This window comes from Nonomuraea sp. KM88 (assembly GCF_052245635.1).
In the GTDB taxonomy this organism is placed as follows: Bacteria; Actinomycetota; Actinomycetes; order Streptosporangiales; family Streptosporangiaceae; genus Nonomuraea.
Genome location: NZ_JBQQCC010000018.1, coordinates 112,051 through 166,486, shown reverse-complemented (window position 1 = coordinate 166,486; position 54,436 = coordinate 112,051). Strand labels below are relative to the sequence as shown.

The following is a 54,436-nucleotide window of genomic DNA, read 5'->3' as shown; positions in this document are numbered from 1 at the left end:
TCCGCAGGCGTGGTTTCCGACCCGTCGCATCGCTGGGGCCAGGACACCATCGACCCCGACCTGACGATCGACGCGGTCGACGCCATGGCCGAGCGCGTCGCCGCCGTGCTGTCGCGGCCCGGCCCGTCCGTGTTGTTCGCCACCGGGCACCCGACCGGCCTGCTCGCCGTGCACCTGCCGCTGGCCAGGCTCTGCGCCGAGCGCGGCGCGCGGCTGCTGAGCCCGGGGGAGGGCTGGACGTACTCCGGGTCGGGCTTCGCCCGGCCGCGGCAGATCCGCTATCTGCAGGGCGTCGCGATGCTCGACGACAAGGGCGGGTTCGTGCACACCCACGATGCCGACCCGATGCGTCACATGTTCTCCGAGCTCGACGGCGAGTTGCCCGATCTGGTTATCGCCGACCACGGCTGGGCAGGAGCGGCGGGAGAGGCAGGTGCGCCCACTGTGGGGTTCGCCGACAGCAATGACCCGGGGTTGTTCGTCGGTGAGGCTGAAGGGAAGATTGACGTAGTAGTGCCACTTGACGACAATGTGCTACCGCGATATTACGCTCCGTTGGCCGAGCGGCTCGTCACTCTGGTCTCACGAGCCCTTCGCGTCTAATTCGGTCCTCCCCATACCGTCTTTTCGCGCCTGCATTCCAAGAGGCTCGCCGTCCCTTTGCCAACTTTTGGCGGCGCTCCGGCGACTCTTATGTGTGGCAACTTGGACAGTTCCAACGTCCGGGTGAGGTGCTCGGCCCGGCTGCTGGCCAGCGATTTTGCTGGTTCGGCTGACAGGTGGCTCCGTTGACTGAGAAAGTAGGGGGTTTGCGCACTCGGAGTCCCGACTTACGCTGACGGCAGTACACGTGCGTGAGCAATGGCACCAGTGGGGATAACCCGTAAACACGTGCGGAAGAGGCGTCCGATGGGTGCAGGCGAAAGACCTCTCAGTGAGGTGAAGTTCCTGACCGTTGCTGAAGTGGCCACGGTCATGAGGGTGTCCAAGATGACGGTGTACCGGCTCGTCCACTCTGGCGAGCTGCCGGCCATCCGAGTCGGCCGGTCGTTCAGGGTGCCTGAGCAGGCGGTACACGACTATCTGCGGGAGGCCTACATCGAGGCTGGTTAGCGTAGCGACGTGGACGACCATGTCGTGAGTGCTGTCGCGGGAGAGGCCCGGTCGCCATAAGACGCGACCGGGTGCTCACCCCCAATGGGCGATCTACCGCCGATCGCCGGTAGTCTGTGAGCCGGTGTGCGCTCGCACTCCGTTCAGACTTAGTCACGACCTGGGGGTCCCGTGGGCTCTGTGATCAAGAAGCGCCGTAAGCGGATGGCGAAGAAGAAGCACCGCAAGCTGCTCAAGAAGACGCGCATCCAGCGGCGCAACAAGAAGTAACACCGACGCAGCTGCGAGGCGCTGATGACCCACACTGTGCTCGTCACCGGGGTCTCGCGCCACATAGGCGCCCGGGTGGCGAGCGAACTTGCCGCCGACCCGGACATCGGCCGTGTCATCGGAGTGGACACCGTGCCGCCCCCCTCGCTCACGCGAGACGGTGGCATCTCGCTCGGACGGACGGAGTTCGTCCGGGTGGATCTGCGCAGCCCCGACATCGCGCAGGTGATCGCGGCCGCGGACATCGGCACCGTTGTGCACATGAGCCTCGTCAGCGCTCCGTCAAGGAGCGGCGGCAGGGCCGCCATGAAAGAGCACAACGTCATCGGCACCATGCAACTGCTCGGTGCCTGCCAGCGGTCGGCGACCGTGCGGCGCGTGGTGGTCCGCTCCACCACCGCCGTCTACGGCTCGTCGCCGCGCGATCCGGCGGTGTTCACCGAGGACCTGGAGCCGCACGACGGCCCCAGCCACGGCTACGCCAAAGACGCGGTCGAGGTCGAGGGCTACGTCCGGGGTTTCGCGCGGCGCCGTCCTGACGTGACGGTGTCGCTGCTGCGCTTCGCCAACTTCATGGGTCCCGGCGTCGACTCGCCGTTGACGCGCTACTTCACCCAACCGGTGTTGCCGACCGTGCTCGGCTTCGACCCCCGGCTGCAGTTCGTCCACGAGGACGACGCGGTCGAGGTGTTGCGGCGGATGGCGACAGAGGATCACCCCGGCACGTTCAACGTGGCCGGGGTGGGTGTGTTGCTCCTGTCGCAGTGCACGAGAAGGGCGGGGCGGCCGTCGCTGCCGCTGCCCGCGCCCGCCTTCACGACGCTCGGCAGCGCCGCGCGCGGGCTCGGCCTGGTCGAATACTCGCCCGAGCAGCTCAGGCTGATGAGCCACGGACGGGCGGTCGACACCTCCAGGCTGGAGAACGAGCTCGGGTGGAGGCCCAAGTTCACGACCGCCGCGGCCTTCGACGACTTCCTGCGCTCGCGCCGCCTGCAGCCGTTCGGAGGTGCGCGGAGTTGAGCGTTCCCGACGAGGACGACGCTCGCGTCATCCCCATCAGCGCGGCGCCGTCCTACACCGGCGAGCCCGAGCCTCTGGCGAAGCTCCTGGCCTTCCTGCGCAGGCGCATCAGCGGCGACTACGACGTCGACGAGTTCGGCTACGACGCCGAGTTGACCGACAAGGTCGTCCTGGAGCTGATCAGGCCCCTCTACCACCACTGGTTCAGGGTGGAGACGGCCGAGCTGAAGAACATCCCGGACGAGGGCGGCGCGCTCGTCGTCGCCAACCACTCCGGCACGCTGCCCGTCGACGCGCTGATGTTGCAGGTCGCCCTGCACGACGAGGCGGGCAGGGCGCTGCGGCTGCTCGGCGCCGACCTGGTCTACCAGCTGCCGCTGCTCAGCCACCTGTCCCGCAAGACGGGCCACACGCTGGCCTGCCGCGAGGACGCCGACCGGCTGCTGCGCAAGGGTGAGCTGGTCGGCGTGTTCCCCGAGGGGTTCAAGGGCGTCGGCAAGCCGTTCTCCGAGCGCTACAAACTGCAGCGGTTCGGCCGTGGCGGCTTCGTGGCCTCGGCCATCCGTGCCGGGGTGCCGATCGTGCCCACCGCGATCGTCGGGGCCGAGGAGATCTATCCCAAGCTCGGCGACCTGAAGTTCCTTGCCCGGCTGCTCGGCCTCCCCTACCTGCCGATCACGCCGTTCTTCCCGCTGCTCGGGCCGCTCGGCCTGGTGCCGCTGCCGTCGAAGTGGGTGATCGAGTTCGGCGAGCCGATCCGCACCGACGACTACGAGCCGTCGGCCGCCGACGATCCCATGCTGGTCTTCAACCTCACCGACCACGTGCGCGAGGTCATCCAGCAACTGCTCAACGAGCTGCGGTTGCGGCGCGGGCCGGCTTTTCCGCCCTTCCTCTGAATTCTTTCGCGGTGCAGGGCGGCGCCGGTGTCGCGGGGCGACGTCGGCAGGTCCGTCGCTGATGATCCCCTGGGGCGTGAGCACGGTCATGTCCGAGCTCGTCACCGACGGGGGTCGGCTCATGGAGCCGTGGTGAACCCCGAAGGCGGGTTGTGGCAAGACATCCGTGACCGATCTTCCACTGAAAGGCGGAGATGATCACGCAACCCGCCGTCGGGCGAGCGGATTCGGAGCTCGTGAGCGCCTCGTGGGCGAACCCAGAGGCGTTCGCCGAGTTGTTCGACCGCTACTCCGCCATGCTCTACCGGTACGTCGCCAAACGCCTCGGTCCCGGACCGGCCGAGGACCTCGTCGGCGAGACGTTCCTTGTGGCGTTCTCCCGCAGGAAGAGCTACGACCTGGCCTATCAGGACGCCAGGCCGTGGCTCTTCGGCATCCTCACCAAGCTCATCGCCCGCCACCACCGCACGGAGAAGGCCCGCTACCGGGCACTCCTGCGGGCCCCTGCCGACTCCGACGTCGAGTCGCCCGCCGACCGGGTGACGACCGAGGTGACCGCGCAGGCCGCCAGGGCCGACCTGGCCGGCGCGCTCGCCGCGCTGCCCGCAAAGGACCGCGACGTGCTGCTCCTGATCGCCTGGGGGGACCTCACGTACGAGGAGGCCGGGCGGGCGCTCGGCATTCCCATCGGGACCGTGCGCTCGCGCCTCAACAGAGGCAGGCGGAAGGTACGCGCCGCGCTCGGCCACAACAACCCCCTGGAGGAGGAGTGACGATGGACGACATGAAGCTGCTCAGCGACCTCGGCGGGGAGCTGGTGCACGAGCCGCCCGCGACGCTCGTCCGCCAGCGGGACCGTCTGCTGAAGGCCCGCGCCCGGCGCCGGTGGGCGAACTGGTGGACGGCGGGGCTTGTCGCCGTCGCCACGATCGCCGCGGTCGCCGTGCCCGCCGTGGTGATCGGCGATCGCCACACGGCCGCGCCCCCCGCGGCCAGCCGCGCCGTGGACATGAGTGGCCCTCTGAACGTGCTGCTGATCGGATCCGACACCCGCCAGGGCGAGGGCAACGCGAAGTACGGCCCCCAGCAGACCGGGCAGGGCGGCCGGTCGGACACCATCATCGTTGTACACGTGCCCTCCGACAGGAGCCGGGTTACCGCGGTCAGCGTCCCGCGCGACTCGATGGTGCGGCTTCCGCGTTGCGGCTCCTCGCCGGCCAGGACCGACCTGATCAACTCCGCGTACAACACCGGCGGCGCCGACTGCCTCAAGGCCACGCTGGAGCGGCTGACGGGGCTGACCATCCAGCACACCGTCGAGGTGGACTTCTCCGGCTTCAAGGGCATGGTCGACGCGCTAGGAGGCGTGGAGGTGACGCTGCCCCGGCCGGTGGACGACCCGCAGTCGAAGCTGAAGCTACCCGCGGGCAAGAGCGTCCTCAACGGTGAGTCGGCGCTCGGCTACGTACGCCTGCGCCACTACGGCGACGGCTCCGACATCCAGCGGATCAAGCGCCAGCAGCAGCTCGTGTCCGCGATGCTGAAGAAGGCCAAGCGGGTGATGACCGAGCCGGACCGGCTCAAGGCGTTCCTCGGGGAGATGCGCAAGTCGGTCAGGACGAATCTGAGCGTGGAGTCGATGTACCAACTTGCTGGGGAACTGTCGGAGACCAAGCTGACCGCTGTCACCGTGCCGTGGGAGCCTCACCCCACCAGTCGCATTCGGTTCGTGTGGAAGCAGCCGGAGGCGGACAAGTTGTTCAGGTCGCTGCGGTAGCCCCGCGACGGGCGGACGCCCCAGCTGGAGGGCGCGGCGACCCCCGCGGCGGGTGTCGTGGCGCGGGGCGGTCAGCCCTGTGTGCGGTAGTGTCTGCGCAGGGCGATGCCCGCGGCGACGCCGCCCGCCACGGCGCCCACGCCCGCGGCGATGGGCAGCGCCGTCAGCGTGGCCTTGCGGCCGGTCCTGAAGTCCCTGATCGGCCAGTCGTGCTTCTTGGCGTATTCGCGCAGCTCGCTGTCGGGGTTGATGGCCACGGCGCGCCCGACCAGCGACAACATCGGCAGGTCGTTGGCGGAGTCGCTGTAGGCCGTGCACTGGGTCAGGTCGAGCCCCTCCCTGCGCGCCAGCGCCCTGACCGCCTCCGCCTTGGCCGGGCCGTGGAGCAGGTCGCCGACCAGACGGCCGGTGTAGACGCCGTTGCTCGACTCGGCGACCGTGCCGAGCGCGCCCGTCAGCCCGAGCCGCTGCGCGATGACCCTGGCCAGCTCGACGGGGGTGGCGGTGACCAGCCAGACCCGCTGGCCCGCGTCGAGGTGGCTCTGCGCGAGCGCCCGCGTGCCGCCCCAGATGCGGTCGGCCATGACCTCGTCGTAGATCTCCTCGCCGAGGCGTACGACGTCGTCGACCTTGGCGCCGGCGACGAACGCGAGCGCGGTCTCCCTGGCCACCGCGATGTGCTCGGGGTTCTCGTTGCCGCGCAGCCGGAACACCGCCTGCCCCACCGCGAACTTGAACAGGTCGGACGTGGTGAACAACCCCCGGGTGGCCAGCCCGCGGGCGAAGTGGTAGATCGAGGCGCCGCGCATCATCGTGTTGTCGACGTCGAAGAAGGCCGCCGACTGGAGGTCGGGCTCGACCGGCGCGACGGTGACCGCTGCCTGTGCCGCGGCCTCGCCGGCGGCCTGGGGCTCCGTTTCGTGTCGTCGTCGCATTAGCCGCCACATGCGCTTCAGCTTATCGACCTACCCGGGGGCGACCAGACCTTTGATGTAGTCGAGGTAGCCCTCGGCCTGGGCCAGCTGATCCCGCTTGAGCTGCTGCAACATCGGCGCGACGACCTCCTGCTGGTGGCGGGCGAATTTTTTGATCTTCGGAGAGCGTGGTTCGGCCCGTCTCAGCCTGCTGATCCCCGCGCGCGTCGATTCCTCCATGTCCTTCAGCGTCCTGCCGACCAGCGGGCCGCCGTTGGACGAGCCGAGCAGGCTGGCGACCTCTTCCGCGCGGGCCTTGGCCGAGCGGAGCTCGCGCTCCCCGCGCGCGGCCTCGTTGGTGCTGAGCCCGACGAGAGCGCTCTCCGCGGCGCGCTTGAGAGGGTAGAGGGAGTCGCCGGGGACCGCCTGGTAAGTGGCGAAGGACGCGACCATCATGGCCGCCGCCAGTCCGAAGGCGGCCAGCTGCGACAGCAGCGGCCTCGGGCGCGCGGGCCGGCGGTGGGCGTGTCGTGGGCGGGCCGACCTCTCGGGCAGGAGTTCGTCGGTGATCGGCCCGGTGATCGGCCCGGTGATCGGCCCTGTGACCAGCTCGGCGCGGAGCCGGTCGCGGAAGGCGGGGTCAGGGGCGCCGCCGAGAGGCAGCCTGGGCAGGTCCGTGAGATGCTCAAGCACGCGCTCCCGCCGTTCGCGTGCTCTACCCATGACGGCTCCCTTACGGATCCTGCTGTGACATTTGCCTAACGAGGTGCGGATGGTGGAGGTTACGCCAGGTCGTGCTTGAGAGCCCTGGCCAGCGCCCGGATGGCCCGAAACTGCAGCGCTTTGATCGCTCCGCTCTTCTTTCCCATGATGAGCGCGGTCTCCGCGAGCGACAGGCCGTGCAGGAAACGCAGGACCACGCATTCCTGCTGTTCGGGATTGAGATCCCGGACGGCACGCAGCACCCGGTCGTTGATGATGGCCGTGACCACGGCGTTCTCCGGAATGTGCGAGCCGTCGAGCGGGACATCGATCACCTCTCCCGTCGGCACCTCGAGCCGGTAGCGGCCGGACTTGAAGTGGTCGGCCACCAGGTTTCGCGCGATGGTCACGAGCCAGGCGCCGAAGTCGCGGCCCTGCCAGGTGAAGTCGGCGATCCTGCGCAGCGCGCGCAGGAAGGTCTCGCTGGTCAGGTCCTCGGCGAGGGGGTGGGAGCCCACCCGGAAATAGATGTAGCGGTAGACGAGGTCCACGTAGCGGTCGTAGAGCGTGCCAAACGACTCCGTGCAGCCGCTCTTGGCATGAAGCACCAGCGTACGTACGTCATCGGGCACTTCTTCGTGCACGGCGAGCTCGCCCGTCAGGGCAGGCGCGGCGCCCGCTGGCGCAAGCAGCCCGGCGAACGGCGACGAGTCAGGCATCCGGTATCCCTGGGGGTAAGGGGTGCGGCTGCTCGAACACTCTAGAAATCAACCGGAAATTCCACAATCCACAGCATGCTGGCATGACTAGGCGTAATCGGAAGATACCGTGTTACCGCGAACCCCCGCCGCCTGCGGCGCGCATCTCGCTGCCCGTGGCCCCCAAGGGCGGCCCGAGCAGGCACGTTTCGTCTACGGCTACCGGCTGGGAGGCATAGTCCGGCAGCATTGGAGTCACCATGGAGATCCTCGTTGCTGTCATAGCCCTTGCCGGTGCGCTCCTGGCCGCGTTCGCGGCGGGCGCCCTGATCCAACGCCTGAGGGACGAGCCGGACGGGTGGTTGATCGCCTGGACCGTCGCGGTGACCGCGCTCGCGCTGTCACTGGGCGTGATCGCCATCGGCTCCTTCTTCGGGTTCGGCAGCGTCACGTTCCGGATCTACCAGGTGACGGGGTCGTTGCTGGCCCCGCTCTGGCTGGCCGTCGGCATGGTGCAGCTGCTGGCGGAGAAGGCGCCGCCGAGATTCCTGTCCTGGTTGTTCGGCATCGCGCTCACCGTCGTCTCCGTCGCGATCATGATCTTCGACCCGCTCCGCGTCGAGCAGATGGGCCAGGCGCTGCCGTCGGGCTCGGCCGCCTGGGCGATCATCCCCAACTATCTGCTGACCGGCGTGCACGCCATCGACGCGCTGGTGATGCTGGCGATGCTCGTGGTCGCCGGGCTCAGGTGGCGCGACGGCGACGAGTACGACACCGACAACCTGCACGCCTCGGCCGTCATCGTCCCGTCAGGGCTGGCGCTCGTGGGCGCGATGCGGTTCTCGGTGCCCGCGATCTTCACCACGGCGCTGCTCGCCGTCGCCGCGGCGGCCGTCTGGTACACCGTGCTGCGGCCCCTGGCGCCGTACGAGGACGACGAGGACGACTTCGCCCCCGAGCGCGACGAGCGCCCGCCGCGCGGTGACGATCGCTCTCAGCGCCGCGACGTACGGGCACAGCACCGCGAGGAGCGGCCGGCGCCCGCGGTCCCGCCGGGGGAGCGCCCGATGTTCCGCGACGAGCAGCCGGGCCACCGGGGCCGGCCGGAGAGCGTGCCCGCCGCCGACCCGCCGCGCAGATCGTCGGGGCTGGGCGATCTTGTGGCCGAATATCGCGCGGGCGACCAGGAGGTCGACTACGCCGCCCGCATGGCGCCGCCGCCCGACGCCGGGCCCTCGACCGGCTACATCATGAACGGCGCGCCGCCCGCCGGCGCGTCGTCCCAGCGGCCCGACTTCGCCATGCCGGGCACGGGGTCGGTCTTTCCCGGCGCCGACGTGTTCACCCCGGCGCAGCAGCAGGCCGGCGGCAAGCCCTCGCCCAACATCTACGGCCTGCTCACCGTCTTCACGATCATGGACGGCGCGGGCGACGCGTTCGACATGCTGGCCGAGGCCACGGTCGAGGCGGTGCGCCGCGGCGAGCCCGACACGCTCGTCTACGCCTGCCACGCGGTCAAGTCGGCGCCCCTGCAGCGCATCGTCTACGAGCTTTATCGCGACGAGATCGCCTACCGCGACCACCAGCGCCAGCCGCACGTCGAGAGGTTCATCAACGAGCGGCAGGCGATGGTGCTGGCCACCAACGTCATCGAGCTCAACGTCAACGCCGCCAAGGTGGTGCCGCTGCCGACGGTGATGTTCTAGGCGCTGAGCGCGGCGCGCAGGCGGGTCTCGTCGACCCGCCAGAAGTCGTGCTGCACGCCGTCGATCAGCGTGACCGGGATCATCTCCCAGTATTTCTCCTTGAGCTCCTCGGAGGAGTCGATGCTGACCTCCTCCCACGGCACGCCGAGCTCGTCGGCCACTCTGGCGATGACCTCGCGCGCGTCGTCACACAGGTGGCAGCCGGGCTTGCCGAGCAGGGTGATGCGATGCATGAGGCCAACGGTATGCGAGACGTCCGCCACTTCGCGCCCGCGACTTTGTGCATCGGTTCACAAAGGGATTAACCTGAAAGACGGTTCGATTCCGTTCACCGCGGTCCCCAAGCCGCCTGTTCCCTGGAGCTCCGGCACGTGAAGAGCCCGTCCCAACCCCGTGACCGCGGCATTCCCGAGGCGACGGTCGCCAGGCTTCCGTTGTACCTGCGGGCGCTGCACGGGATGGCCGAGCGGGGCGTCGCGACCGTCAGCTCCGAGGATCTGGCCGGGGCCGCCGGGGTCAACTCCGCGAAGCTCCGCAAGGATTTGTCACATCTCGGTTCGTACGGCACGCGTGGCGTAGGCTATGAAGTCGAATACCTCGTCTACCAGATCTCGCGCGAGCTCGGCCTGACGCAAGACTGGGCGGTCGCGATCGTGGGAGTCGGCAACCTCGGGCGTGCGCTGGCCAACTACGGCGGCTTCGTCTCCAGGGGCTTTCGGGTCGCGGCGCTCGTCGATGCCGACCCCGAAGTCGTGGGCGACACCATCGCGGGATTGAATGTGGAGCACATCGACGACCTGGAAGCCGTGATCGTTCAGCGTGGAGTCTCGATCGTGGTTCTGGCGACACCTGCGGTGGCGGCGCAGAAGGTGTGTGATCGCGTGACAGCCGTGGGAGTGACCAGCATCTTGAATTTTGCCCCAGTTGTGCTTTCGGTCCCGGACGGCGTCGATGTCCGTAAAGTCGACCTATCAATCGAACTGCAGATTCTCGCGTTCCACGAGCAACGCAAGGCTGGGGGGCCACTCATGGCGGTGGACAGTCAATGAGTGTTCTGGCTATCGGACTCAGCCACCGGACGGCGCCGGTGGCCCTGCTTGAGCGCGTCTCGGTGACGGGTGACGCCCTCGCCAAGCTCCTGCACGACGTGCAGGGCGACCCCTGCGTGGCGGAGGCCATGGTCATCTCGACCTGCAACCGGGTCGAGGTCTACGTCACGGTCGACCGCTTCCACGCCGCCGTCACCGCCGTCAGCCGCCTGCTGGGCGTGCACTCGGGCGTCCCCGTCGAGGAGCTCACGCCACACCTCTACGTGCACTACGAGGAGCGGGCCGTCGAGCACCTGTTCTCCGTGGTGTGCGGCCTCGACTCCATGGTCGTCGGCGAGGGTCAGATCCTCGGCCAGGTCCGCCGCTCCCTCAAGCTGGCACAGCGCCGCGGCACCGTCGGCGCGACCCTCAACGAGCTGGTCCAGCAGGCGCTGCGGGTGGGCAAGCGGGCCCACCACGAGACCGGCATCGACCAGGCCGGAGCCTCCCTCGTCACCGCGGGCCTCACGCTGGCCGGCGACCTGGCCGGGCGGCGGGCGCTGGTGGTCGGCGCGGGCTCCATGAGCTCGCTGGCCGCCGCCACGCTGGCGCGGGCCGGGGTCACCGACATCGTCGTGGCCAACCGCACGTACGACCGCGGCGCCCGGCTGGCCGAGTCGGTCGGCGGCCGGGCGGTCGAGTTCTCCGCCGTGGCCGACGAGCTGGCCGGCGCCGACCTCGTCATCACCTGCACAGGCGCGGGCCGCCACGTCATCACGCCCGGCATGCTGACCCGGCCCGTGTTCCTGCTCGACCTGGCGCTGCCGCACGACATCGACCCCTCCGTACGCGCCGTGCCCGGCGTCACGCTGGTCGACCTGGAGACGATCCAGGACTCCGGCGTCGGCGCGCGCGAGGGCGACGCGGTCGAGTCCGTACGCGCCATCGTCGCCGAAGAGCTGCGGGCCTACCTCGACGCCGAGCGGGCCTCCAGGGTCACGCCGACCGTGGTGGCGCTGCGCAGCAAGGCGGCCGGCGTCGTCGAGTCGGAGCTCGGCCGGCTCCTCATGCGGATGCCCGACCTGGACGAGCGGGCGCGCGACGAGGTCGCCATGACCGTGCAGCGGGTCGTCGACAAGCTGCTCCACGAGCCGACCGTGCGCGTCAAGCGGCTCGCCACCTGCCCGGGCGGCGATCATTACGCCGAAGCGCTGCGCGAGCTGTTCGGCCTGGATCCGACGATGCCCGAGGCAGTGAGGGAGGTGGAGCTGTGACCTCGCTTCCGCACGCGTTGCGGCTGGGCACCCGCCGCAGTCTCATGGCGACCACGCAGTCCCAGATGGTGGCCGACGCCTACATGGAGCGCACCGGCCGCGCGATCGAGCTGGTCGGCATCACGACCTTCGGCGACGTGACCAGGGCCCACCTCGCGCAGCTCGGCGGCACGGGCGTGTTCGTCAGCGCGCTGCGCGACAAGCTGATCGACGACGAGGTCGACTTCGCTGTCCACTCGCTGAAGGACCTGCCCACCACGCAGGACCCCCGCTTCACGCTGGCCGCGCTCCCCGCCCGCCACGACCACCGCGACGCGCTGGTCGGGCCGCGCAAGTTCGCCGATCTCGCCCCCGGAGCCAGGGTCGGCACCGGCTCCCCCCGCCGGGTCGCCATGCTGAGCGCCCTGCGGCCCGACCTCGAATACGTCCCGATCCGCGGCAACGCCGACACGCGCATCGGCAAGGTCACCTCCGGCGAGCTCGACGCCGTCGTGCTCGCCTCCGCCGGCCTGAACAGGATCGGCCGCGACGCGGAGGTCGCGCAGATCTTCGAGGTCGAGGAGCTGCTGCCCGCCCCCGGGCAGGGCGCGCTGGCGGTGGAGTGCCGCGCCGACCGCGCCGACCTGGTCGAATTCCTCGGCGTGCTCGACGACCCGCGCACCCGCTCCGCGGTGACGGCCGAGCGCGCCGTGCTGAACGCGCTCGAGGCCGGATGCTCCGCACCGGTGGGTGCGTTCGCGGCCGATGACGGGCACACTCTGAACCTGACCGCAGTGGTCGTCTCGCTCGACGGCCGCGAGGCGGTCCGCAAGTCCGCCGCCGGCTCACCTTCGGAGGCTGCTAACCTGGGCCGCCTCCTGGCGGCCGAGATGATCTCCGAAGGGGCCGACAGATTGATGGGGGAGCAGTCCCATTGAGCTCCGATAGTCCAACCTCCGGTCTCGTCGCTTTCGTGGGCGCGGGACCCGGCGATCCCAAGCTGCTCACGCTCCGCGCCGCCGAGTTGCTCGGTAAGGCCGGCGTGGTGGTGCTCGACACGGAAACGCACAGCCCGCTGCTGGGACACTGCCGCGAAGGCGTCGTGGTCGTCGAGGACGACCTCCAGTCCGCCGTCAAGCGCGCCGCGCGCGGGGAGGTCGTGGTCCGCCTGTGCGAGGGCGACCCGACGCTGTTCTCGTCGATCACCGAGGAGGTCGCGGCCTGCGCCGCGGCGGGGGTGGACTTCGAGATCGTGCCCGGCGTGCCGGCCGCGACCGCCGTGCTCGACTACGCCGGCATCCCGGCGGCTACCGAGGTTCCGGAGTTCAGGGTCGTCGACGCGGCCCAGGACCAGGACTGGGCCGTCCACGCCGCCTGCCGCGGCACGCTGGTCATCTACCACGGCATCGGCGATGCCGTGGCCATCGGCAAGGCGCTCATCGCCGGAGGCAAGCCCGACACCACCCCCGTCGCGGTGACCAGCGGCGGCACCACCACCGAGCAGTACACCGTGGTGTCCTCGCTCGGCCGGCTCCAGGCCGACCTCAAGCACGCCGGGTTCACCGAGCCGGCCCTCATCGTGGTCGGCGACGCCGTGGAGTCGCGCGACAGGCTGTCGTGGTTCGAGACCAAGCCGCTGTTCGGATGGCGGGTGCTGGTGCCGCGTACGAAGGAGCAGTCCCGCAGCCTGTCGGAGCAGCTCATCTCGTACGGCGCGGTGCCCGAGGAGGTGCCGACCATCTCGGTCGAGCCGCCCCGCACCCCGCAGCAGATGGACCGCGCCATCAAGGGCCTGGTCACCGGGCGCTACGAATGGGTGGCCTTCACCAGCGCCAACGCGGTCAAGGCCGTGCGCGAGAAGTTCGAGGAATACGGCCTCGACGCGCGCGCGTTCGCCGGGCTCAAGGTGGCCGCGGTGGGCGACGCGACCGCGCGGGCCCTGGTCGAGTTCGGGGTCAAGCCCGACCTGCTGCCGTCGGGCGAGCAGTCGTCCGAGGGGCTGGTGGCCGAGTGGCCGCCCTACGACTCGATGCTCGACCCGATCAACCGCGTGCTGCTGCCGAGGGCCGACATCTCCACCGACACGCTCGTGGCCGGGCTCACCGAGCTGGGCTGGGAGTGCGACGACGTCACCGCCTACCGCACCGTGCGGGCCGCGCCGCCGCCCGCGCCCATCCGCGAGGCCATCAAGGGCGGCGGCTTCGACGCCGTGCTCTTCACGTCGTCGTCCACCGTGCGCAACCTCGTGGGCATCGCGGGCAAGCCGCACAACGTCACCGTGATCGCGGTCATCGGGCCGCAGACGGCCAAGACCGCCGAGGAGTTCGGGCTCCGCGTCGACGTCATGGCCGGAAAACCGTCCGCGTCCGCCTTGGCCACCGCGTTGGCCGAGTTCGGAGCCAAGCAGCGCCAGGCGGCCGTGGCCGCCGGCGACACCCCGCGCCGGCCCTCGCAGAACCGCCGCGGCGCCAGGAGGAGGGCCAGATGAGCGCGCGATTCCCCGTCGCCCGTCCCCGCAGGCTGCGCAGGAGCCCCGCCCTGCGCCGCATGGTGGCCGGCACCAGGCTGCATCCCGCCGACCTGATCCTGCCCGCGTTCGTCAAGGAGGGCATCGCCGAGCCCCAGCCCGTGGCCTCGATGCCGGGCGTGGTCCAGCACACCCGTGACTCGTTGCGCAAGGCCGCCCACGAGGCCGCGCAGGCGGGTGTGGGCGGGCTGATCCTGTTCGGCATCCCGGCCGTGAAAGACGCGCGCGGCTCGGCCGCCGACGACCCCGACGGCATCCTTCAGGTCGCGCTGCGCGAGGTGAACGCCGAGGTCGGCGACGCCGTCGTGGTGATGGCCGACACGTGTCTCGACGAGTTCACCGACCACGGGCACTGCGGCATCCTCACCTCCTCGGGCGACGTCGACAACGACGCCACCCTGGAGCGGTACGCCTCGATCGCGGTCGCCCAGGCGGCGGCCGGGTCGCAGATGGTGGCGCCGAGCGGGATGATGGACGGCCAGGTGGGGGCGATCCGGGCGGCGCTCGACGGCGCCGGCCACGGCGACGTCCCTATCCTGGCCTACACCGCGAAATACGCCTCGGCCTTCTTCGGGCCGTTCCGCGAGGCCGCCGAGTGCGCGCCGCAGTTCGGCGACCGCAGCACCCACCAGCAGGATCCCGCGGGCCCGCTGGAGGAGGCGCTGCGCGAGCTCCGCCTCGACCTCGCCGAGGGCGCCGACGCGGTCATGGTCAAGCCGGCCATGGCCTACCTCGACGTCATCACCCGCTTCCGCGACGAGGCCGACGTGCCCGTGGCGGCCTACCAGGTGAGCGGCGAATACGCCATGATCGAGGCTGCCGCGGGCAACGGCTGGGTCGACCGCGACCGGACGATCATGGAGTCCCTGGTCGCGATCAAGCGTGCGGGGGCCGACCTGATCCTCACCTACTGGGCGACCGAAGTGGCGCGGCGGCTCTAACCGAGGGGTTCCCGTCAACGCGTGAGGCGCGTGCGTTAGAGTGCGAGCAGACGAGAAAGCTGTTACACGGCTGCCGTTACGGCCTCGACCTGGCACGCACATGAGCAGGTTCTCGTCAGGCAACCAAGTGCCGGTGTGTCCCGCGTGTGCGTACGGCCCGGAGCCGGGACCTCCTCAGGCGCTGGACTCGACGGGAGACACCAATGGTGGGGGTACCACTGGCTCGGCGTACCAGAAAACGTTCGCGGCCTACACGCATCGATCTCGTGCTCGAATACGCCGCGATGGGCTGGCCCGCGGTGCCAGGGGCGTTCCCGCTGCGACAGGGGCCGCGCGCCTGTTCGTGTGACCGCCTCGGCTGTCCCGACCCCGGCGCCCATCCGCTGTCGCCCGCCTGGCACCTGCAGGCCACGACCGACCCGGCGCTGCTCACGCGCTGGTGGCAGGCCGAGCCGGAAGCCAACGTGATTCTTCCCACCGGCCGCGTGTTCGACGTCTTCGACGTGCCGCTCGCGATCGGACTCTCCGCACTCACCCGCATCGACAACGCCGGAGCGCACTCAGGCCCGGTCGCCGCCAAAGGCGACCGGGTCTTGTTTTACGTGGCGACACGGGGCAACCCGGAGGACGAGGACGAGTGGTGGTCGTGCCACCTCGACTGTGACCCCGCCACGATCGACGACACGCCTGGGCTGCGCTGGCACTGCCGTGACAGCTATGTCGTCGCGCCGCCCTCCACCCTGCCGGCCGGCCAGCCGGTCTCCTGGCTGCGGCCGCCCGACGGCCTGCCCCTGCCCGACCCGCTGCGCATCCTGGAGTGGCTGGCCGACTGAGGTCATGACCGGCGGATGTCGCGCTGGTCGACCTCGGTCACGACCTGCGCCACCGTGGCGAAGTCGTCGTCGACGTGCAGCACCGTGAGCCCATGGTGCACGGCGGTGGCGCACACCAGCAGATCGATGGGTCCGGCCGAGCGGTGCTGGCCTTTCTGGGTGAGTTTGTACTGTGCGTTCTCCACCCAACGCCAGGCGGTCTTCGGGACTGGCGCGAACTCGCAGAGCGTGTTGAGCTCCTCTTCCAGGTGGTCTCTATGGGCGGGGCCGGTGGCCGAATAGAGGAACTCCGTCCTGGTGGGCTCGCAGATCCGGAGCGGTTGCGTGGTGATCCGGTCGGCCCACCCCTCCAGCACATCGGTGTTCCGCAGGAGATGCCACAGTGCCGACGTGTCGACGAGGTAGGACATCAGGTGATGGCCCTTTTCCAAGCCGCTTTCGCCGCGCGGCGGGCCTGCGCCGCCTCGTCGAACTCGCCACGCTCTGCCCGGGCGGCCAGCTTCTCCAGGGCCTCGATCCGCCTTACCCGGGCGACGTACTCACGGAGGGCGACGTTCACGGTCTCCTTTTTGGTCGTCGTTCCCATCATGCGCATGGCCTCTTTGAGGGCGTCGTCATCGACGTCGATCTGTGTTACGGCCACGAATCCTCCCGATGTTGATGACCCTTATAGATAGCATACATCGCCACCATGGCGAGGTCGTCCCGCGACGAAGGGCGAGGGGGCCCGCGGCTAACCTGGGTCGGGTGAGCCGTACACAGAACTCCGAGGACCTGTTCGCCCGCGCCCGCCGGCTCGTGCCCGGGGGTGTCAACTCTCCGGTGCGCGCGTTCGGCGCGGTGGGCGGCACGCCCCGCTTCATGGCCTCGGCGCAGGGCCCCTACCTCACCGACGTCGACGGCAACCGCTACGTAGACCTGGTCTGTTCCTGGGGCCCGATGATCCTCGGCCACCGCCATCCCGCGGTCGTCGAGGCCGTGTCCGAGGCGGCCGCCCACGGCTTCTCCTACGGCACCGCCACGCCCGGCGAGGTCGAGCTGGCCGAGGAGATCGTCGGCAGGATGGCGCCCGTCGAGAAGGTGCGCCTGGTCAGCTCCGGCACCGAGGCGACGATGAGCGCCGTGCGGCTGGCGCGCGGCTTCACCGGGCGGTCCAAGGTGATCAAGTTCGCCGGGTGTTACCACGGGCACGTCGACGCGCTGCTGGCCGCGGCCGGGTCGGGGGTGGCGACGTTCGGGCTGCCGGACACGCCGGGCGTGACGGGGGCGGCGGCGGCCGACACGATCGTGCTGCCGTACAACTCGGTCGAGGCGATAGAGCAGGCGTTCGCCGCCGGCGACGTCGCGTGCGTGATCACCGAGGCGTGCCCGGCGAACATGGGGGTGGTCCCGCCGCGCGACGGCTTCAACGCGCGGCTGCGCGAGTTGTGCACGGCCCACGGCGCGCTGCTCGTCGTCGACGAGGTGCTGACGGGCTTCAGGGTCTCGCGCTCCGGCTGGTACGGCCTCGACCCGGTCGACGCCGACCTGATGACGTTCGGCAAGGTCATGGGCGGCGGGCTGCCGGCGGCGGCGTTCGGCGGCCGGGCCGACGTCATGGCCCACCTGGCTCCTGAGGGCCCCGTCTACCAGGCGGGCACGCTGTCCGGCAATCCGCTGGCCTGCGCGGCGGGGCTGGCCACGCTCCGGGCGCTCGACGACGACGCCTACGCGCGCGTGGACGCCGCGGCGTCCCAGGTGGGCGGCGCGGCCTCGGAGGCGCTCGCCGCGGCGGGGGTGCCGCACCGGCTGCAGCGGGCGGGCAGCCTGTTCTCGATCTTCTTCACGGAGTCGGAGGTCACGAACTTCGAGGAGGCGAGGACACAGGACACCGCCGCGTTCACCGCGTTCTTCCATGCGATGCTGGAGCAGGGCGTCTACCTGCCGCCGTCGGCGTACGAAGCGTGGTTCCTGTCGGCCTCGCACGACGACGAGGCACTCAACCGCGTCGCCGACGCGCTCCCGGCGGCGGCGAAGGCGGCCGCGGCCGCGGCCTAGGCCGGCCGCGCGAGGGTGCTCTCCAGGCGCTCGGGGCTCCGCCGGACGCGGCGGGGCCTGCTGCCGGAGTAGAGCACGCCCGCGATGATGAGCGCCGCCGCCAGCACCGTGGGCCACGACAGCGGCTCGCCGGTCACCAGCGCCGCCGACGACATGCCGAACACCGGCACGAGCAGCGCGTACGGCCCCACGGTGGAGGCGTCGTAGCGGCGAAGCAGGAATCCCCAGGCGCCGAAGCCGCCCAGCGTGGAGACGAACGCCACGTACGCGAGGGACAACCAGCCCTCGAGCGGCGCGTCCAGCGTCGGCGCGCCCTCCAGCAGGAAGGACATGAGCAGGAGCGGCGGCGTCGACAGGGCGCTGACCCAGACCATGAAGCGCAGCGAGTCGGGGGGCGCGGCCCTGCGCTGGATGATGATGCCGACGCTCCAGGCGGCCGCGGCGGCCACGCAGAGCGCGAAGGCTCCGATCGGGCCCGACACGCCGAAGTCGAAGGCGACCAGGACGAGCCCGCAGAACGCGACGGCCAGCCCCGTGAGGCGGCGCGCGGTGAGCCGCTCACCGAGCAGCGTCGCCGCGAACAGCACGGTGAACAGTGCCTGCGTCTGCAGGACGAGCGAGCTCAGCCCGGCCGGCATGCCGGCCCGCATGCCGACGAGCAGCAGGCCGAACTGGCCCACGCCGATGGCCGCGGCCACCCCGGCCACCCAGCGCCATGCGACCCCCGGCCGCCCCACGAACAGCAGGGCGGGGAACGCCGCCAGGGCGAACCTGAGGCCGGAGTACTGCAGGGGTGCGAAGTGTCGAAGGCCGGTCTGCATGACGACGAAGTTGAAGCCCCAGACGGCGGCTATAACGACGGCGAGGGCGAGGTGCCGGGGGCTCATTCAGCGAGCGGGCTTCTGGTAGCGGATGCGCTGCTCGCGGGCCTGCTCGGCGAGGACCTTGAGGTACGAGACGGTGTCGGGGCGCTGCCTCTTCAGCTTGATGATTCTCATGCATCTATTTTCATCTGCTACACAATCAACCACAAGCGAGACTTTCTACGCTAAACCATTTAGACTGGCTTACATGTTGGACTTGAACCGGCTCAAGGCTCTTCACGCTGTGCACGTCTACGGGTCGGTCGGCGCCGCCGCCGACGCGCTGATGGTGACCCCGTCGGCGGTGTCCCAGCAGATCGCCAAGCTGGAACGGGAGACCGGCGCCAAGCTCATGGAGCGCAATGGCCGCGGCGTACGGCTGACCGACGCGGCCGGCCTGCTCGCCGAGCACGCCGAGCGCATCCTCGCCCTGGTCGAGACCGCGGAGGCCGACTTCGAGGCGCTGCGCGGCGAGGTCGTCGGCCGGCTCAACGCCGCCGCCTTCCCCACCGCCTCGCGCGGCCTCATGCCCGCCGCCCTCGTCGCGCTCAGGGGACGCCACCCCGACCTGTGGGTGCAGCTGCACGAGCGCGAGCCCGAGCGCGTCGTGCGCGACGTGGCCAGGGGCGAGCTCGACCTGGGCGTGATCCAGGACTGGCTCAACAGGCCCATGGCCATCCCCGACGGCCTGTCCAGGGCCACGCTGCTCGACGACATCGCCGACGTCGCGATCCCCGCCGACCACCCGCTGGCAGGCAGGAAGGAGGTGGAGCTGGCCCAGCTGCACGGCGAGCGGTGGATCAGCGGCTCGCCCGGCACCGTCTGCCACGACTGGCTGGTCTTCACGTTGCGCAGCGCCTCGATCGAGCCGGTGATCGCCTGCATGGCCGAGGAATATCCGACCCAGCTCGCGCTCGTGGCCGCCGGGCTGGGCTGCGCGATCGTGCCCCGGCTCGGCCGGGACTGCGTGCCCGACGGCGTGAGTCTTGTTCCCCTCAGGCCGCGCCAGTCACGCCGCATCTACGCGATCTGGCGCTCCGACGCCGCCCGCCGCCCCGCGATCAGGGCCATGGTCGAGGCGCTCGCCGAGGCCAGCAGGACGCAGGAGAACGCCTGGGCGGTCAGCTGAGCGTGACGGCCACGATGCCGCCGACGATCACGCCCGCCGCCAGCAGCCTGCGCCGCAGGTCGCCCTCGGCCAGCAGCCGCCCGCCGAGCAGGACCCCGATCAGCACGCTGACCTCCCGGGCCGGCGCCACCACGCTCACCGGCGCCATCGTGAAGGCGAACAACACCAGCACGTACGAAACGAAGATCAGCACAGCCGTCCCCACGATCCGGAACCGGTGCTCGCGCCACACGGGCAGCACCAGCTTGCGCCGCGTGCCCAGCACGACGGGCGCGAGCACGAGAGCACGGGCGGCCTCGCCGAGGTAGTTGAGCATGAGCGGCGCCACCGCGAACGCGGTCACCACCTGCGAGTCCCACACCGTGTAACCGGCGATGAACACCCCCGTGGCCAGCCCGGGCGCCACCGCCTTGAGCCCGGCACTCGCGTTGCCGCCGCTGAGCATGAACACGCCGATCCCGACCAGCACGATCCCCGCCACACCGGCCGGCGACGGCCGCTCGCCGAGGAACAGCACGGCGAAGAGGCTGGCCAGCATCGGCCCGGTGCCGCGCGCGACCGGATAGACGACCGACAGGTCCGCGGTGCCGTACCCCCGCTGGAGCAGCACGAAGTAGCCGAGGTGCAGGGCCATGCTGCCGCTGATCACGGCGAGGTCCTGCCAGGTAGGAAGGTCGGCCGTGACGATCAGGTATCCGGCGAACAGCGGCGCCCACACGACCGCGGCCGCGACGGCGACGAGCCAGACGAAGACGAGGCCGTCGGCCTGGGAGGCCTTCTTGCTCAGGATGTTCCACGAGGCGTGGGCGACGGCGGCGACCAGAATGAGGAGGAGTGCCCATGGACTCAACGCGGCGCCTCCCCTCAGGGCGCGACTTTACCGTCGCGTGAACGCCGGCTGACGCGGGCCCCAAGGGCTCGGCGCGTGGCTCGGCGCGACCGAGCGGATAGGCTGTGCCACACCATGGCTGAAATGACCGTCGTCCACCTTCTGCGTCACGGTGAGGTGCACAACCCCAAAGGCATCCTCTACGGCAGGCTGCCCGGCTACCACCTGTCGGAGACCGGCCGGCTCATGGCCGAGACGGTCGCCAAGGCGGTCGGCGGCCGTGACATCGTCGCCGTCTACAGCTCGCCGCTCGAGCGGGCGATGGAGACGGCGACGCCGCTCGCCGACAAGCTGGGCCTCGAGATCACGCAGGACGTCCGGCTGATCGAGGCCGGCAACCTGCTGGAGGGCCGCATCTCGGGGCCCGGCCTGGCGCTGCTGCGCAACCCGCGCAACTACCGCTATTTCTGGAATCCGCTCCGCCCGTCATGGGGCGAGTCCTATCCGGCCATCGTCCAGCGCATGCGCTCGATGATCGACGACGCCAGGGCGGCGGCGCGCGGGCACGAGACGGTGCTCGTCAGCCACCAACTCCCCATCTGGGCGATCAGGATGGCCGCCGAGCGGCGCAGGCTCTGGCACGATCCCCGGCGCAGGCAGTGCGCGCTGGCCAGCCTCACCACATTCACGTTCGACGGAGATCGTCTGGTCAGCGTGGGCTACAGCGAGCCGGCCGGCTCGCTCGATCCCGGCCCTTCCGTCCCCGGAGCCTGAGGCGCTCCCCGATGTACGGGGTGGGCGGCGCCGCCGGTAGAGTTGCAAGCTCTACCGGTTGTAGTACAAGGAGATCTTCCTCCGTGCGCACCAAGTCCATCCTTCTCGTTCTCCTGGCTGCGACGGTCGCCGGCTGCGCGGGCAATCAGAGCGGCCAGCCGCAGGCGGGTGACACCCGTTTCGTCGCGGGCGACGGGAAGATGCAGGTGTTCGAGGCGGGCGAGCGCAAGCCGGCGCCCGCGATCGAGGGCCCCACGCTCGACGGGGGCACCGCATCGCTCGCCGCGCATAAGGGCAAGGTCGTGGTGCTCAACTTCTGGGCCTCGTGGTGCGGCCCGTGCCGGGCCGAAGCGCCCGTGCTCAAGGAGGTCGCCGCCAAGACCAAGGACAGCGGGGTCGAGTTCCTCGGCGTCGACTTCAAGGACCGCCAGGCCGACGCGCTGGCCTTCGAGCGCACCGAGAAGACCGGCTACCCCCACATCTTCGACCAGCCCGGCAAGGTCGCGCTGGCCTTCCAGGGCACGGTGCCGCCGGCCGCCATCCCGTCCACGCTGATCATCGACGAGCAGGGCCGGATCGCGGCCAGGGCGCTGGGCGCGGTGAAGTACACCGACCTGCTCAACGCGGTGACCAAGGTGCGCGATGAATGACGTCGTCGCCTCGGGCTCGCTGCTGCTCGCGGTGCCGATCGCGGTGCTCGCCGGGGTGGTGTCGTTCCTGTCGCCGTGCGTGCTGCCGCTGGTGCCCGGCTACCTGTCCTACGTGACCGGCATGAGCGCCGACCCCAGGCGCGGGCGGCTGGTGCTCGGCACGGTCCTGTTCGTGGCCGGGTTCGGGCTGGTCTTCGTGCTCAGCGGGGCGCTGTTCGGCGGGCTCGGGTCGGTCATGCTCGGCAACGCCGAGATCATCACACGGGTGCTCGGCGTGCTCACCATCCTGCTGGGACTCGCGTTCCTGGGCGTCGTGCCCGGCCTGATGCGCGACGTGCGCATCCACCGGGTGCCGTCCGCGGGGCTGGCGGGCGCGCCGCTGCTCGGGGTGGTGTTCGGGCTAGGGTGGACCCCGTGCATCGGGCCCACGCTGGCCGTCGTGCTGGCGCTCGGGCTCAACGAGGGCAGCGCCGGGCGTGGGGCGCTGCTCGCGGTCGCGTACGCGCTCGGGCTCGGGCTGCCCTTCGTGGGGGCGGCGCTCGCCTACAGCAAGGCCCTGCGTACGTTCCGGGCCATCCGCAAACACTCGCGCCTGATCACCAGGGTCGGCGGCGGCATGATGGTGGCCGTCGGCGTGCTGCTCGTGACCGGGCTCTGGGGAGAGATGATCGCGGCCATGCAGGGTCTGATCGGCGCCTTCGAGCCGGTGATCTGATGAGCGTCCAGGAGCTGGAGAAGCCGCGCTCGCCCAGGCCGGCCGGGTTCGGGCCGGTGGGCTGGCTGCGCTGGGGATGGCGCACCCTCACCTCGATGCGTACGGCGCTGATCCTGCTGTTCCTGCTGGCCCTCGGCAGCGTGCCCGGCTCGGTGGTGCCGCAGCGCGGCGTCGAGCCCGGCAAGGTGGCCACGCTCTACGAGCAGAACCCGGCCCTCGCCGAGTGGTACGACAGGTTCCAGCTCTTCGAGGTGTTCTCCTCGACCTGGTTCGCCGCCGTCTACCTGCTGCTGTTCACCTCGCTCATCGGCTGCATCGTCCCGCGCACCACGACCTACCTGCGCGAGTTGCGCCGCAAGCCGCCCGCCGCGCCGAAACGGCCGTCCAGGCTGCCGCACTCCGCCACGTTCGACGGCGACCTCACGGTCGAGCAGGCCGCCCGGCGGCTGCGCAAGATGCGTTTCCGGGTCGCCACCGGCGACGGCTGGGTGTCGGCGGAGAAGGGCTACCTGCGCGAGACGGGCAACCTGTTCTTCCACGTCGCCCTGCTCGGCATCCTGATCGCGATCGGCGCCGGCTCGCTCTTCGGCTACCGGGGCAACGTCCTGGTCGTCGAGGGCGACGGGTTCGCCAACACGGTGGCCGCCTACGACCGGTTCATGCCCGGCAGCCAGGTGTCGGCCGAGTCGCTGGAGCCGTTCTCCTTCGAGCTGGCCGACCTCAAGGTCTCCTACCAGGTCACGGGCGAGAGGAAGGGCCAGGTGCTCGACTACGCGGCCCGCCTGAAGGTCAACGACTCGCCCGAGGCACCCGCCCGCGACTACGAGCTCAAGGTCAACGAGCCCCTCGACGTCGGCGGCACCCAGACCTATCTGATCGGCAACGGCTACGCCCCCATCTTCAGGGTGACCGACGGCAAGGGCCAGGTGGCCTTCGAAGGGCCCGTCCCGTGCCTCATCGAGGACAAGGCCACGATGACCTCGGGATGCGTGGTCAAGGCGCCCGACGCGCAGCCGGAGCAGCTGGGCTTCCTGCTGCGCTTCCTGCCCACGAGCGTGCCGCTGACCGACGGCAGCCACGTCTCCGCCTTCCCCGGCGAGCTCAACCCCGAGGTGCAGGTGCTCGGAGCCTTCTCCGGTGACCTGGGCGTGCGCTCGGGCCGGCCGCAGTCGGTCTACGAGCTGGCGCCGCCCGAGGTGATGAAGAAGCTCAACCCGCTGCTCATGGCCTCCGACACGCCCAGGCCGCTGGCCGTGGGCCAGTCGGTCGACCTGCCGGGTGGCGTGGGCACGATCGAGTTCACCGGGGTCAAGGAGTGGATCACGCTCCAGACGACCTACGACCCCGGCCGCATTCCCGCGCTGGTGGCGGGCGGCACCGCCGTCGTCGCCATCGCCCTGTCGCTGATGATCAGGCGGCGCAGGGTGTTCGTCAGGATCGAGGGCGGCAAGGTCGAGGTGGGCGGCCTCACCCGCACAGAGGGTTCCGCGGCGGGCTTCACCGAGGAGTTCGCCGACATCGTCAAGGATCTATCAGCAGGAGAAAAGGATGTCCGCTGAGCAACTCGCCGAGCTGAGCGACCTTTTCGTCGTCGCCGCCGTCCTGCTCTACGTCGTCGCGATGATCGGGTTCGCGATCGAGCTCGCCTTCGGCCGGGCCCGTCCCGGTGCGGCCGCGCGGTCCGCGGCCGGCCCGCTCGCCGCCAGGAAGCCGGTCACGGTCGGCGCCACAGCTGGTGACGGGGCCATTGACGGGGCGCCGGGCCGCGACGCGGTCACGGGGCTCCCGGGTGACCACGTGGACGCGGGCGACGACGCGACGGCGCCCGGAGGAGACGTCGCCGCGACGGCTCGGGACGGCGGCGCGCCGCAGTCGAGAACCGCGGTCAGGGCCGGTACGGCCGCCCTGGCGCTCGCGTGGCTCGGCTGGGCCGCGAACCTCGGCGCCATCGCCACCCGCGGCCTGGCCGCCGACCGGTGGCCCTGGGGCAACATGTACGAGTTCGTGGTGGCCATCTGCTTCGCCGCCGTGACCGCGTTCCTGCTCACCCAGGTGCGCACCAACGTGCGCTTCCTCGGCTCCTTCGTCATGGTCACCGCTGCGCTCGGTCTCGGCCTCGCGGTGAAGACCTTCTACACCACGGCGGGGCCGGTGGTGCCGGCGCTCGACTCGTACTGGATCGCCATCCACGTCTCCGCCGCGATCATCGCCAGCGGCCTGTTCACGATCGCGGGGGTGTCAGGCGTGCTCTACCTCCTGCGCGGCGACGGGCTCTCGCGGCTGCCGGCCCGCGCCGACCTGGAGCGGGTGGCGCACCGGGCGATCGTGCTCGCCTTCCCGGTGTGGACGTTCGCCGTCATCGCGGGCGCTCTCTGGGCCGACCGCGCGTGGGGCCGCTACTGGGGCTGGGACCCCAAGGAGGTGTGGTCGTTCATCACGTGGATCGGCTACGCCGCCTACCTGCATGCCAGGGTGACGGCCGGCTGGCGCGGGAGGTCGGCGACGATCGTGCAGTTGGTGGCGTACGGTTGCCTCCTGTTCAACCTGGTCGGGGTCAACATCTTCTTCGAGGGCCTGCACAGCTACGCCGACGTGGACTAGCTGACGTCGTCACCGCGCATGCGGCGGTCGAGATCACGGAGGAAGTCGGGGTCGTCGTCCGGTCCCTTCGGCGTGCCGGGGCCCGGGGGGACGGGCCATGCCGCCCGTGGGGCCCGCGGGCGGCCACGGGCCATCCACACCAGGCCGCCGAGCAGCGGGATCAGCACGACTATCAGGATCCAGAGCGCTTTTGGTACGTTCCTAACTTCGTCTTCCGGCGTGGTCACCACGTCGAAGAGGGAGAAGAGCCAGAAGGCGAGCAGCCCAAGGCCGATAAGAACACCTGCCATGCCCGAACTGTAAGCCATCCTCAGCGTGATCGTGCCGCTTGATGTCCCATTTCGGGTGACTAGGAGAAGATCGACGTCGTACGGTGGAACCCGATGTGCCGGTCTGCATGGGCTTCACGGCGTTGAGGGGTGCGATGGCCTTTTCTCACGACAAGGGCCGGCATCGACGCGGACGTTGGTGGCGGCGCGGTTCCTACCTCTTCTCCCGGCGCGGCGAGGCGCCACCCGACTCCGAGCGCTCGTTCTGGTCCAACGCCCGTGAAAGGCGCAGGGAGGCCCGCGCGGCGGCCAGAGACAAGGGCACGGACCGCCGGCGTCCGGCGGGCAGCGGCAAGCTCAGCGGCCGCCAGGAGCGGTCGGCCTGGCCCGGCGCGGGCCAGCCGGAACGCAGGCACTGGCCCGGGGGCGATCAGCCGGACCGCAGGCACTGGCCGGGGGCCGACCAGCCGGAGCGCGGCGCCTGGCCGATCGCCGGGCAGCCGGAGCGGGGATGGCCGGGCGGTGACAGTGCGGAGCGCGGGGCCCGGCCTGAAGGGGAGGCGGGGACGCCGCCGGGCCGTCGCGAGCGCCAGGTGACGTGGGACGCCTTCACGGTGCGCGAGCGCCGCGCGCGGCTGCCGGCCGCCGTGGCCGAGCGCCCCCGCTACACCTGGTACGACTTCGAGCTCAACGAGGAGCCGCCCAGGGCGCAGCCGAACCGGCCTGACGTGCCCTCGATGGGCGACGGTTTACGCCACTGCGGCAGGCTGGAGCAGATCCTGCACCGGCAGTGGGACGTCCGGAGAGGGCCGCCGTCCCCCGAGGTCGTCCACGCGGTGGAGAGCCTGGCCCGGCTGCCCGACGGGCTCAAGGACAAGCTCGCGGCCGGCCTCGAAGGCATCTACGTCGGCCCCGGAGGCGTGCCCGACCTCGACGACATGGGCTACTTACGCGGCGCCCCCTTACCGTCGGGCCGCGCGACCTGGGACATCTGCGCGGGTGCGTACGGGGACCGCAAGATCGTGGTGGGCGACCGTCCCTCGCCCACTCCTGACGTGATGATGCACGAGGTCGGCCACGCCATCGACGACGTCGATTCGGCGCACGGCGAGTGGGTATCGGACTCGCCCGAGTTCGTGCGGCTCTACGAGACGGCCATGCCGGTGCTGGCCTCGACGTTCCACCGCCAGGGAGGCGGGCTGGGACGCAAGGAGTTCTTCGCCGACGCCTTCGCCGCCATCGCCTCCCGCCAGCGTCCCGCCCTGGTGGACATGCTCGGAGGCGACACGCGGATGGCGCTCGACGTCATGCTGTTCTTCAACCGGCGCTACGGAATCTAGGTGGTCCACCATGTACGTCATCCGGCTCGCGGACGGGACGCTACGCGTGCCGCAGAGCCTGACCAGCGAAGACGGTCGGCTGATCGGCAACGCGTACGTGGAGCTCCAGCCCGATGATCCCGATTACGAGACGTTCCTGCCCGAGGCGCTGACGGAGGAGGAGGCAGCCGAGCGCCGCCGGCGCTGGGAAGAGGAGAACGACGATCTGGAACGCGAGTTCCTGGCCTTCAAGGCCGAGCAGGAAGGTGCCTGAGGGGGAACGGACGGACAGGCGCCAGCCACGGTCGGCGGATGGCGCCGCCCCGTGCTCACCGTACGGAAGTGTGGCCGGGAAGCACGCAACAAGTCGATCCCGTCCGCGGTGATCCTGGCGGACAGGATCACCGACTGGACGGAACGTCAGACGCGCGGGGACTCACCTGCCGGCCTGTCGGCCGTGAGAACGTCCTCGCCTCGGAGAAGGGCGTGGACTTCCGACTCGCGGAAGCGCCGGTGCCCTCCGGGGGTGCGGATACTGCTGATGCGGCCTGCCGCAGCCCAGCGCGTAACCGTCTTTGGGTCTACCCGGAAGAGGGCGGCAACCTCTCCTGGGGTCAGCAGACGCTCGCTGCTACTCTCCACCAATCTCTCCCCCTCGCATCCCGCTTCCTGCCAGCGGGCGGACAGGTAACCAGTGTGTCGAGCGAAGCCTGATTTATCCGTGGTTTTCTACAAAGATCACGGGTTGTTATCAGCTGACTGCCCGATTGTTATATGATAGAGCCTCTTTGGGGCTCTCGTGGGTGTTTCTTTACGAAACTCCCTGACTGGGACAGTAGCAGTGCTCGCGTCTGATGCGAAGAGCGACCGCGACACGGGTCCGAGTAACCTCGAACCCGTGCGTCCCGTTCTCGTTTACACCGCGTCGCGGATCGGCCTGTTTCTGGTGACCCTGAGTGTGCTGTGGCTGCTCGGACTGACTAACCCGCTGGTGCTGATCGTCTGCTCATTCTTGATCAGCGGCATAGCCAGCTACGTCCTGCTGTCCAGACAGCGTGATGCCCTGAGTGCGCGCATCAGCGACAAGGTCGACCGGCCGAAGCCGCACGACGACTAGGGCAGGGGGAACATGCCAATCCGGGCATGGTACTCCCGTCCGAGTCTCGTCGTGTCGCTACCGACAAGTAGTCCGGTGGGATGCGCGTAAAACGCCTTCACGCCGATCCCGCGCTCGCGCGTCGGATTCCAACTCAGGGCCTTTCCCGTGCGCGGATGAATGGCGCCGATGCCGGGCCGTGACACCGCTCCAGGGCCGGCGGAGTCGCGGCCCCGCGGATTGTCCAGCCAGCGCAGGTGCCCGCCCACATAGACCGCCGCCCCCGTCACCGAGACCGCGTAGAGCGAATCGCCCCCCGTGCTGTTGACCCAGGTCGGCTTGATGCGCGAGCCCTTGGCGTAGGTCTCGAACCTGGCGGTCGTGTCGCACATGCCGGCCCTCGGGCCTCCCGTGGTGACCACCGCGAAATAGCGGCCGTCGGGGGAGAAGTCGAGGCCGCGCACGTACGACGGGAACGCGGCCATGCACTTGCGCGCGTACACGTCGGTCCGCCACGGAGCGACCCTGGCCACGCGCCCGCTGACGTCGATCAGCCCGAGCTGCGGCCTGGACGCGCCGTCGAGCGTGGTGAACGTGCCGTCCACGGCGAGCCTGTCGCGCGAGACGGCCAGCGCGTAGACCTTCACCTGCCTGGTCAGCGGCTTGCCCGGCGTGATGGCGAAGTCGGGGTCGGCCGCGCCGGTGACCGCGTCGAGCCTGGCCAGCGCGGTGCGCGGGCTGATGAAGTCGCCGCCGACGTACAGCTTGGAGCCCTGCCGGGCCAGCGTGGTCACCGTGCCGCCGCCGATGCGCGGTGCGAAGCCGGGCACCAGCGCGCCGTCGGAGAGGCGCAGCTTGGCCAGCGCCCTGGACGGCTCGTTGTTGACGCCGTAGAACTGGCCGCCGACGTAGACGGTGCCGCGCTCGCCCGCGGCCAGGCCGTGGACGGCGCCGGGGACGACGGGCGCGAAGTCCTCCAGGATCCGGCCGGTGGCCAGGTCGTAGGCGAACACGTTGGAGCGCGGATAGGTGGTGGTGCGGGCGGCGTCGGCGACCTCGCTGAACGCACCGCCGACCACGACGGTGCGACCCACGACGGCGATGGCGTTGACGATGCCGTCGAGCACGTGGGGAGTGCTGTCGATCGGGTCGGCCAGCACGACGCGAGGATGCGCGGTGGGGGCCGAGGCGATGATCGCCGCAAGGGCGAGACGGGCAAGCATTCGCCAATTTCTAGCAGACGTTGCGTAATGAGGTGGATACTTTCCGTTGAATGTTCCGGTGGCCATATGGTGTGGGCATGACGCGCGCTCAGTTGGACAAACAGCCGGACGAGGTCGCCGCGATGTTCGATCGCACCGCCCGGCGTTACGATTTCGTCAACGATGTGGTCTCCCTCGGGCAGGTCAGGCTCTGGCGCAGGGCGGCGGCCGCCGCGGTCGACGCGGGGCCCGGGGAGATCGTCCTTGACCTGGGGGCCGGCACGGGCACCTCCACCGACGCGTTCACCTCGCTGGGCGCGCGGGCGATCGCCTCCGACTTCTCGCTCGGCATGCTCCGCACCGGCGTGCGCCGCCACGGCGGCAACGCGTTGACGGGGCAGGGGGTGCCGTTCGTCGCGGGTGACGCGCTGCGGTTGCCGTTCGCCGACGACTCCTTCGACGCGGTGACGATCTCGGTGGCGCTGCGCAACGTGCACGACACCACGCGGGCGCTGAAGGAGATGCTGCGGGTGACGAGGCCGGGCGGGCGCCTGGTGATCCTCGAGTTCTCGCACGTCACGTTCGCCCCGTTCAACCTGGTCTACCGCGAATATCTGATGAAGTTGCTGCCCAAGGTGGCCAAGGTGTTCGGGTCCAATGACGACTCCTACGAATATCTGGCGGAGTCGATCCGCGACTGGCCCGACCAGCCGACGCTGGCACGCATGATCCAGGACGCCGGCTGGGAACGCGTGGCATGGCGCGACCTCTCGATGGGGATCGTCGCCATGCACAGGGGATTCAAGCCCGCCTGAGCTCGATGGTGATGAGGTGCGGGCACAGGCCCTGGAACCGGTGCCTGAGCACCAGTCGCGATCTCGGCTCGCCACCGCTCAGACCAGGCCCGCGGCGGCCCCGGGGTCGTGCGCCACGGGGATCTGCGGATGGTTCCCGAACCTCCTGGGCGGCGGCTCTGAGACCGCCCGGACGTCGCTCCGGCGGTCCGGGTCGCCCTCCTTGGCGGCGGCCTCCATCATCTCCTTCTTGCGCGCGTTGAAGCGGGGATCGCGATAGTGGCGCGCGCCCCATCGCCTCTGGTCGATCTCCCAGCCGTTGTCTCTCGCGAACTCGTTGGGCCCGCGCCAGATCCACCTGTTCACGGCGGCGGTTAATTGTGCCCAGCTACCCTTGCGTTGTCTGCTCCCGCGTGTACTGTCGGACATGTCCGCGGCTCCGGATTTTGGTCTGAGTCAGAGTCAGGGTGCAGCGCGGCTACGGGCGGGTGGGTTCCGACCATCCGCCCATTCGCGCACCCGAAATTCCCGGATCTGCCCCTCCCTTCTTCCTCCGCATTCCTTCATGGCGGGCTACCCTAAGGGTGTGCCGGAGGGCGTTCCCGTGCAATTCCCGCGGGGATGATGGCAGGGACTCTTTCCGGGACGAAAGCAGACCTTCCCGGCGAGGATTGTCCAGTAGTTGAAATGGGCATAATCAGTGAATTCCTTGGGAGGAGCCGAGTGGTCGGAGAAATCAATCCGACACTCCGCCGCCGGAAGCTCGCCGCCGAACTGCGGCGACTTCGCGAGGAGGCGGGGCTCCACGGCGTACAGGTCGCGCGGTCCTTACGCTGGTCGACCTCCAAGATCTCGCGCCTCGAAACGGGCCAGGTGGCGCCTTCGGCCAAGGACGTGGCGCTGCTCCTCAAGCACTACGGAGTCGACGACGAGCTCAGCCGCCTGCTGCTCGAACTCGCCCACGGCGAGAACAAGGGGTGGTGGGACGCCTACGCGGACGTGTTCGCCGACGCCGTCGTGGAACTCTTCGGGCTGGAGGACGGCGCGAGCCTGGTCAGGGCCTGGGGGTCCTTCAGCCTCCCCGGGCTGCTGCAGACACGCGACTACGCCGAGCACATGGGCTACCTGGCCCGCATAGTCGAGATGGCGCCGCCCGGCAAGATCGAGCGCAGGACCCGTGCGAGGCTGCGCCGGCAGCGGGTGCTCATGAAGGACCCGCCGCTCAACTACTCCGTCGTGCTCGACGAGGCGGTCCTGCGCCGGCGTTTCGGCGACGCGGACGCCAAGCTGATGAGTGACCAGATGAGCCATCTCATGAAGATGAGCGACATGCCGAACGTCAGCATTCGCGTGCTCCCGCTGGAGCAGCCGCATCCTACCGACATCGCCAACTTCATCCTTTTGAGCTTTCCCGCGATGCCGGTGCTGGGGGACATCTCCCGCGAGGCCGTCTACTTCGAGAACCATCCCGTTTTCACGCTGTCGGAAGACGAGGAGACGGTCCTCCAGTACTCTCTGGTGTTCGACGGGCTCCTGGGTCAGGCCCTGAGCGAGGAGGAGTCACGGGCTTTCATCGCCTCGCTGGCCGGCCTTTAGGCGATCATTTCGGAAAGTAATCGTCATCAATCGGTTACCAAGCGCTTCTACGATGCCTCCAACCACTAGTGTGACCGTAGTGACTCTTGAGGCTAGGGGGACGCCGTCCGATGAACGGTTCTGTCCTGTCGGATGGCTGGCGGAAGAGCTCGTTCAGCGGAGCGGCAGGTGAGTGTGTCGAGTTCGCCAGGGGCGCCGGCGGAGAGATCATGATCCGTGACTCCAAGGACCCTTCCGGGCCGGCCCTGATCTTCACCCCCGGCGAGTGGCGGGCCTTCGTCAAGGGGGTCCGGAACGACGAGTTCGACGTTTGACGGCGCCCGGCACGCAGGTAAAGGCCCTTCGTCAGGACGAAGGGCCTTGTCGTGTCCGGGAAGTGCCCCCCGACTGCCACTATGTGCACGAAAAGCAGTAGACTTCGGGCCGACAAGTTTGTGAAGGGGTTCACAAAGGAACGAAGGCGCGACACCCCAGGCCTTCGAGCGTGTAGGACAGGACAGTCCAGTGACCGTGCCAGCAGCCCGACCTCAAGCGCAGGAGCTCGTCCCGAGAGAGCGAAGCCGACAGAGTGGCGCTGACGCGACCAGTTGCACAGCTGACGCTGATGTCATCGTCGTCGGCGCCGGCCCGGCCGGCTCCGCAGCCGCCTTCTACCTCGCCCAGGCCGGCCTCGACGTGCTGCTCCTGGAGAAGACCAGGTTCCCCCGCGAGAAGGTCTGCGGCGACGGCCTGACGCCGCGGGCCGTCAAGCAGCTGCTCAACATGGGGGTCGACATCGACGCCCCCGGCTGGGTCAGGAACAAGGGTCTGCGTGTCGTGGGCGGTGGCCTGCGGTTCGAGCTCGACTGGCCCCAGCTGGAGCGCTTCCCCGACTTCGGGCTCGTACGCACCCGGCAGGATTTCGACCAGATCGTCGCGGCCACCGCGGTGAAGACGGGCGCGCGCCTCATGGAGGGCGTCACCGTCACCGGCCCGGTGCTCGACGACCGCAGCGGCCACATCGTCGGCGTGACCACCAGGGACGGCCGTACGTTCCGCGCGCGCGTGGTCGTGGCCGCCGACGGCAACAGCACCCGCCTCGCCCTAGGCATGGGCCTGCACAAGCGCGAGGACCGCCCGATGGGCGTGGCCGTGCGCACCTACTTCGAGAGCCCCCGCCACGACGACGACTACCTGGAGACGTGGCTGGAGTTGTGGGACGGCGACACGCTGCTGCCCGGCTACGGCTGGGTGTTCGGCGTCGGCGACGGCACCGCCAACGTGGGGCTCGGCCTGCTCAACACCAGCGCCCAGTTCAAGAACATCGACTACCGCGACCTGCTCAGGCGCTGGTGCCGGTCGATGCCGGCCGACTGGGGCTTCACCGAGGAGAACATGACGGCGCCCATCCGCGGCGCCGCGCTCCCGATGGCCTTCAACAGGCAGCCGCACTACACGCGCGGCCTGATGCTGGTGGGCGACTCCGGCGGCTCGATCAACCCGTTCAACGGCGAGGGCATCGCGTACGCCATGGAGACCGGCGAGATCGCCGCCGAGATCATCGCAAAGGCCCTCAGGGGCACCACTCCAGCGCAGCGCGAGCGGACCCTGCGGACTTACCCCCGCGTGCTGAAAGACGCATACGGTGGTTACTTCACTCTCGGCAGATGGTTCGTCGAGGCGATCGGGAAGCCGGGCGTGATGCGCTTCGGCACCAGGCACGGGCTTCCCCACCCGAGGCTGATGCGCTTCGCGCTCAAACTCCTTGGTAATCTCACCGACCGGCGAGGCGATGCGTCGGACAAGATCATAAACGCACTCTCGAAGGTCGCGCCACCAGCATGAATCTCACAACTGACAGATCCGGCTGCGCGCCCGCGCGCGCGGCGACTCCAGAGGAGGCGTAGCGATGGACCTTTACGTGCCCATCCTGGTGCTCGCCGTTCTCGCGGGGGGCTTCGCGATCTTCTCGGTCGCCATCGCTCCCTTCACCGGCCCCAAGCGCTGGAACCGCGCCAAGCTTGACGCCTACGAATGCGGCATCGAGCCGACGCCCCAGCCGGTCGGTGGCGGACGGTTCCCGCTCAAATACATGGTCACCGCGATGCTCTTCATCGTGTTCGACATCGAGATCATCTTCCTCTATCCGTGGGCGGTCTCGTTCGCGCCGGAGCTGAACGACGCGGGCCAGGCGATCGCCCCGGGCCTGGGGCTGTTCGCCCTCGTGGAGATGCTGCTGTTCATCGTCACCGTGCTCGCCGCCTACGCGTACGTGTGGCGCCGCAAGGGTCTGGACTGGGACTGAAAATGGGACTTGAAGAGAAACTCCCCAGCGGGTTCATCCTCAGCACCGTCGAGGCGGCCGCCGGATGGGCGCGTAAGAGCTCCGTGTGGCCGGCCACGTTCGGCCTCGCCTGTTGCGCCATCGAGCTGATGGCTACCGGTGGCCCCCACTACGACCTGGCGCGCTTCGGCATGGAGCGCGCTTCGGCGTCTCCTCGCCAGGCCGACCTCATGATCGTCGCCGGGCGGGTCTCGCAGAAGATGGCTCCCGTGCTGCGCCAGATCTACGACCAGATGGCCGAGCCCAAGTGGGTCATCTCCATGGGCGTGTGCGCCTCCAGCGGCGGCATGTTCAACAACTACGCCATCGTGCAGGGCGTCGACCACATCGTTCCGGTCGACATCTACCTGCCCGGCTGCCCGCCGCGGCCCGAGATGCTGATCGACGCGATCGTGAAGCTGCACGACAAGATCCAGAACATGAAGTTCGGCGCGCACCGCGCCAAGCAGATCGACGAGCTCGAGCTGCAGGCGCTGCGTACGCTGCCGCTGATCGACCAGGGGGCATCGAAGTGACCTCGCCCGACAACCTCCCTGGCAGCCCGGACAGCGGGCAGACGCCTGAGGCCCAGGTCCCCGCGGTGCCCGAGGCGCCCGTCGCCAGGCACGGCATGTTCGGGGCCTCGGACTCCGGCGACACCTCCGGCTACGGCGGTCTCGTCGTACGCCGGCAGCCCCAGATCTCGACGCCCCGCCCGTACGGCGGCTACTTCGACGAGATCGTCGACGCGCTCGCGCTCGACGACGCGATCGAGCGGGTCGTCGTCGACCGCGGCGAGCTCACCCTGCACGTCAAGCGGGAGCGGCTGGTCGAGGTGTGCCAGAAGCTGCGTGACGACCCGGCGCTGCGCTTCGAGCTCTCGCTCGGCGTGTCCGGCGTGCACTACCCGCACCTGACGGGAGAGGAGCTGCACTCGGTCATCCACCTGTGCTCGATCACCCGCAACAGGCGCGTACGCGTCGAGGCCGCCTGCCCCGACGACGACCCGCACATTCCATCCACCGTTGGCGTTTACCCTGGTCATGACTGGCATGAGAGGGAGACGTACGACTTCTTCGGCATCATCTATGACGGCCATCCTGGCCTCACCCGGATCATGATGCCCGACGACTGGGACGGCCACCCGCAGCGCAAGGACTACCCGCTGGGCGGCATCCCCGTGGAATACCGGGGCGCCACCATCCCCTCGCCCGATCACAGGAGGTCGTACGCGTGAGCGAGCATGTCGAGCTGAGCGTTGACGACCGGCGGGAGGAACACGCGTGAGCACGGCTTATGACGAGGCGACCGAGGGCAAGGTCTACTCGGTCACCGGGGCCGACTGGGACCAGGTCGTGTCCGGCGTGCGCGACTCGCAGGACGAGCGCCTGGTCGTCAACATGGGCCCGCAGCACCCGTCCACGCACGGCGTGCTGCGACTGGTCCTGACCCTCGACGGTGAGACGGTCACCGAGGCGCGCGGCGTCATCGGCTACCTGCACACCGGCATCGAGAAGAACATGGAATACCGGACGTGGACGCAGGGCACCACGTTCGTGACCCGCATGGACTACCTCTCGCCGATCTTCAACGAGACCGCCTACTGCCTGGGCGTGGAGAAGCTGCTCGGCATCGAGGACCGCATCCCTGACCGGGCGCAGGCCATCCGCGTGATGATGATGGAGCTCAACCGCATCGCCTCGCACCTGGTGGCCATGGGCACCTTCGGCATGGAGCTGGGCGCGACCACGCCGTTCCTGTTCGGCTACCGCGACCGCGAAATGGTCATGGACCTGTTCGAGTACATCACCGGCCTGCGCATGAACCACGCCTACATCCGGCCGGGCGGCGTGAGCGTCGACCTGCCCGCGGGCGCGGTCGACAAGGTCGGCGAGTTCCTCAAGGAGATGCCCAAGCGGATCAAGGACATCCGCAAGCTCCTCGACGAGAACCCGGTCTATGTCCGCCGCACGCAGGACGTCGCCTACCTCGACCTGACCGGCTGCATGGCGCTGGGCATCACCGGCCCGATCCTGCGCGCCGCGGGCCTGCCGTGGGACCTGCGCAAGTCGCAGCCCTACTGCGGCTACGAGACGTACGAGTTCGACGTCCCCACCGAGCGTGGGTGCGACGTGTACTCGCGCTATCTCGTCCGGATGAAGGAGATGGAGGAGTCCCTCAAGATCGTCGAGCAGGCGCTCGACCGCATCGCGGGGCCGCTCAAGGGCGACCCGGTGATGATCGAGGACAAGAAGATCGGCTGGCCCGCGCAGCTCGCGCTCGGCCCCGACGGGTTCGGTAACTCGCCCGACCACATCGCCCACATCATGGGCACCTCGATGGAGGCCCTCATCCACCACTTCAAGCTGGTGACCGAGGGCTTCAGGGTGCCGGCCGGGCAGGCGTACGCCAGCATCGAGTCGCCCAAGGGCGAGCTCGGCGCGCACGTGGTCAGCGACGGCGGCACCCGCCCCTACCGCGTGCACTTCCGCGAGCCGTCCTTCTGCAACCTGCAGGGCTTCCCCGCGATGGCCGAGGGCGGCCAGGTCGCCGACGTGATCGCCGCGGTGGCATCTATCGACCCCGTCATGGGAGGTGTGGACAGGTGAGTGAGCGCAGCGAACGAACAAAGGGACACAGCACGTTTGTCACGTGTCCGACGGAGGAGGACGCGTGACGTACTCACCGGATGTCCGTGAGCGTCTCGAACGGGACGCCAAGGAGATCATCGGGCGCTACCCGAAGACGCGGTCGGCGCTGCTGCCCCTGCTCCACCTCGTGCAGTCGGAGGACGGCTACGTCTCCGACCACGGGCAGGAGTTCTGTGCCGAGATGCTCGGCATCAGCAAGGCCGAGGTCACCGGCGTCGCGACCTTCTACACCATGTACAAGCGCAAGCCGGTCGGCGACTATCACGTCGGCGTCTGCATCAACGCGCTGTGCGCGGTCATGGGCGGCGACCAGATCTGGGAGGAGCTGTCGGAGCACGTCGGCGTCGGACACGACGAGGCGACCCCCGACGGCAAGGTCTCGCTGGAGCGCCTCGAGTGCAACGCGGCCTGCGACTTCGCCCCCGTCATGATGGTCAACTGGGAGTTCTTCGACAACCAGACGCCCGAGTCGGCCAAGCAGCTCGTCGACGACCTGCGCGACGGCAAGGACGTGCGGCCCACGCGCGGCCCGAAGAAGCTCTGCACCTTCAAGGAGGCCTCGCGCGTGCTCGCGGGCCTGCCCGACGGCCTGGCCGGTGACGGCCCGTCGGCCGCCGGGCCCTCGCTGGAGGGCCTGAAGGTCGCCAAGGCCAACGGATGGAAGGCCCCTGAGGCATGAGCGTCACTCTCACCCCGGTCCTGACCGCGAACTGGGACCAGCCCGACTCCTTCACCCTCGACGGCTACGGCGAGTATGAGGCGGCCAAGAAGGCGCTGGGCATGGAGCCCGACGCCGTCATCCAGGCCGTCAAGGACTCCGGGCTGCGCGGCCGCGGCGGCGCGGGCTTCCCGACCGGCATGAAGTGGGGGTTCATCCCCCAGGGGGATGGCAAGCCGCACTATCTCGTCGTCAACGCCGACGAGTCGGAGCCGGGCACCTGCAAGGACATCCCGCTGATGATGGCCAACCCGCACGCGCTGGTCGAGGGCGTCATCATCACGTCGTACGCGATCCGGGCCAGCCACGCCTTCATCTATGTGCGCGGCGAGGTGCTGCACGTGATCAGGCGGGTGCAGGCGGCCGTGCGGGAGGCGTACGCGAAGGGCTATCTCGGCACCGACATCCTCGGCTCCGGGTATGACCTGGAGCTGGTCGTGCACAGCGGCGCGGGCGCCTACATCTGCGGCGAGGAGACGGCGCTGCTCGACTCGCTCGAAGGCTTCAGGGGTCAACCGCGGCTCAAGCCTCCGTTCCCGGCCGTGGCGGGTCTCTACGCCTCGCCCACTGTGGTGAACAACGTGGAGTCGATCGCCAGTGTTCCCTCCATCATCGGCAACGGCGCCGACTGGTTCGCCGGGATGGGCACCGAGAAGTCGAAGGGCTTCGGCATCTTCTCGCTGAGCGGCCACGTCACCCGGCCCGGCCAGTACGAAGCGCCGCTCGGCATCACGCTGCGCGAGCTCCTCAGCATGGCCGGAGGCATCCGCGCGGGGCACCGGATCAAGTTCTGGACCCCGGGCGGCTCCTCCACGCCGATCTTCACCGACGAGCACCTCGACGTGCCGCTCGACTTCGAGGCAGTCGGCGCCAAGGGCTCGATGCTCGGCACCCGAGCCCTGCAGATCTTCGACGACACCACCTGCGTGGTCCGTACGGTGCTGCGCTGGACGGAGTTCTACGCCCATGAGTCGTGCGGCAAGTGCACGCCGTGCCGCGAGGGCACCTACTGGCTCAAGCAGGTGCTCAAGCGGCTGGAGGCGGGCCAGGGCACCGAGGACGACCTGGCCACGATCACCGACATCGCGGACAACATCCTGGGCCGGTCGTTCTGCGCGCTGGGCGACGGCGCCACCAGCCCGATCCACTCCTCGGTGAAGTACTTCCGCGATGAGTACCTCAAGCACTTCGAGATCGGCGGCTGCCCGTTCGACCCGAAGAAGTCCACTCTCTGGGGTGAGCAGTGACCGTCGTAGAGACCGAAACGAACCTGGTGACCCTGACCATCGACGGGTTCCAGGTCAGTGTCCCCAAGGGCACTCTGATCATCAGGGCCGCCGAGCTGCTGGGCATCCAGATCCCGCGGTTCTGCGACCATCCGCTGCTCGATCCGGCGGCCAACTGCCGGCAGTGCCTGGTCGACATCCCCGACGCGGGAAACGGCCGGGGCTTCCCCAAGCCGCAGCCGTCGTGCGCGATCGAGGTCGCCGAGGGCATGGTGGTGCAGACGCAGCTCACCTCGCCGGTCGCCGAGAAGGCGCAGCGCGCGGCCATGGAGTTCCTGCTGCTGAACCACCCGCTCGACTGCCCGGTCTGCGACAAGGGCGGTGAGTGCCCGCTGCAGAACCAGGCCATGTCCAACGGCCGCGGCGAGTCCCGGTTCCAGGAGCAGAAGCGCACCTTCCCCAAGCCGCTGCCGCTGTCGACGCAGGTGCTGCTCGACCGCGAGCGCTGCGTGCAGTGCGCGCGCTGCATCCGCTTCTCCGACCAGATCGCCGGTGACCCGCTCATCGAGTTCTTCGAGCGCGGCGCCAAGGAGCAGGTGCGCACGGCCGACGGCAAGCCGTTCAACTCCTACTTCTCCGGCAACACGGTGCAGATCTGCCCGGTCGGCGCGCTGACCGGCGCCGCCTACCGGTTCAGGGCCCGCCCGTTCGACCTGGTCTCCACGCCGAGCGCGTGCGAGCACTGCGCCTCCGGCTGCAGCATGCGCACCGACCACCGGCGCGGCCGGGTCACCCGCCGCCTGGCGGGCAACGACCCGCAGGTGAACGAGGAGTGGAACTGCGACAAGGGCCGCTGGGCGTTCACCTACGCGCAGCAGCCCGACCGGCTGAAGACGCCGCTGGTCCGCAACGAGGAGGGCGTGCTCGTGCCCGCCTCGTGGCCGGAGGCACTGTCGGTGGCCGCCGAGGGCCTGGCCAGGGCGCGCGGCAGGGCCGGCGTGCTGGTCGGCGGCCGGGCCACGGTCGAGGACGCCTACGCCTACGCCAAGTTCGCCAGGATCGCCCTGGGCAGCAACGACATCGACTTCCGCGCCAGGCCGCACTCCGCCGAGGAGGCGCAGTTCCTGGCTCACGCGGTGGCCGGCAAGGGCATCGAGATCGACTACGCCGACCTCGAGAACGCCCCGCACGTGCTGCTCGTCGGGTTCGAGCCCGAGGAGGAGTCGCCGATCGTCTTCCTGCGCCTGCGCAAGGCGTGGATGAAGAAGGGGCTCAAGGTCACCTCGATCGCGCCGTTCGCGACGCCCGGCCTGGTCAAGATGGGCGGCACGCTCATCCGCACCGCTCCCGGCGCCGAGGCCGACGCCATCGGGGACCTGCTCGGCACGCTGGCCCCGGGCACGATCGTGCTCGCGGGCGAGCGCATGGCCACCGTGCCCGGCGCGTTCTCCGCCCTGCTGCGGCTGGCCAACGTCTGCGACGCCCGGCTCGCCTGGGTCCCGCGCAGGGCCGGCGAGCGCGGCGCGGTCGAGGCGGGCGCGCTGCCCAACCTGCTGCCGATCGGCCGCCCGGCCGACGACGAGACCGCCAGGGCCGAGGTCGCCAGGGCGTGGAACGTGGCCTCGCTGCCCGCCGGGCCGGGGCGCGACACCGCCGGCATCCTCGCCGCCGCCGGCGAGGGCGCGCTGGACGCGCTGGTCGTCGGCGGCGTCGACCCCTACGACCTGCCCGACCCCGCGGCGGCGCTCGACGCGCTCGAGCGCACGCCGTTCATCGTCAGCCTGGAGATCCGCGCCAGCGCCGTCACCGACCGCGCCGACGTGGTGCTGCCCGTCGCCGCTGTCCAGGAGAAGGGCGGCACGTTCGTCAACTGGGAGGGCAGGGGCCGCTCGTTCGAGGCGCCGCTCAAGGTGCCCGGGCTGCAGTCCGACCTCGCGGTGATCGGCAACCTGGCCGACCGGATGGACGTGCACCTCGGCCTGCCCGACGCCAAGGCCGTGCGGCGGGAGCTGTCGGGGCTGGGCGCCTGGCGCGGCAGCCGCGTCACCGCCCCGCACACCGCCACCCGCGCCCAGGTCGCCCCGGCGGCCGGCGAGGCGCTGCTGGCCACCTGGCACCTGCTGCTCGACGAGGGCAGGCTGCAGGACGGCGAGCCCTACCTCGCGGGCACCGCCCGCGAGGCCGAGGCGCTGGTCAGCGCGGTCACCGCCGCCGAGATCGGCGTCGCCGACGGCGACAAGCTCGTCATCGGCGGCACGGGCGCCGACACCGTCACGCTGCCGGTGCGCGTCGCCGACCTGCCGGAACGCGTGGTGTGGGTGCCGGCCAACTCCGGCGGCTGCTCGGTCACGCGTGACCTGCGCGCGGTGGCCGGCGACATCGTCACGATCGGGAGCGCCTCATGATGCACCTTCTCGCGGCCGATCCCACCCTCGCCGACTTCGGCAAGGACCCGCTGTGGATCACCATCGTCAAGGCCGTGATGCTGTTCGTCTTCCTGATGCTGAGCGTCCTGTTCGGCGTCTGGTACGAGCGCAAGCTGATCTCGCGGATGCAGCACCGCTACGGCCCCAACCGGGCCGGCAAGTTCGGCCTGCTGCAGACCGTGGCCGACGGCCTGAAGATGGGCCTGAAGGAGGACCTCTTCCCGCGGACCGTCGACAAGGTCCTCTACCTGCTGGCGCCGGTCATCATGGTGGTGCCCGCGTTCCTGGCCTTCTCGATCGTGCCGTTCGCGCCGATGGTCAACCTGTTCGGCGTGCAGACGCCGCTGCAGCTGGTCGACCTGCCGGTGGCGGTGCTGTTCATGCTCGCCATGGGCGCGGTCTCGGTCTACGGCGTGGTGCTGGCCGGGTGGTCGTCGCGCTCGCCGTACGCGCTGCTGGGCGGGTTGCGGTCGGCGGCCCAGGTGGTCTCGTACGAGATCGCCATGGGGTTGTCGTTCGTGGCCATCTTCCTGTTCGCGGGCACGCTGTCGACGTCGGAGATCGTCAAGGCGCAGGAGCAGACGTGGTTCGCGGTGCTGCTGATCCCGTCGTTCCTGGTCTACGTGGTCTGCATGTTCGGCGAGGCCGCGCGCATCCCGTTCGACCTGCCCGAGGGTGAGGGCGAGCTGGTCGGCGGCTTCCAGACCGAGTATTCCTCGTCGCTGAAGTTCGCGCTCATCATGATGGGCGAGTATCTGCACACGTTCACCGCCTCCGGCATCGCGGTGACGTTGTTCCTGGGCGGCTGGCGGGCTCCGTGGCCGATCTCGCTGTGGGACGGCGCGAACGTCGGCTGGCTGCCGGTGTTGTGGTTCTTCATCAAGTTCCTGCTGACGTTCAGCTTCATCGTGTGGGTGCGTGCCTCGCTGCCGCGCGTCCGGTACGACCAGCTCATGGCGTTGGGCTGGAAGGTGCTGATCCCGGTGAACCTGGCGTGGATCCTGCTGGTGGCCGCGGTGCGCAACGTCGTGATCAACGAGGGCGACCGGATGATCGGCATCGGGCTCGGCGCGGTGATCGTGATCGGGGCACTGGCCATCTGGATGCGGTTCGACACCGTCAACCAGCGGCGCAGGGAGGCCAAGAAGGCCCAGGTGGAGGCCGAGTTCGAGGAACTGTCCAAGGAGCCGGTGGCGGGCGGCTTCCCGGTGCCGCCGCTCGATCTGCCGCACTACCACGGGGTGCAGCACAAGGAGATTCCCAGTGGGACTAACTGATTGGCTGAACCCCGTCAAGGGCTTCGGGGTCACCTTCCATACGATGTTCAAGAAGCCCGTCACGACGAACTACCCGGAGGAGAAGAAGCCGACGGCTCCGCGCTTCCACGGGCGTCACCAGCTCAACCGCTGGCCTGACGGGCTGGAGAAGTGCATCGGGTGCGAGCTGTGCGCCTGGGCGTGTCCGGCCGACGCGATCTACGTGGAGGGTGCGGACAACACCGACGAGGAGCGGTTCTCGCCGGGCGAGCGTTACGGGCGCACGTACCAGATCAACTATCTGCGGTGCATCCTGTGCGGCCTGTGCATCGAGGCCTGCCCGACCCGCGCGCTCACCATGACGAACGAGTACGAACTCGCCGACAGCAGCCGCGAGAGCCTCATCTACACCAAGGAGATGCTCCTCGCGCCGCTGACCCAGGGCATGGAGCAGCCTCCGCACCCGATGCGGCTCGGCGAGACCGAAGAGGACTACTACCGCCTGGGACGGACCAATGGGTGAGACCATCACTTTCTGGGTGCTCGCCGTCGTCTCCGTCGGCGCCGCGCTCGGCGTGGTCTTCAACCGGAAGGCCGTCTACTCGGCGCTGATGCTCGGCACCGTGATGCTCAGCCTGGCCGTCCTGTACGCCGTACAGGACGCGCCCTTCCTGGCCGCGGTGCAGATCATCGTCTACACCGGCGCGATCATGATGCTGTTCCTGTTCGTGCTCATGCTCGTCGGCGTGGACTCGTCGGACTCCTTCGTCGAGACGCTGAAGGGCCAGCGTTTCTGGGCCGCCGTCGCGGCGCTCGGCTTCGTGACGCTGATCGTCCTCGCCATCGGCAACGCGTTCTTCGGCGACCAGGTCGGGCTGGCGCAGGCCACGGCGCAGGGCGGCTACATCCGCTCCATCGCGCTGCTGCTGTTCACCAAGTACGTCTTCGCGTTCGAGATCACTTCGGCGCTGCTGATCACCGCCGCGCTCGGCGCGATGGTGCTGGCGCACCGCGAGCGGCTCACCGAGAAGGCCACGCAGAAGGACCTGTCCCGCGCCCGGTTCCAGGGCGATCGCCCGTCGCCGCTGCCCGGCCCCGGCACGTACGCCAGGAACAACGCCATCGACATGCCCGCGCTGCTGCCGGACGGGTCGGTCGCCGAGTCCTCGGTCAACCGCTACATCGCGCGCTACGACGTCGAGCACGGCCACCTGCCCGAGGACCCCAAGCTCGCCGCGGCCATCAGGCACCGGGCCGATGACGACGGCGCGGACACCGACGCCGACAAGAGCAACGGGGTGACCAAGTGACCACGCAGTACCTGATCCTTTCCGGGTTGCTGTTCGCCATCGGCGCGATGGGCGTGCTCATCCGGCGCAACGCGATCGTGGTGTTCATGTGCGTGGAGCTCATGCTCAACGCCTGCAACCTCGCCTTCGTCACCTTCTCCAGGCAGGTCGGCAACCTGGAAGGCCAGATCATCGCGTTCTTCGTGATGGTGGTGGCCGCGGCCGAGGTCGTCGTCGGCCTGGCCATCATCGTGACGATCTTCCGAACCCGCAGGTCCGCGTCCGTCGACGACGCCAACCTGCTGAAGTACTAAGAGGTGACTGGTGGAATCTCATATCGCTGAGATCGCCCAGCACACCGGCGGCGTGATCGGACTGTCCGGGCTGATGATCGCCTTCCCGCTCGTCGGGGCGTTCATCCTGCTGGTGTTCGGCCGGTTCACGAACCGCTGGGGCCATCTGCTGGGCGTGGCCATGTCCCTCGCCTCGTTCGTCGTGGCGGTGCTGGCGTTCTTCGAGCTGATCGGGTTCGGGGCGGAGGATCGCCGGCGGGCCGTGCACCTCTACGAGTTCATCCCCGGCATGGTCGACATGGGGCTGCTGATCGACCCGCTGTCGATCAGCTTCGCCCTGTTGATCACCGGTGTGGGCTCGCTGATCCACATCTACTCCATCGGCTACATGTCGCATGACGAGCACCGGCGCAGGTTCTTCGCCTACCTCAACCTGTTCGTCTCCGCGATGCTCCTGCTGGTGCTGGCCGACAACTACGTCGGTCTGTTCATCGGCTGGGAGGGCGTGGGCCTGGCCTCGTACCTGCTGATCGGGTTCTGGCAGTTCAAGCCGTCGGCGGCCACCGCGGCGAAGAAGGCGTTCGTCGTCAACCGCGTCGGCGACTTCGGCCTGCTGGTCGGCATGTTCGTGATCTGGACCACGTTCGGGACGCTCACGTTCCAGGGCCTCGGCGAGCAGATCACGCCCGGCACCGAGAACGGCACCATGCTGGCCATCGGCCTGCTGCTGCTCCTCGGCGCGTGCGGCAAGTCGGCGCAGTTGCCCCTGCAGTCGTGGTTGCTCGACGCCATGGAGGGCCCGACCCCCGTGTCGGCCCTGATCCACGCCGCGACCATGGTCACCGCCGGTGTCTACCTCGTGGTGCGCTCGGGGGCGTTCTTCTTCCCCGAGGGCTCGGGGGCCGCGCTCGCCGTGGCCGTCGTCGGCGCGGCCACGCTGCTGGCCGGTGCGATCATCGGTTGCGCGAAGGACGACATCAAGAAGGGCCTGGCCGGCTCGACGATGTCGCAGATCGGCTACATGATGCTCGGGGCGGGCCTCGGCCCCGCGGGCTACGCGTTCGCGATCGGCCACCTGATCACGCACGGCTTCTTCAAGGCCGACCTCTTCCTCGGCGCCGGCTCGGTCATGCACGGCATGAACGACGAGGTCGACATGCGGAAGTACGGCGGGCTGCGTAAGTTCATGCCCATCACCTTCGCCACGTTCTTCATCGGCTACCTGGCGATCATCGGGTTCCCGCTGCTGTCCGGCTACTTCACCAAGGACGGCATCATCGAGACCGCGGTGCACCACCAGCCGATCCTCGGCTGGCTGGCCGTGCTCGGCGCGGGCATCACCGGCTTCTACATGTCCCGGATGGTCTTCATGACCTTCTTCGGCGAGAAGCGCTGGGCCGACGACGCCCACCCGCACGAGTCGCCGTCCGTCATGACCATCCCGCTGATGGTCCTGTCGCTCGGCGCGCTCGGCCTGGGCGCTTACCTCGTCCTGAGCAACCGGCTGATGGTGTTCCTGGCCCCGGCGGTCGGCCGGCCCGAGGAACTGCCCGCCTTCCACTTCACCAGCACCCCCGGCCTGGCGACCCTGGCGCTCGTCGCGGTCGGCGCGGCCTTCGCGTGGATGAGGTACGGCCGGGCCGAGGTTCCGTCCGTGCAGCCGCGCGGCTCCTTCCTCACCACGTTCGCCCGGCGCGACCTGTACGGTGACGCGCTCAACGAGTCGCTCTTCATGCGTCCCGGCCAGTGGCTGACCCGCCTCGCGGTGTTCTTCGACAACCGCGGCATCGACGGGCTGGTCAACGGTCTGGCGGCGGGCATCGGCGGCAGCTCCGGGCGCCTGCGGCGGATCCAGACGGGCTTCGCCAGAACGTACGCGCTGTCCATCCTGATCGGTGCCGCCCTGCTGACCGGCGCCCTGCTCCTCGTTGGGAACATCTGATGTCACCCTGGCTTCCGATACTCATGGCGGTGCCCGTGCTGGGCGCCATCGTGGTGGCCCTGCTTCCCAAGGGCAGAGACAAGCTGGCCAAGCAGGTCACGCTGCTGGTCTCGCTGGCGGTGCTGGTCCTGACGGGCGTCATGGCCGCCGGGTTCAAGCCGTCGGGCGAGCGCTTCCAGTTCGTCGCCGAGTACGACTGGATCCCGAGCTTCGGCGTGAAGTTCGGGGTCGGCGTCGACGGCGTGGCGCTCGTGCTGATCGCGCTCTCCGCGGTGCTGGTGCCGATCGTGGTGCTGGCCTCGTGGCACGACGCCGACGGCGTCAAGACCGCCGACGGCACGCTCATCACGCCCAAGCGCTCGGTGAAGACGTACTTCTCGCTGCTGCTGGTGCTGGAGACGATGATGATCGGCGTCTTCGCGGCGACCGACATCTTCCTGTTCTACGTCTTCTTCGAAGCCATGCTGATCCCGATGTACTTCATGATCGGCTCGTACGGCGGCGCCCAGCGGTCCTACGCGGCCGTGAAGTTCCTGCTGTACTCGTTGTTCGGCGGCCTGCTCATGCTGGTCGCGGTCATCGGGCTCTACGTGGTCGCGGGCAAGCAGACGTTCATGTTCCCCGAACTCGTCGGGGCCATCCAGGACCCGACGATGCAGAAGTGGCTCTTCGGCGGGTTCTTCATCGCCTTCGCGATCAAGGCGCCGCTGTGGCCGGTGCACACGTGGCTGCCCGACGCGGCCGCGCAGGCTCCGGCCGGAGCCGCCGTGCTGCTGGTCGGCGTCCTGGACAAGGTCGGCACGTTCGGCATGCTCCGCTTCTGCCTGGAGTTGTTCCCCGACGCGGCCAAGACGTTCACGGTGCCGATCATCGTGCTGGCGGTCATCAGCATCATCTACGGCGCCATCGTGGCCATCGGGCAGACCGACATGAAGCGGCTCATCGCGTACACGTCGATCTCGCACTTCGGGTTCATCGTCATGGGTGTGTTCGCCATGTCGTCGGTCGCCCAGTCCGGCGCGGCCCTCTACATGGTCAACCACGGCTTCGCCACCGGCGCGCTGTTCCTGGCCGCCGGGTTCCTGATCGCCAGGCGCGGCTCGCCGTTCATCGGCGACTACGGAGGCGTGCAGAAGGTCGCGCCGGTGCTCGCGGGCTTCTTCCTCGTCGCCGGTCTGGCCGGGCTCTCCCTGCCGGGCCTGTCGTCCTTCGTGAGCGAGTTCATGGTCATGATCGGCACGTACTCGAGCCAGGCCCACGGCTCGGGGGCGCTGACGGCGGCCGCGGTCGTCTCCGCGGTGGCGGTGATCCTGGCGGCCGTCTACATCCTGTGGATGGTGCAGCGGACCCTGAACGGCCCGACCGCCGAGCCGGTCAAGCCGTTCAAGGACCTGAACGCCCGCGAGGTCTGGGTGCTGGCTCCGCTGGTCGCCCTGATCATCGGGTTCGGGTTCTTCCCCGCGCCGCTGCTCAACGTGATCAACCCGTCAGTGCAACAGACGCTGACCAACGTGGGCGTACCCACCTCCACCATCGCTGAGAAGGGGACAGGTCAGTGAACTCCATCCCAGCGCCGACGATCGAATACGGCACGCTCGCGCCGCTGCTGGTGGTCTTCGGCGCTGCCATCATCGGGGTGCTCGTCGAGGCCTTCGTGCCGCGCTACATGCGCAAGCCGATCCACGTGGCGCTCACCCTGCTCAGCCTGGCCGGCGCATTCGCGCTGGTCCTCCTCCAGGTCGTGCGCGGCCAGGTGTCCACCACGGCCTCCGCCGTGGGCGCGCTCGCGGTGGACGGGCCCTCGCTGTTCATCTGGGGCGTCATCCTCGTCCTGTCGTTCGTCTGCGTGCTGCTCATCAACGACGAGGGTCACTTCGTCGCCTCGGCCGCGGCCGTTCCGGGCAGCGCCGACGAGGAGGAGGCGGAGTCCGCGGGTGGCGGCCACACCGAGGTCTATCCGCTGGTCCTGTTCGCCGTGGGCGGCATGCTGCTGTTCCCGGCCTCGCACGACCTGCTGATGATGTTCGTGGCCCTCGAGGTCATGTCGCTGCCGCTCTACCTGCTGTGCGGCCTGGCCCGCCGGCGCCGCCTGCTGTCGCAGGAGGCGTCCATGAAGTACTTCCTGCTGGGCGCGTTCTCCTCGGCGTTCTTCCTGTACGGCGCCGCGATGATCTACGGCTTCGCGGGCACCGTCTCGCTGCCGGGTATCAACCAGGCCCTGGCCGTCGGCGGCGCGCTCGACCCGCTGCTGATGATCGGGCTCGCGATGCTCGGCGTCGGCCTGATGTTCAAGATCGGCGCGGCTCCGTTCCAGGCCTGGAAGCCCGACGTCTACCAGGGCGCTCCCACGCCGATCACCGCTCTGATGGCCTCCGGCACGCTCGTAGCGGCCGTGGGCGCCGTGCTGCGGGTGTTCTGGGTGGGTCTGGGCAACCTCGACTGGAACTGGCGGCCGGTCATCTGGGGGATCGCCGCGCTCACCATGATCGTCGGCTCGATCCTGGCGATCACGCAGACCGACATCAAGCGCATGCTGGCCTACTCGTCCATCGCGCACGCGGGCTTCCTGCTCGTCGGCGTGATGGCCACGTTCGGCACCGCCGCGCAGAACGCGGCCTCGCTGAAGGCGATCCTGTTCTACCTGGCGGTCTACGGCATCACCACGGTCGGCGCGTTCGCGGTGGTCACGCTCGTACGCGACCCGGGCGGCGAGGCGGGGCACCTGTCGCGCTGGGCCGGGCTCGGCAAGCGTGCGCCGATGCTGGCCGGGGCGTTCGCCTTCTTCCTGCTGGCCTTCGCCGGCATCCCGCTGACCAGCGGCTTCTTCGGCAAATATGCCGTGTTCGCGGCCGCGCTGGAGAGCGGCACGCAGCCCGGCGACTCGATGGGCGGCTGGATGGCGGCGCTGGTGGTCGTGGGCGTCGTGGCCTCGGCGATCGCGGCGTTCTTCTACGTCCGCGTGATCGTGCTGATGTTCTTCAGCGAGCCCTCGGCCGACGGACCGGCGATCGCGGTGCCCAGTATGGGAACCGTGGCCGTCATCGCCGTCTCCCTGCTGGTTACCGTAGGAGTGGGGCTCTACCCGGAGTCCGTGCTCGGTGTTGCTGACGACGCTGCTCGCAGCCTGTTCATTAGATAAGGGGATCCCGTATGTCCGCGCCTCCCGTGGTTGACCTTCCCATTGAGGACGAGCGGTTGGCGCAGGACGTGGCCAACGGACTGGCCGCGGTCGAGAAGCTGCTGCGCTCGTCCGTGGAGAGCGAGAACGCCTTCGTCACGGAGGCGTCCAAGCATCTCATCGAGGCCGGTGGCAAGCGGTTCAGGACGTTGATGGTGTTGCTGGCCGCGCAGTTCGGCGACCCGTCCGCGCCGGGTGTGGTGCCCGGCGCGGTCGTGATCGAGCTGACCCACCTGGGCTCGCTCTACCACGACGACGTCATGGACGAGGCCCCGGTGCGCCGGGGCACGCCCTCCGCCAACGCCCGGTGGGACAACACCGTGGCGATCCTCACCGGCGACTACCTGTTCGCGCAGGCCTCCGACATCCTGGCCGACCTGGGTCCCGAGCTGATCCGCATCCAGGCCCAGACGTTCTCCCGCCTCGTCCAGGGGCAGATCCGCGAGACCATCGGCCCGCGCGACGACGAGGACCAGGTCGGCCACTACCTCAGCGTGCTGTCCGACAAGACGGGCTCGCTGATCGCCGCCTCGGGCCGCTTCGGCGCGCTGCTGTCCGGGGCTCCCGCGGACGTGGAGGAGCGGCTCAGCCGCGCGTGCGAGGCCATCGGGGTGGCCTGGCAGCTCGGCGACGACCTGCTCGACGTGGCCTCCACCGGGGCGGAGTCGGGCAAGACGCCGGGCACCGACCTGCGCGAGGGCGTCAGGACCCTTCCGGTCCTGTACGCGCTGGCCTCGGGTGAGACGTCCCGGCTGACCGCGCTGCTGTCGGGACCGGTCGCCGAGGAAGAGGTCGAGGAGGCGCTGACGCTGCTGCGGGCGCACCCGGGGATGGCGCGGGCGCGGCGGGAGCTGGAGTCGTGGGTGGACCGGGCCCGTGCCGACATTTTCGGCCTTCCCGACATCCCCGCCAAGAACGCATTTTTGGCGCTATGTGACTACGTGGTGGAGCGCAGCGGCTGATCGCCCGCCGGTCCGCTCGGGGGATCGCCCGCTCGGCCGCCCGCCGGTTCGCCCGCGGGGGTGGCCGATCGCCTGACCCGGGCGGCCGTACGCGCCGTCCTGAGGCTGTCATACGTGAAGACCGCCAGCGCCACCCAGACGATCGCGAAGCCGATCCACCTGCTGGGCGGCATGACCTCCTGCACGATCAGCACGCCGCACGCGAACTGCAGGATCGGCGCGATGTACTGCAGCAGCCCCATGGTGCTCAACGGCACCCGGATGGCCGCCGCCCCGAAGCAGATCAGCGGCACCGCCGTGACCAGGCCGCCGCTCGCCAGCAGCGCCGCGTGCCAGACCCCTTCGGTCCCGAACGTCGCCGCGCCGGTGCCCTGCAGGAAGAGCAGGTAGCCGAGGGCCGGCAGGAGCAGGACCAGCGTCTCCACGGCCAGGCTCTCGGTCGCGGCCACGTTCGCCCGCTTCTTGACCAGCCCGTACACGCCGAAGCTCATCCCCAGCGTCAGGGCGATCCACGGCGGCCGCCCGTAGTCGACCGTCAGCACGAGCACGGCCAGCGCCCCGAACCCCACCGCGGTCCACTGCAACGGCCGCAGCCGCTCCCGCAGCAACACCACCCCGAACAGCACGTTGACGAGAGGGCTGATGAAGTACCCCAGGGCGCTCTCGACCACGTGCCCGGTGTTCACCGCGTAGATGTAGGTGCCCCAGTTGACGGTGATCACGACGGCGGCGAGGCTCAGCAGGCCGAGCTTCGCCGGCCGGCGGGCCAACTCCCTGAACCACGACCAGTGCCTGCGCACGGCCAGCACGGCGGCGACGGCTACCAGCGACCACACCATCCGGTGCGCCAGGATCTCCACGGCGTCCGAGGGCTTCAGCAGGGGCCAGTAGAGCGGGAACAGACCCCACATGGTGTAGGCGGCGGCCCCGAACAGTACGCCGCGCCGAAGGTCAGGCATGTACCCCAGTTTCGGGCATTACCACCTTTAAACACAAACGTGTTTCTCTATAGGGAATTATGCAGGATCTCTTAAGTGTTGACGGGTATGTAGGCTGAGGGAAGACCTCTGGAGGTGCGAGATGGGCTGGCTGTTCGGCGGCAACAAGACATCGATGGTCCGACCGGAGGACGCCCTGCCGGGACGCGCGGAGCCCATGCCCGTGCCCGCCCGCCACGCCGTCCTCGACGCCCCCCTCGCCCCGCCGTACGCACCGGGGCTGGAGGTCGCCGACTTCGGCCTCGGCTGCTTCTGGGGCGCCGAGCGCATCTTCTGGCAGACCCCGGGCGTCGTCACGACGGCCGCCGGCTACCAGGGCGGCCACACCCCCAACCCGACGTACGACGAGGTCTGCAGCGGCCTCACCGGGCACGCCGAGGTCGTCAGGGTCGTCTTCGACCCGGCGAAGGTGTCGTACGAAGAGCTTCTCAAGGTCTTCTGGGAGGCTCACGACCCGACGCAGGGCATGCGCCAGGGCAACGACGTCGGCACCCAGTACCGTTCGGCCATCTACTACCACTCCCCGGAGCAGCAGAAGGCCGCCGAGGCGTCGCGCGACGCCTACCAGCAGGTGCTCAAGCAGGCCGGCTACGGCGACATCACGACCGAGCTCGCCCCCGCCGGCCCTTTCTACTTCGCCGAGGACTATCACCAGCAATATCTGTACAAAGTGCCCAACGGGTACTGCGGCATCGGCGGCACGGGTGTCACCTGCCCCGTCGGCCTGACCTCAGGGGAGGCCTGAGCTGATGCTCGACCCGGGGCGCTGCGCTTCTATATAGAAAGATGTACAGTTGATGCATGACTGTTCTCCACGACGCTAATGAGCTGAGCGTCACAGAGGCGGCCCAGCGAGGCGTTGCCCGCCTGGTGGCTGATGCGGAGCAGGGGACCGACCTGGTGGTCACCCGGCGGCATCAGCCAGTGGCGGCCGTCGTGAGCATTCGCCGGCTCAATGAGCTGGAGGAAGCGGCGGCTGATCTTCGCGATCTGGCGCTGGTGCTCGCCCGGTCGGTCACGGATACGGGGGAGCGGGTCTCGTTTGATGAGGTGCTTGCCGCTTTCGGGCATACTCGCGAGTCGCTGTCCGCCATCCCGGACGATGAGTGAATCATGTCCGACGTCGTCTTCACGGCGCCGGCGGTCGACGACCTCCGGCGTATCGGCCCAGACGCGGTGCCTAAAGTACTCAAGAAGATCCTGCTCCTCCTGGACAACCCTGAAGCCGGCTACCCGCTGGGCGGGGAACTGAGCGGCTTCCGGAAGCTGGTGGTCGGTCGCAATACCTGGCGTGTCGTCTACCGCATCACCGAGGACAAGTCGGTGGAGATCTGTGAGGTGTGGGCTGTCGGTGAGAGGGCCGACGCGGAAGTGTACGCGGAGGCGACAGCGAGGGTTCGCGAGGCGGGTGCGGACCGGCCCGAGATCATCCAGCTCGGCCAGGCGATCGAACGCCTCGGCGCGCTGGCCGATCACATTCGAGTGGAGAAAACTCCTCCTAGGGAACCGGTTCCAGATTGGCTCGCGGACCGGTTGATCTACACGGTTGGGATGGCGCGTGAGCATGTTGCCGCTCTCGATCTTCGAGAGGCGGTCGACATGTGGGCTGAGTACGCCAAGCCTCATTAGGTCGCGCATCTGTTGCCTGACGCCGAGTGTTACCGCCAGCAATATCTGCACAAAGTGCCCAATGGGTACTGCGGCATCGGCGGCACGGGTGTCACCTGCCCCCTCGGCCTGACCTCAGGGGAGGCGAAGACCTGCGGGGATAGCTAGTCCCTGGCCCATGGTCGCCCGGTAGGTCCGGTGTCGATCATGGGTCAGAGTCGTCTTGGCGACAACCTCCACCACAGGGTCAAGGGCAGCTCGCCTAGATGGTTGATTCCAAGGGAACCTCGTCGTCCAGACCGACGTCACCGGGGTGTGGGGGGTGCCCAGACGATCCCGGTACCGCGTCTACCTGGCGGGGATGGCCTGGGACTTCTTCCCCATGGCGGCGCCTTCGACGGCGGTTCGGTGCTGCCGGCGCTGGACTCCGGTCTCCTTCTCCTCGTCGAGGGCGCCGTTCAGGCCCTTTTCGTGGTGACCTTCGTTCGCAACCATCGGCACTGGTTCGGCCGGCGCCGCTCGGCACCGGCCTCTCCTGGGCCGGCCGGCCTGACCTCCGGCGAGGCGTAGACCTGCGGAGACCCGCGATCAGGTGGCCTTGCCGCGGGCGATGTAGACGTTCATGCCGGTGAAGTCGAGGGTGATGTTGTACGGCTTGTAGAAGCTGTGGAAGAAGGTGACCGGCACGTCGAACCCGAGGGGGGCGAGTGCGGACTCCGGGTGCGTGTTGCAGTAGATGTCGTGGGCGGTGGCGCTGCCGAGGCGGATCTCCTTCGGATAGCACGGGTAGGTGACCGCTGGGTGGCTGTGAGCGTGAGTCCTGATGGGGCGGTCGTAGTCGGTGCGGATCCGCAACTGTTCGGCCGTATCCCCGTGCATGACCGCGGCGGCCTCGCTGCCTCCGCCGATGGGCAAGGCCGCCACGCGCGGGCCTGAGCCGGCGACGCTGCCCCTGCTGTGGACCATGTGCTCACGGGCCAGCCACAGCGGCAGGGGCTCTGCGCCCGCCCGTTCGGCGGCGGCGCGCGCCTGCCTGGCCGCTTCCGGGGTGTTGCGCCGCAGGATCAGCGATCGGCCCGCGTAGTCGAAGGTGGTCACCAGGTGGTAGAAGACCCACGTGCCGATCATGCCGTCGTTGCCGGTGTCGACATCTCCGCCCGACTCCGACTCCGACCACGCCACGGGGATGTTACGCAGTTCGATGCCGCCCAGCCTGAACGAGTCCAGCACCCCGAAGTACTGCCATATGGTGCCGTCCAGATAATCGATCTTCTGGCTGGCGACGGGGCTCAGCCCGGCCTCCTTGGCCACCGTCGAGGACAGGCCCAGCCATGGGGAGCCGGTGTAGAACGTGAAGCGTTTTGACGGTCCACCGTTGACCGAGGCCTCCACCAGCGGTTTCGGGTCCATCTGCGGCCAGGGCAGCCGCGCGATGTCGCCGTGGATCTGGTACGGCTCGCCGCGGACCGCCGCGAACCACGTGGCGAAGACGTCCCTGCCTGCCGCTTGCCAGTGTGGTGCGGCGAGGGCGAACTTGTCCTGCCGGATGTAGCAGTCGGCCAGGAACCGGTTGGCATCCTTGTCGCCGGGTGCCAGCCCGATGGCCATCTTGAGGTATTTCTCGGCTTCGGGGAACCGGTTGGCCAGCAGTCCGACGTAGCCGCGTCGGCGGGCCGCGTTCAGGTTCGCGGGGTCTGCTCTCAGGATCTCCTCGTACGCGCGCCCGGCCTGCTCGAACTTCCCCGCCTTGAACAGCGCGTCCGCGTCACCACCGCGGGCTCGGGCCGTGGCCGCCCCGCCCAGCAGCGGTGCGGTCGCGGCGGCACCGGCCAGCACGGTGGCGCCCCGCAGCAAGGAACGCCGGTCCCATCTTCCGCCTTCAACCACGCCTTTCTCCCTTTACGTCGATCGTCGTCCGCTGCACCTCGCCGTCCGGCGGACGGTCACAGCAGCTCCTGCCGGTTCGGCTCGCCCCGCTCGGTGAGGGGGACGCCGTAGTTGCCGGGGGCGTCCGGGCCGCCGACGTCGACCC

61 protein-coding genes and 1 pseudogene (1 of these 62 cut by a window edge) are annotated in these 54,436 nt (G+C 69.4%); 47 read left to right on the top strand and 15 right to left on the bottom strand.

Going from position 1 to position 54,436, the window contains the following annotated elements; genetic code table 11:
• The 7 genes from ACTWPV_RS39625 to ACTWPV_RS39595 form a co-directional block, all read left to right on the top strand.
• On the top strand, positions 1–603 hold the 3' portion of the coding sequence (locus tag ACTWPV_RS39625; RefSeq protein WP_443155708.1) for a phosphatase. 186 nt of this gene lie to the left of the window's left edge; 603 of the gene's 789 nt are visible here — the last part of the coding sequence; its start codon lies off the left edge, out of view; its stop codon occupies positions 601–603.
• A gap of 306 nt (positions 604–909) precedes the next feature.
• The gene (locus ACTWPV_RS39620; protein ID WP_026214222.1) at positions 910–1,113 is read left to right on the top strand and encodes a helix-turn-helix domain-containing protein; all 204 of its coding nucleotides are present in this window, start codon (positions 910–912) and stop codon (positions 1,111–1,113) included.
• Positions 1,114–1,284: 171 nt separating this feature from the next.
• Positions 1,285–1,383, top strand: a complete 99-nt coding sequence (locus ACTWPV_RS39615; protein ID WP_018654693.1) for a 30S ribosomal protein bS22 — start codon at positions 1,285–1,287, stop codon at positions 1,381–1,383.
• Positions 1,384–1,407: 24 nt separating this feature from the next.
• Entirely contained in the window at positions 1,408–2,403 is a 996-nt protein-coding gene (locus ACTWPV_RS39610; RefSeq protein ID WP_347648333.1) for an NAD-dependent epimerase/dehydratase family protein, read from the top strand.
• Positions 2,400–3,302: a lysophospholipid acyltransferase family protein gene (locus tag ACTWPV_RS39605; RefSeq protein ID WP_443155707.1), complete on the top strand. Its 903-nt coding sequence runs from the start codon at positions 2,400–2,402 to the stop codon at positions 3,300–3,302. Before ACTWPV_RS39610 ends, ACTWPV_RS39605 begins: the two co-directional genes overlap by 4 nt.
• A gap of 194 nt (positions 3,303–3,496) precedes the next feature.
• Positions 3,497–4,075: an RNA polymerase sigma factor gene (locus ACTWPV_RS39600; RefSeq protein ID WP_443155706.1), complete on the top strand. Its 579-nt coding sequence runs from the start codon at positions 3,497–3,499 to the stop codon at positions 4,073–4,075.
• A 2-nt stretch (positions 4,076–4,077) separates the two neighbouring features.
• Complete coding sequence (locus ACTWPV_RS39595; protein ID WP_443155705.1) at positions 4,078–5,079, top strand: LCP family protein; 1,002 nt, start codon at positions 4,078–4,080, stop codon at positions 5,077–5,079.
• Positions 5,080–5,150: 71 nt separating this feature from the next.
• Here the strand turns inward: ACTWPV_RS39595 and ACTWPV_RS39590 are convergent, their stop codons facing one another.
• From ACTWPV_RS39590 to ACTWPV_RS39580, 3 genes are read right to left on the bottom strand one after another with little or no spacing between them, the layout of a single operon-like run.
• A complete protein-coding gene (locus ACTWPV_RS39590) occupies positions 5,151–6,014 on the bottom strand; it encodes an HAD family hydrolase (protein ID WP_246083048.1) in 864 nt (287 codons plus the stop codon).
• Positions 6,015–6,044: 30 nt separating this feature from the next.
• Positions 6,045–6,716: a DUF5667 domain-containing protein gene (locus ACTWPV_RS39585; protein ID WP_443155704.1), complete on the bottom strand. Its 672-nt coding sequence runs from the start codon at positions 6,714–6,716 to the stop codon at positions 6,045–6,047.
• A 59-nt stretch (positions 6,717–6,775) separates the two neighbouring features.
• On the bottom strand, positions 6,776–7,414 hold the full coding sequence (locus ACTWPV_RS39580) for a sigma-70 family RNA polymerase sigma factor (protein WP_443155703.1): 639 nt from the start codon (positions 7,412–7,414) through the stop codon (positions 6,776–6,778).
• A gap of 239 nt (positions 7,415–7,653) precedes the next feature.
• On the opposite strand from ACTWPV_RS39580, the gene ACTWPV_RS39575 reads away from it, so the two are divergent.
• Positions 7,654–9,099 carry a putative quinol monooxygenase gene (locus tag ACTWPV_RS39575; RefSeq protein ID WP_347648336.1) on the top strand — a complete coding sequence of 482 codons (1,446 nt, stop codon included), beginning with the start codon at positions 7,654–7,656 and terminating at the stop codon, positions 9,097–9,099.
• Here the strand turns inward: ACTWPV_RS39575 and ACTWPV_RS39570 are convergent.
• The gene (locus ACTWPV_RS39570) at positions 9,096–9,332 is read right to left on the bottom strand and encodes a glutaredoxin family protein (protein WP_347648337.1); all 237 of its coding nucleotides are present in this window, start codon (positions 9,330–9,332) and stop codon (positions 9,096–9,098) included. The genes ACTWPV_RS39575 and ACTWPV_RS39570 overlap by 4 nt on opposite strands.
• A 138-nt stretch (positions 9,333–9,470) precedes the next feature.
• On the opposite strand from ACTWPV_RS39570, the gene ACTWPV_RS39565 reads away from it, so the two are divergent.
• The 6 genes from ACTWPV_RS39565 to ACTWPV_RS39540 all read left to right on the top strand — a co-directional run bounded on the left by ACTWPV_RS39565 (position 9,471) and on the right by ACTWPV_RS39540 (position 15,681).
• Positions 9,471–10,148, top strand: a complete 678-nt coding sequence (locus ACTWPV_RS39565) for a redox-sensing transcriptional repressor Rex (protein ID WP_347648338.1) — start codon at positions 9,471–9,473, stop codon at positions 10,146–10,148.
• Positions 10,145–11,401, top strand: a complete 1,257-nt coding sequence (locus tag ACTWPV_RS39560; protein WP_443155702.1) for a glutamyl-tRNA reductase — start codon at positions 10,145–10,147, stop codon at positions 11,399–11,401. Before ACTWPV_RS39565 ends, ACTWPV_RS39560 begins: the two co-directional genes overlap by 4 nt.
• Positions 11,398–12,318, top strand: a complete 921-nt coding sequence (hemC, locus tag ACTWPV_RS39555) for a hydroxymethylbilane synthase (RefSeq protein WP_347648340.1) — start codon at positions 11,398–11,400, stop codon at positions 12,316–12,318. The genes ACTWPV_RS39560 and hemC overlap by 4 nt, the downstream gene beginning before the upstream one ends.
• A 35-nt stretch (positions 12,319–12,353) precedes the next feature.
• The gene (locus ACTWPV_RS39550; RefSeq protein ID WP_443155701.1) at positions 12,354–13,868 is read left to right on the top strand and encodes a uroporphyrinogen-III synthase; all 1,515 of its coding nucleotides are present in this window, start codon (positions 12,354–12,356) and stop codon (positions 13,866–13,868) included.
• Positions 13,865–14,848, top strand: coding sequence for a porphobilinogen synthase (hemB, locus tag ACTWPV_RS39545; RefSeq protein WP_443155700.1), 984 nt, complete (start codon positions 13,865–13,867; stop codon positions 14,846–14,848). Before ACTWPV_RS39550 ends, hemB begins: the two co-directional genes overlap by 4 nt.
• A gap of 203 nt (positions 14,849–15,051) precedes the next feature.
• Positions 15,052–15,681, top strand: a complete 630-nt coding sequence (locus tag ACTWPV_RS39540) for a bifunctional DNA primase/polymerase (protein WP_347648343.1) — start codon at positions 15,052–15,054, stop codon at positions 15,679–15,681.
• Between the two features lie 2 nt (positions 15,682–15,683).
• Here the strand turns inward: ACTWPV_RS39540 and ACTWPV_RS39535 are convergent, their stop codons facing one another.
• Positions 15,684–16,091: a PIN domain nuclease gene (locus ACTWPV_RS39535; protein ID WP_443155699.1), complete on the bottom strand. Its 408-nt coding sequence runs from the start codon at positions 16,089–16,091 to the stop codon at positions 15,684–15,686.
• A complete protein-coding gene (locus tag ACTWPV_RS39530) occupies positions 16,091–16,324 on the bottom strand; it encodes a type II toxin-antitoxin system VapB family antitoxin (RefSeq protein WP_347648345.1) in 234 nt (77 codons plus the stop codon). The genes ACTWPV_RS39535 and ACTWPV_RS39530 overlap by 1 nt, the downstream gene beginning before the upstream one ends.
• A 104-nt stretch (positions 16,325–16,428) precedes the next feature.
• Between ACTWPV_RS39530 and hemL the strand changes: the two genes are divergently transcribed.
• Positions 16,429–17,718 carry a glutamate-1-semialdehyde 2,1-aminomutase gene (hemL, locus tag ACTWPV_RS39525; protein ID WP_443155698.1) on the top strand — a complete coding sequence of 430 codons (1,290 nt, stop codon included), beginning with the start codon at positions 16,429–16,431 and terminating at the stop codon, positions 17,716–17,718.
• Here hemL and ACTWPV_RS39520 read toward each other — a convergent pair.
• Complete coding sequence (locus tag ACTWPV_RS39520) at positions 17,715–18,605, bottom strand: EamA family transporter (RefSeq protein WP_443155697.1); 891 nt, start codon at positions 18,603–18,605, stop codon at positions 17,715–17,717. The two genes, hemL and ACTWPV_RS39520, sit on opposite strands and share 4 nt — an antisense overlap.
• A 184-nt stretch (positions 18,606–18,789) precedes the next feature.
• Here ACTWPV_RS39520 and ACTWPV_RS39515 point away from each other — a divergent pair, with 184 nt between their 5' ends.
• Positions 18,790–19,710: a LysR family transcriptional regulator gene (locus tag ACTWPV_RS39515; RefSeq protein ID WP_347648348.1), complete on the top strand. Its 921-nt coding sequence runs from the start codon at positions 18,790–18,792 to the stop codon at positions 19,708–19,710.
• Here ACTWPV_RS39515 and ACTWPV_RS39510 read toward each other — a convergent pair.
• Entirely contained in the window at positions 19,703–20,560 is an 858-nt protein-coding gene (locus ACTWPV_RS39510) for an EamA family transporter (RefSeq protein ID WP_443155696.1), read from the bottom strand. The genes ACTWPV_RS39515 and ACTWPV_RS39510 overlap by 8 nt on opposite strands.
• Before the next feature lie 114 nt (positions 20,561–20,674).
• Between ACTWPV_RS39510 and ACTWPV_RS39505 the strand changes: the two genes are divergently transcribed.
• From ACTWPV_RS39505 to ccsA, 5 genes are all read left to right on the top strand, one after another.
• Complete coding sequence (locus ACTWPV_RS39505; RefSeq protein WP_347648350.1) at positions 20,675–21,313, top strand: histidine phosphatase family protein; 639 nt, start codon at positions 20,675–20,677, stop codon at positions 21,311–21,313.
• Between the two features lie 83 nt (positions 21,314–21,396).
• Positions 21,397–21,963, top strand: a complete 567-nt coding sequence (locus ACTWPV_RS39500; RefSeq protein WP_347776444.1) for a TlpA family protein disulfide reductase — start codon at positions 21,397–21,399, stop codon at positions 21,961–21,963.
• Positions 21,956–22,678 (top strand): cytochrome c biogenesis CcdA family protein, encoded by a 723-nt coding sequence (locus ACTWPV_RS39495; RefSeq protein ID WP_443155695.1) that lies wholly within the window; start codon positions 21,956–21,958, stop codon positions 22,676–22,678. The genes ACTWPV_RS39500 and ACTWPV_RS39495 overlap by 8 nt, the downstream gene beginning before the upstream one ends.
• A complete protein-coding gene (resB, locus tag ACTWPV_RS39490) occupies positions 22,678–24,237 on the top strand; it encodes a cytochrome c biogenesis protein ResB (protein WP_443155694.1) in 1,560 nt (519 codons plus the stop codon). The genes ACTWPV_RS39495 and resB overlap by 1 nt, the downstream gene beginning before the upstream one ends.
• Positions 24,227–25,279, top strand: a complete 1,053-nt coding sequence (ccsA, locus tag ACTWPV_RS39485; protein ID WP_443155693.1) for a cytochrome c biogenesis protein CcsA — start codon at positions 24,227–24,229, stop codon at positions 25,277–25,279. Before resB ends, ccsA begins: the two co-directional genes overlap by 11 nt.
• Here the strand turns inward: ccsA and ACTWPV_RS39480 are convergent.
• Positions 25,276–25,569: a PLD nuclease N-terminal domain-containing protein gene (locus tag ACTWPV_RS39480; RefSeq protein ID WP_132592429.1), complete on the bottom strand. Its 294-nt coding sequence runs from the start codon at positions 25,567–25,569 to the stop codon at positions 25,276–25,278. The genes ccsA and ACTWPV_RS39480 overlap by 4 nt on opposite strands.
• Before the next feature lie 134 nt (positions 25,570–25,703).
• On the opposite strand from ACTWPV_RS39480, the gene ACTWPV_RS39475 reads away from it, so the two are divergent.
• The gene (locus ACTWPV_RS39475; RefSeq protein WP_443155692.1) at positions 25,704–26,888 is read left to right on the top strand and encodes a hypothetical protein; all 1,185 of its coding nucleotides are present in this window, start codon (positions 25,704–25,706) and stop codon (positions 26,886–26,888) included.
• 10 nt (positions 26,889–26,898) lie between these two features.
• Entirely contained in the window at positions 26,899–27,141 is a 243-nt protein-coding gene (locus ACTWPV_RS39470; RefSeq protein WP_347648356.1) for a hypothetical protein, read from the top strand.
• 146 nt (positions 27,142–27,287) lie between these two features.
• Here the strand turns inward: ACTWPV_RS39470 and ACTWPV_RS39465 are convergent, their stop codons facing one another.
• Complete coding sequence (locus tag ACTWPV_RS39465; RefSeq protein WP_026214226.1) at positions 27,288–27,509, bottom strand: BldC family transcriptional regulator; 222 nt, start codon at positions 27,507–27,509, stop codon at positions 27,288–27,290.
• A 256-nt stretch (positions 27,510–27,765) separates the two neighbouring features.
• On the opposite strand from ACTWPV_RS39465, the gene ACTWPV_RS39460 reads away from it, so the two are divergent.
• Positions 27,766–27,984 carry a DUF4229 domain-containing protein gene (locus ACTWPV_RS39460; RefSeq protein WP_347648357.1) on the top strand — a complete coding sequence of 73 codons (219 nt, stop codon included), beginning with the start codon at positions 27,766–27,768 and terminating at the stop codon, positions 27,982–27,984.
• Here the strand turns inward: ACTWPV_RS39460 and ACTWPV_RS39455 are convergent.
• Positions 27,981–29,186, bottom strand: coding sequence for a hypothetical protein (locus tag ACTWPV_RS39455; RefSeq protein ID WP_347648358.1), 1,206 nt, complete (start codon positions 29,184–29,186; stop codon positions 27,981–27,983). The genes ACTWPV_RS39460 and ACTWPV_RS39455 overlap by 4 nt on opposite strands.
• A gap of 77 nt (positions 29,187–29,263) precedes the next feature.
• On the opposite strand from ACTWPV_RS39455, the gene ACTWPV_RS39450 reads away from it, so the two are divergent.
• Positions 29,264–29,980 (top strand): demethylmenaquinone methyltransferase, encoded by a 717-nt coding sequence (locus ACTWPV_RS39450; protein WP_443155691.1) that lies wholly within the window; start codon positions 29,264–29,266, stop codon positions 29,978–29,980.
• Positions 29,981–30,058: 78 nt separating this feature from the next.
• Here the strand turns inward: ACTWPV_RS39450 and ACTWPV_RS39445 are convergent, their stop codons facing one another.
• The gene (locus ACTWPV_RS39445) at positions 30,059–30,325 is read right to left on the bottom strand and encodes a hypothetical protein (protein WP_443155690.1); all 267 of its coding nucleotides are present in this window, start codon (positions 30,323–30,325) and stop codon (positions 30,059–30,061) included.
• Positions 30,326–30,682: 357 nt separating this feature from the next.
• Between ACTWPV_RS39445 and ACTWPV_RS39440 the strand changes: the two genes are divergently transcribed.
• The 18 genes from ACTWPV_RS39440 to ACTWPV_RS39355 all read left to right on the top strand — a co-directional run bounded on the left by ACTWPV_RS39440 (position 30,683) and on the right by ACTWPV_RS39355 (position 49,798).
• On the top strand, positions 30,683–31,555 hold the full coding sequence (locus ACTWPV_RS39440; protein ID WP_443155689.1) for a helix-turn-helix domain-containing protein: 873 nt from the start codon (positions 30,683–30,685) through the stop codon (positions 31,553–31,555).
• A gap of 110 nt (positions 31,556–31,665) precedes the next feature.
• Positions 31,666–31,869: a DUF397 domain-containing protein gene (locus tag ACTWPV_RS39435; RefSeq protein WP_347648361.1), complete on the top strand. Its 204-nt coding sequence runs from the start codon at positions 31,666–31,668 to the stop codon at positions 31,867–31,869.
• A gap of 190 nt (positions 31,870–32,059) precedes the next feature.
• Positions 32,060–33,379 carry a geranylgeranyl reductase family protein gene (locus ACTWPV_RS39430; RefSeq protein WP_443155688.1) on the top strand — a complete coding sequence of 440 codons (1,320 nt, stop codon included), beginning with the start codon at positions 32,060–32,062 and terminating at the stop codon, positions 33,377–33,379.
• 64 nt (positions 33,380–33,443) lie between these two features.
• Positions 33,444–33,839, top strand: coding sequence for an NADH-quinone oxidoreductase subunit A (locus tag ACTWPV_RS39425; protein WP_132592415.1), 396 nt, complete (start codon positions 33,444–33,446; stop codon positions 33,837–33,839).
• A gap of 2 nt (positions 33,840–33,841) precedes the next feature.
• Complete coding sequence (locus ACTWPV_RS39420; RefSeq protein WP_347617218.1) at positions 33,842–34,393, top strand: NuoB/complex I 20 kDa subunit family protein; 552 nt, start codon at positions 33,842–33,844, stop codon at positions 34,391–34,393.
• Complete coding sequence (locus ACTWPV_RS39415; RefSeq protein WP_347648363.1) at positions 34,390–35,094, top strand: NADH-quinone oxidoreductase subunit C; 705 nt, start codon at positions 34,390–34,392, stop codon at positions 35,092–35,094. Before ACTWPV_RS39420 ends, ACTWPV_RS39415 begins: the two co-directional genes overlap by 4 nt.
• Before the next feature lie 46 nt (positions 35,095–35,140).
• The gene (locus ACTWPV_RS39410; protein ID WP_347648364.1) at positions 35,141–36,466 is read left to right on the top strand and encodes an NADH-quinone oxidoreductase subunit D; all 1,326 of its coding nucleotides are present in this window, start codon (positions 35,141–35,143) and stop codon (positions 36,464–36,466) included.
• Between the two features lie 64 nt (positions 36,467–36,530).
• The gene (nuoE, locus tag ACTWPV_RS39405) at positions 36,531–37,187 is read left to right on the top strand and encodes an NADH-quinone oxidoreductase subunit NuoE (RefSeq protein WP_443155687.1); all 657 of its coding nucleotides are present in this window, start codon (positions 36,531–36,533) and stop codon (positions 37,185–37,187) included.
• Entirely contained in the window at positions 37,184–38,473 is a 1,290-nt protein-coding gene (gene nuoF, locus ACTWPV_RS39400; RefSeq protein WP_443155686.1) for an NADH-quinone oxidoreductase subunit NuoF, read from the top strand. Before nuoE ends, nuoF begins: the two co-directional genes overlap by 4 nt.
• The gene (locus ACTWPV_RS39395; RefSeq protein ID WP_443155685.1) at positions 38,470–40,857 is read left to right on the top strand and encodes an NADH-quinone oxidoreductase subunit G; all 2,388 of its coding nucleotides are present in this window, start codon (positions 38,470–38,472) and stop codon (positions 40,855–40,857) included. The genes nuoF and ACTWPV_RS39395 overlap by 4 nt, the downstream gene beginning before the upstream one ends.
• On the top strand, positions 40,854–42,155 hold the full coding sequence (gene nuoH / locus ACTWPV_RS39390; protein WP_443155684.1) for an NADH-quinone oxidoreductase subunit NuoH: 1,302 nt from the start codon (positions 40,854–40,856) through the stop codon (positions 42,153–42,155). The genes ACTWPV_RS39395 and nuoH overlap by 4 nt, the downstream gene beginning before the upstream one ends.
• Positions 42,142–42,657 carry an NADH-quinone oxidoreductase subunit NuoI gene (gene nuoI / locus ACTWPV_RS39385; RefSeq protein WP_347617211.1) on the top strand — a complete coding sequence of 172 codons (516 nt, stop codon included), beginning with the start codon at positions 42,142–42,144 and terminating at the stop codon, positions 42,655–42,657. Before nuoH ends, nuoI begins: the two co-directional genes overlap by 14 nt.
• Positions 42,650–43,444 carry an NADH-quinone oxidoreductase subunit J gene (locus ACTWPV_RS39380; RefSeq protein ID WP_347648368.1) on the top strand — a complete coding sequence of 265 codons (795 nt, stop codon included), beginning with the start codon at positions 42,650–42,652 and terminating at the stop codon, positions 43,442–43,444. Before nuoI ends, ACTWPV_RS39380 begins: the two co-directional genes overlap by 8 nt.
• A complete protein-coding gene (nuoK, locus tag ACTWPV_RS39375) occupies positions 43,441–43,737 on the top strand; it encodes an NADH-quinone oxidoreductase subunit NuoK (protein WP_347648369.1) in 297 nt (98 codons plus the stop codon). Before ACTWPV_RS39380 ends, nuoK begins: the two co-directional genes overlap by 4 nt.
• Positions 43,738–43,810: 73 nt before the next feature.
• Entirely contained in the window at positions 43,811–45,658 is a 1,848-nt protein-coding gene (gene nuoL / locus ACTWPV_RS39370) for an NADH-quinone oxidoreductase subunit L (RefSeq protein WP_443155740.1), read from the top strand.
• Complete coding sequence (locus tag ACTWPV_RS39365) at positions 45,658–47,217, top strand: NADH-quinone oxidoreductase subunit M (RefSeq protein WP_443155683.1); 1,560 nt, start codon at positions 45,658–45,660, stop codon at positions 47,215–47,217. Before nuoL ends, ACTWPV_RS39365 begins: the two co-directional genes overlap by 1 nt.
• Positions 47,214–48,797: an NADH-quinone oxidoreductase subunit NuoN gene (gene nuoN / locus ACTWPV_RS39360; protein ID WP_443155682.1), complete on the top strand. Its 1,584-nt coding sequence runs from the start codon at positions 47,214–47,216 to the stop codon at positions 48,795–48,797. Before ACTWPV_RS39365 ends, nuoN begins: the two co-directional genes overlap by 4 nt.
• An 11-nt stretch (positions 48,798–48,808) precedes the next feature.
• Positions 48,809–49,798 (top strand): polyprenyl synthetase family protein, encoded by a 990-nt coding sequence (locus tag ACTWPV_RS39355; protein ID WP_443155681.1) that lies wholly within the window; start codon positions 48,809–48,811, stop codon positions 49,796–49,798.
• On the opposite strand, the gene rarD is transcribed toward ACTWPV_RS39355, so the two are convergent.
• Positions 49,774–50,757, bottom strand: a complete 984-nt coding sequence (gene rarD, locus ACTWPV_RS39350) for an EamA family transporter RarD (protein ID WP_443155680.1) — start codon at positions 50,755–50,757, stop codon at positions 49,774–49,776. The genes ACTWPV_RS39355 and rarD overlap by 25 nt on opposite strands.
• Before the next feature lie 121 nt (positions 50,758–50,878).
• Here rarD and msrA point away from each other — a divergent pair, with 121 nt between their 5' ends.
• From msrA to ACTWPV_RS39330, 4 genes and pseudogenes are all read left to right on the top strand, one after another.
• Positions 50,879–51,541: a peptide-methionine (S)-S-oxide reductase MsrA gene (gene msrA, locus ACTWPV_RS39345; protein ID WP_443155679.1), complete on the top strand. Its 663-nt coding sequence runs from the start codon at positions 50,879–50,881 to the stop codon at positions 51,539–51,541.
• A gap of 56 nt (positions 51,542–51,597) precedes the next feature.
• Positions 51,598–51,906: a type II toxin-antitoxin system prevent-host-death family antitoxin gene (locus ACTWPV_RS39340; RefSeq protein ID WP_347648375.1), complete on the top strand. Its 309-nt coding sequence runs from the start codon at positions 51,598–51,600 to the stop codon at positions 51,904–51,906.
• A gap of 3 nt (positions 51,907–51,909) precedes the next feature.
• Positions 51,910–52,425, top strand: a complete 516-nt coding sequence (locus tag ACTWPV_RS39335) for a type II toxin-antitoxin system RelE family toxin (RefSeq protein ID WP_443155678.1) — start codon at positions 51,910–51,912, stop codon at positions 52,423–52,425.
• A 21-nt stretch (positions 52,426–52,446) separates the two neighbouring features.
• Positions 52,447–52,572: pseudogene (locus ACTWPV_RS39330) on the top strand (peptide-methionine (S)-S-oxide reductase MsrA); the annotation flags it as partial.
• Positions 52,573–52,752: 180 nt separating this feature from the next.
• On the opposite strand, the gene ACTWPV_RS39325 reads toward ACTWPV_RS39330, so the two are convergent.
• Positions 52,753–52,899 carry a hypothetical protein gene (locus ACTWPV_RS39325; protein WP_443155677.1) on the bottom strand — a complete coding sequence of 49 codons (147 nt, stop codon included), beginning with the start codon at positions 52,897–52,899 and terminating at the stop codon, positions 52,753–52,755.
• 93 nt (positions 52,900–52,992) lie between these two features.
• Complete coding sequence (locus ACTWPV_RS39320) at positions 52,993–54,291, bottom strand: aspartyl protease family protein (protein ID WP_443155676.1); 1,299 nt, start codon at positions 54,289–54,291, stop codon at positions 52,993–52,995.
• Positions 54,292–54,436 lie beyond the last annotated feature (145 nt).

What these genes read in the sequence shown, in the direction of transcription:
- ACTWPV_RS39620 (WP_026214222.1), top strand. Translation starts at nt 910, where the DNA reads ATGGGTGCAGGCGAAAGACCTCTCAGTGAGGTGAAGTTCCTGACCGTT.
- ACTWPV_RS39570 (WP_347648337.1), bottom strand. Translation starts at nt 9,332, where the DNA reads ATGCATCGCATCACCCTGCTCGGCAAGCCCGGCTGCCACCTGTGTGAC.
- ACTWPV_RS39380 (WP_347648368.1), top strand. Translation starts at nt 42,650, where the DNA reads ATGGGTGAGACCATCACTTTCTGGGTGCTCGCCGTCGTCTCCGTCGGC.
- hemB (WP_443155700.1), top strand. Translation starts at nt 13,865, where the DNA reads ATGAGCGCGCGATTCCCCGTCGCCCGTCCCCGCAGGCTGCGCAGGAGC.
- ACTWPV_RS39455 (WP_347648358.1), bottom strand. Translation starts at nt 29,186, where the DNA reads ATGCTTGCCCGTCTCGCCCTTGCGGCGATCATCGCCTCGGCCCCCACC.
- ACTWPV_RS39340 (WP_347648375.1), top strand. Translation starts at nt 51,598, where the DNA reads ATGACTGTTCTCCACGACGCTAATGAGCTGAGCGTCACAGAGGCGGCC.
- ACTWPV_RS39535 (WP_443155699.1), bottom strand. Translation starts at nt 16,091, where the DNA reads ATGTCCTACCTCGTCGACACGTCGGCACTGTGGCATCTCCTGCGGAAC.
- resB (WP_443155694.1), top strand. Translation starts at nt 22,678, where the DNA reads ATGAGCGTCCAGGAGCTGGAGAAGCCGCGCTCGCCCAGGCCGGCCGGG.
- rarD (WP_443155680.1), bottom strand. Translation starts at nt 50,757, where the DNA reads ATGCCTGACCTTCGGCGCGGCGTACTGTTCGGGGCCGCCGCCTACACC.
- nuoH (WP_443155684.1), top strand. Translation starts at nt 40,854, where the DNA reads ATGATGCACCTTCTCGCGGCCGATCCCACCCTCGCCGACTTCGGCAAG.
- ACTWPV_RS39325 (WP_443155677.1), bottom strand. Translation starts at nt 52,899, where the DNA reads ATGGTTGCGAACGAAGGTCACCACGAAAAGGGCCTGAACGGCGCCCTC.
- ACTWPV_RS39480 (WP_132592429.1), bottom strand. Translation starts at nt 25,569, where the DNA reads ATGGCAGGTGTTCTTATCGGCCTTGGGCTGCTCGCCTTCTGGCTCTTC.
- ACTWPV_RS39590 (WP_246083048.1), bottom strand. Translation starts at nt 6,014, where the DNA reads ATGCGACGACGACACGAAACGGAGCCCCAGGCCGCCGGCGAGGCCGCG.
- nuoL (WP_443155740.1), top strand. Translation starts at nt 43,811, where the DNA reads ATGATCGCCTTCCCGCTCGTCGGGGCGTTCATCCTGCTGGTGTTCGGC.
- ACTWPV_RS39420 (WP_347617218.1), top strand. Translation starts at nt 33,842, where the DNA reads ATGGGACTTGAAGAGAAACTCCCCAGCGGGTTCATCCTCAGCACCGTC.
- ACTWPV_RS39495 (WP_443155695.1), top strand. Translation starts at nt 21,956, where the DNA reads ATGAATGACGTCGTCGCCTCGGGCTCGCTGCTGCTCGCGGTGCCGATC.
- ACTWPV_RS39450 (WP_443155691.1), top strand. Translation starts at nt 29,264, where the DNA reads ATGACGCGCGCTCAGTTGGACAAACAGCCGGACGAGGTCGCCGCGATG.
- ACTWPV_RS39560 (WP_443155702.1), top strand. Translation starts at nt 10,145, where the DNA reads ATGAGTGTTCTGGCTATCGGACTCAGCCACCGGACGGCGCCGGTGGCC.
- nuoF (WP_443155686.1), top strand. Translation starts at nt 37,184, where the DNA reads ATGAGCGTCACTCTCACCCCGGTCCTGACCGCGAACTGGGACCAGCCC.
- ACTWPV_RS39595 (WP_443155705.1), top strand. Translation starts at nt 4,078, where the DNA reads ATGGACGACATGAAGCTGCTCAGCGACCTCGGCGGGGAGCTGGTGCAC.
- ACTWPV_RS39435 (WP_347648361.1), top strand. Translation starts at nt 31,666, where the DNA reads ATGAACGGTTCTGTCCTGTCGGATGGCTGGCGGAAGAGCTCGTTCAGC.
- msrA (WP_443155679.1), top strand. Translation starts at nt 50,879, where the DNA reads ATGGGCTGGCTGTTCGGCGGCAACAAGACATCGATGGTCCGACCGGAG.
- ACTWPV_RS39505 (WP_347648350.1), top strand. Translation starts at nt 20,675, where the DNA reads ATGGCTGAAATGACCGTCGTCCACCTTCTGCGTCACGGTGAGGTGCAC.
- ACTWPV_RS39540 (WP_347648343.1), top strand. Translation starts at nt 15,052, where the DNA reads ATGGTGGGGGTACCACTGGCTCGGCGTACCAGAAAACGTTCGCGGCCT.
- ACTWPV_RS39520 (WP_443155697.1), bottom strand. Translation starts at nt 18,605, where the DNA reads ATGAGCCCCCGGCACCTCGCCCTCGCCGTCGTTATAGCCGCCGTCTGG.
- ccsA (WP_443155693.1), top strand. Translation starts at nt 24,227, where the DNA reads ATGTCCGCTGAGCAACTCGCCGAGCTGAGCGACCTTTTCGTCGTCGCC.
- ACTWPV_RS39610 (WP_347648333.1), top strand. Translation starts at nt 1,408, where the DNA reads ATGACCCACACTGTGCTCGTCACCGGGGTCTCGCGCCACATAGGCGCC.
- ACTWPV_RS39470 (WP_347648356.1), top strand. Translation starts at nt 26,899, where the DNA reads ATGTACGTCATCCGGCTCGCGGACGGGACGCTACGCGTGCCGCAGAGC.
- ACTWPV_RS39600 (WP_443155706.1), top strand. Translation starts at nt 3,497, where the DNA reads ATGATCACGCAACCCGCCGTCGGGCGAGCGGATTCGGAGCTCGTGAGC.
- ACTWPV_RS39515 (WP_347648348.1), top strand. Translation starts at nt 18,790, where the DNA reads ATGTTGGACTTGAACCGGCTCAAGGCTCTTCACGCTGTGCACGTCTAC.
- ACTWPV_RS39335 (WP_443155678.1), top strand. Translation starts at nt 51,910, where the DNA reads ATGTCCGACGTCGTCTTCACGGCGCCGGCGGTCGACGACCTCCGGCGT.
- ACTWPV_RS39575 (WP_347648336.1), top strand. Translation starts at nt 7,654, where the DNA reads ATGGAGATCCTCGTTGCTGTCATAGCCCTTGCCGGTGCGCTCCTGGCC.
- ACTWPV_RS39585 (WP_443155704.1), bottom strand. Translation starts at nt 6,716, where the DNA reads ATGGGTAGAGCACGCGAACGGCGGGAGCGCGTGCTTGAGCATCTCACG.
- ACTWPV_RS39475 (WP_443155692.1), top strand. Translation starts at nt 25,704, where the DNA reads ATGGCCTTTTCTCACGACAAGGGCCGGCATCGACGCGGACGTTGGTGG.
- ACTWPV_RS39580 (WP_443155703.1), bottom strand. Translation starts at nt 7,414, where the DNA reads ATGCCTGACTCGTCGCCGTTCGCCGGGCTGCTTGCGCCAGCGGGCGCC.
- ACTWPV_RS39425 (WP_132592415.1), top strand. Translation starts at nt 33,444, where the DNA reads ATGGACCTTTACGTGCCCATCCTGGTGCTCGCCGTTCTCGCGGGGGGC.
- ACTWPV_RS39365 (WP_443155683.1), top strand. Translation starts at nt 45,658, where the DNA reads ATGTCACCCTGGCTTCCGATACTCATGGCGGTGCCCGTGCTGGGCGCC.
- ACTWPV_RS39355 (WP_443155681.1), top strand. Translation starts at nt 48,809, where the DNA reads ATGTCCGCGCCTCCCGTGGTTGACCTTCCCATTGAGGACGAGCGGTTG.